The organism is Raoultibacter phocaeensis (assembly GCF_901411515.1).
GTDB classification, from domain to species: domain Bacteria; phylum Actinomycetota; class Coriobacteriia; order Coriobacteriales; family Eggerthellaceae; genus Raoultibacter; species Raoultibacter phocaeensis.
Genome location: NZ_CABDUX010000002.1, coordinates 461,371 through 519,041 on the forward strand (window position 1 = coordinate 461,371; position 57,671 = coordinate 519,041).

The 57,671-nt window shown below is 61.2% G+C and carries 49 protein-coding genes and 4 tRNA genes (2 of these 53 only partly in view); 37 read left to right on the forward strand and 16 right to left on the reverse strand.

Annotated features, from left to right (window positions below; translation table 11 throughout):
• Positions 1-5,541: the 3' portion of a DEAD/DEAH box helicase gene (locus FJE54_RS09765; protein ID WP_139652604.1), read on the forward strand. The gene continues 12 nt to the left of window position 1, outside the view; only the last 5,541 of its 5,553 coding nucleotides appear in the window; the start codon falls outside the window, past its left edge; it ends in the stop codon at positions 5,539-5,541.
• Positions 5,542-5,628: 87 nt separating this feature from the next.
• On the opposite strand, the gene FJE54_RS09770 is transcribed toward FJE54_RS09765, so the two are convergent.
• The gene (locus FJE54_RS09770; RefSeq protein ID WP_255467342.1) at positions 5,629-6,135 is read right to left on the reverse strand and encodes a DNA-deoxyinosine glycosylase; all 507 of its coding nucleotides are present in this window, start codon (positions 6,133-6,135) and stop codon (positions 5,629-5,631) included.
• Between the two features lie 167 nt (positions 6,136-6,302).
• Positions 6,303-6,509: a helix-turn-helix transcriptional regulator gene (locus tag FJE54_RS09775; RefSeq protein WP_139652606.1), complete on the reverse strand. Its 207-nt coding sequence runs from the start codon at positions 6,507-6,509 to the stop codon at positions 6,303-6,305.
• A 348-nt stretch (positions 6,510-6,857) separates the two neighbouring features.
• On the opposite strand from FJE54_RS09775, the gene FJE54_RS16150 reads away from it, so the two are divergent.
• From FJE54_RS16150 to FJE54_RS09785, 3 genes are read left to right on the forward strand one after another with little or no spacing between them, the layout of a single operon-like run.
• Positions 6,858-7,424 (forward strand): DUF1538 domain-containing protein, encoded by a 567-nt coding sequence (locus tag FJE54_RS16150; protein WP_218971917.1) that lies wholly within the window; start codon positions 6,858-6,860, stop codon positions 7,422-7,424.
• On the forward strand, positions 7,351-8,352 hold the full coding sequence (locus FJE54_RS09780; RefSeq protein WP_218971918.1) for a DUF1538 domain-containing protein: 1,002 nt from the start codon (positions 7,351-7,353) through the stop codon (positions 8,350-8,352). The genes FJE54_RS16150 and FJE54_RS09780 overlap by 74 nt, the downstream gene beginning before the upstream one ends.
• A complete protein-coding gene (locus tag FJE54_RS09785; RefSeq protein ID WP_139652607.1) occupies positions 8,349-9,065 on the forward strand; it encodes a hypothetical protein in 717 nt (238 codons plus the stop codon). The genes FJE54_RS09780 and FJE54_RS09785 overlap by 4 nt, the downstream gene beginning before the upstream one ends.
• A gap of 110 nt (positions 9,066-9,175) precedes the next feature.
• Here FJE54_RS09785 and FJE54_RS09790 read toward each other — a convergent pair whose 3' ends face one another.
• A complete protein-coding gene (locus FJE54_RS09790) occupies positions 9,176-9,688 on the reverse strand; it encodes a YbhB/YbcL family Raf kinase inhibitor-like protein (protein WP_139652608.1) in 513 nt (170 codons plus the stop codon).
• 243 nt (positions 9,689-9,931) lie between these two features.
• Between FJE54_RS09790 and FJE54_RS09795 the strand changes: the two genes are divergently transcribed.
• The 14 genes from FJE54_RS09795 (at position 9,932) to FJE54_RS09860 (ending at position 17,777) form a co-directional block, all read left to right on the forward strand.
• Positions 9,932-10,372, forward strand: coding sequence for a helix-turn-helix domain-containing protein (locus FJE54_RS09795; RefSeq protein WP_139652609.1), 441 nt, complete (start codon positions 9,932-9,934; stop codon positions 10,370-10,372).
• A gap of 91 nt (positions 10,373-10,463) precedes the next feature.
• Positions 10,464-11,519: an alpha/beta fold hydrolase gene (locus FJE54_RS09800; RefSeq protein ID WP_139652610.1), complete on the forward strand. Its 1,056-nt coding sequence runs from the start codon at positions 10,464-10,466 to the stop codon at positions 11,517-11,519.
• Between the two features lie 342 nt (positions 11,520-11,861).
• Positions 11,862-11,946, forward strand: a tRNA-Tyr gene (locus tag FJE54_RS09805).
• Positions 11,947-11,949: 3 nt separating this feature from the next.
• A tRNA-Thr gene (locus FJE54_RS09810) sits at positions 11,950-12,025 on the forward strand.
• 4 nt (positions 12,026-12,029) lie between these two features.
• Positions 12,030-12,106 (forward strand) — tRNA-Met (locus FJE54_RS09815).
• A gap of 175 nt (positions 12,107-12,281) precedes the next feature.
• A complete protein-coding gene (gene tuf / locus FJE54_RS09820) occupies positions 12,282-13,484 on the forward strand; it encodes an elongation factor Tu (RefSeq protein WP_139652611.1) in 1,203 nt (400 codons plus the stop codon).
• 123 nt (positions 13,485-13,607) lie between these two features.
• The gene (gene rpmG, locus FJE54_RS09825; RefSeq protein WP_139652612.1) at positions 13,608-13,757 is read left to right on the forward strand and encodes a 50S ribosomal protein L33; all 150 of its coding nucleotides are present in this window, start codon (positions 13,608-13,610) and stop codon (positions 13,755-13,757) included.
• 18 nt (positions 13,758-13,775) lie between these two features.
• Positions 13,776-13,852: transfer RNA gene (locus FJE54_RS09830), tRNA-Trp, on the forward strand.
• A gap of 159 nt (positions 13,853-14,011) precedes the next feature.
• Positions 14,012-14,440, forward strand: coding sequence for a preprotein translocase subunit SecE (gene secE / locus FJE54_RS09835; RefSeq protein ID WP_139652613.1), 429 nt, complete (start codon positions 14,012-14,014; stop codon positions 14,438-14,440).
• A gap of 3 nt (positions 14,441-14,443) precedes the next feature.
• Complete coding sequence (gene nusG, locus FJE54_RS09840) at positions 14,444-14,974, forward strand: transcription termination/antitermination protein NusG (RefSeq protein ID WP_139652614.1); 531 nt, start codon at positions 14,444-14,446, stop codon at positions 14,972-14,974.
• Between the two features lie 106 nt (positions 14,975-15,080).
• Positions 15,081-15,584 carry a 50S ribosomal protein L11 gene (gene rplK, locus FJE54_RS09845; protein ID WP_139652615.1) on the forward strand — a complete coding sequence of 168 codons (504 nt, stop codon included), beginning with the start codon at positions 15,081-15,083 and terminating at the stop codon, positions 15,582-15,584.
• Positions 15,585-15,725: 141 nt separating this feature from the next.
• Positions 15,726-16,436, forward strand: a complete 711-nt coding sequence (rplA, locus tag FJE54_RS09850; RefSeq protein WP_139652616.1) for a 50S ribosomal protein L1 — start codon at positions 15,726-15,728, stop codon at positions 16,434-16,436.
• 170 nt (positions 16,437-16,606) lie between these two features.
• The gene (locus tag FJE54_RS09855; protein ID WP_180326688.1) at positions 16,607-17,569 is read left to right on the forward strand and encodes an SPFH domain-containing protein; all 963 of its coding nucleotides are present in this window, start codon (positions 16,607-16,609) and stop codon (positions 17,567-17,569) included.
• A 16-nt stretch (positions 17,570-17,585) separates the two neighbouring features.
• The gene (locus tag FJE54_RS09860; protein WP_139652617.1) at positions 17,586-17,777 is read left to right on the forward strand and encodes a type II toxin-antitoxin system antitoxin; all 192 of its coding nucleotides are present in this window, start codon (positions 17,586-17,588) and stop codon (positions 17,775-17,777) included.
• A 119-nt stretch (positions 17,778-17,896) separates the two neighbouring features.
• Here FJE54_RS09860 and FJE54_RS09865 read toward each other — a convergent pair whose 3' ends face one another.
• Both FJE54_RS09865 and FJE54_RS09870 read right to left on the reverse strand, forming a co-directional pair.
• Positions 17,897-18,475, reverse strand: coding sequence for a hypothetical protein (locus FJE54_RS09865; RefSeq protein WP_255467343.1), 579 nt, complete (start codon positions 18,473-18,475; stop codon positions 17,897-17,899).
• Between the two features lie 758 nt (positions 18,476-19,233).
• Entirely contained in the window at positions 19,234-20,487 is a 1,254-nt protein-coding gene (locus tag FJE54_RS09870; protein ID WP_139652618.1) for a hypothetical protein, read from the reverse strand.
• Between the two features lie 269 nt (positions 20,488-20,756).
• Between FJE54_RS09870 and map the strand changes: the two genes are divergently transcribed.
• The 6 genes from map to FJE54_RS09900 all read left to right on the forward strand — a co-directional run bounded on the left by map (position 20,757) and on the right by FJE54_RS09900 (position 28,530).
• Positions 20,757-21,527, forward strand: a complete 771-nt coding sequence (gene map, locus FJE54_RS09875; RefSeq protein ID WP_139652619.1) for a type I methionyl aminopeptidase — start codon at positions 20,757-20,759, stop codon at positions 21,525-21,527.
• 170 nt (positions 21,528-21,697) lie between these two features.
• The gene (locus FJE54_RS09880; RefSeq protein ID WP_139652620.1) at positions 21,698-22,933 is read left to right on the forward strand and encodes a carboxylate--amine ligase; all 1,236 of its coding nucleotides are present in this window, start codon (positions 21,698-21,700) and stop codon (positions 22,931-22,933) included.
• Positions 22,934-23,016: 83 nt separating this feature from the next.
• Entirely contained in the window at positions 23,017-23,877 is an 861-nt protein-coding gene (gene cuyB / locus FJE54_RS09885; protein ID WP_139652621.1) for a cysteate racemase, read from the forward strand.
• A gap of 15 nt (positions 23,878-23,892) precedes the next feature.
• Positions 23,893-25,761, forward strand: coding sequence for an asparagine synthase (glutamine-hydrolyzing) (asnB, locus tag FJE54_RS09890; RefSeq protein WP_139652622.1), 1,869 nt, complete (start codon positions 23,893-23,895; stop codon positions 25,759-25,761).
• A 340-nt stretch (positions 25,762-26,101) separates the two neighbouring features.
• Positions 26,102-27,274, forward strand: coding sequence for a murein hydrolase activator EnvC family protein (locus FJE54_RS09895; RefSeq protein ID WP_139652623.1), 1,173 nt, complete (start codon positions 26,102-26,104; stop codon positions 27,272-27,274).
• 92 nt (positions 27,275-27,366) lie between these two features.
• Entirely contained in the window at positions 27,367-28,530 is a 1,164-nt protein-coding gene (locus FJE54_RS09900) for a coiled-coil domain-containing protein (protein WP_139652624.1), read from the forward strand.
• A 99-nt stretch (positions 28,531-28,629) separates the two neighbouring features.
• On the opposite strand, the gene FJE54_RS09905 is transcribed toward FJE54_RS09900, so the two are convergent.
• Together FJE54_RS09905 and FJE54_RS09910 are read right to left on the reverse strand one after the other, a co-directional pair.
• Positions 28,630-29,337 carry a hypothetical protein gene (locus FJE54_RS09905; protein ID WP_139652625.1) on the reverse strand — a complete coding sequence of 236 codons (708 nt, stop codon included), beginning with the start codon at positions 29,335-29,337 and terminating at the stop codon, positions 28,630-28,632.
• Between the two features lie 153 nt (positions 29,338-29,490).
• Positions 29,491-29,898, reverse strand: coding sequence for a hypothetical protein (locus FJE54_RS09910; protein ID WP_139652626.1), 408 nt, complete (start codon positions 29,896-29,898; stop codon positions 29,491-29,493).
• A 323-nt stretch (positions 29,899-30,221) separates the two neighbouring features.
• Between FJE54_RS09910 and FJE54_RS09915 the strand changes: the two genes are divergently transcribed.
• Entirely contained in the window at positions 30,222-30,953 is a 732-nt protein-coding gene (locus FJE54_RS09915; protein ID WP_255467345.1) for an ABC transporter ATP-binding protein, read from the forward strand.
• A gap of 4 nt (positions 30,954-30,957) precedes the next feature.
• Positions 30,958-32,469 carry a hypothetical protein gene (locus FJE54_RS09920; protein WP_139652627.1) on the forward strand — a complete coding sequence of 504 codons (1,512 nt, stop codon included), beginning with the start codon at positions 30,958-30,960 and terminating at the stop codon, positions 32,467-32,469.
• Positions 32,470-32,566: 97 nt separating this feature from the next.
• On the opposite strand, the gene murJ is transcribed toward FJE54_RS09920, so the two are convergent.
• Positions 32,567-34,609, reverse strand: coding sequence for a murein biosynthesis integral membrane protein MurJ (murJ, locus tag FJE54_RS09925; protein WP_139652628.1), 2,043 nt, complete (start codon positions 34,607-34,609; stop codon positions 32,567-32,569).
• 102 nt (positions 34,610-34,711) lie between these two features.
• Here murJ and FJE54_RS09930 point away from each other — a divergent pair, with 102 nt between their 5' ends.
• Complete coding sequence (locus FJE54_RS09930; protein ID WP_139652629.1) at positions 34,712-35,608, forward strand: NAD(+)/NADH kinase; 897 nt, start codon at positions 34,712-34,714, stop codon at positions 35,606-35,608.
• A gap of 393 nt (positions 35,609-36,001) precedes the next feature.
• Here FJE54_RS09930 and FJE54_RS16515 read toward each other — a convergent pair whose 3' ends face one another.
• The 7 genes from FJE54_RS16515 to FJE54_RS09965 all read right to left on the reverse strand — a co-directional run bounded on the left by FJE54_RS16515 (position 36,002) and on the right by FJE54_RS09965 (position 43,892).
• Positions 36,002-37,222, reverse strand: coding sequence for an ABC transporter ATP-binding protein (locus tag FJE54_RS16515; protein WP_139652630.1), 1,221 nt, complete (start codon positions 37,220-37,222; stop codon positions 36,002-36,004).
• A gap of 1 nt (position 37,223) precedes the next feature.
• Positions 37,224-37,997 (reverse strand): hypothetical protein, encoded by a 774-nt coding sequence (locus FJE54_RS09940; RefSeq protein ID WP_139652631.1) that lies wholly within the window; start codon positions 37,995-37,997, stop codon positions 37,224-37,226.
• Between the two features lie 217 nt (positions 37,998-38,214).
• Positions 38,215-38,607, reverse strand: a complete 393-nt coding sequence (locus FJE54_RS09945) for an efflux RND transporter periplasmic adaptor subunit (RefSeq protein ID WP_139652632.1) — start codon at positions 38,605-38,607, stop codon at positions 38,215-38,217.
• Positions 38,607-39,362, reverse strand: coding sequence for a carbohydrate ABC transporter permease (locus FJE54_RS09950; RefSeq protein WP_218971919.1), 756 nt, complete (start codon positions 39,360-39,362; stop codon positions 38,607-38,609). The genes FJE54_RS09945 and FJE54_RS09950 overlap by 1 nt, the downstream gene beginning before the upstream one ends.
• Positions 39,363-39,589: 227 nt before the next feature.
• Positions 39,590-40,447, reverse strand: a complete 858-nt coding sequence (locus FJE54_RS09955; protein ID WP_139652633.1) for a carbohydrate ABC transporter permease — start codon at positions 40,445-40,447, stop codon at positions 39,590-39,592.
• 16 nt (positions 40,448-40,463) lie between these two features.
• Positions 40,464-42,860, reverse strand: a complete 2,397-nt coding sequence (locus FJE54_RS09960) for an ABC transporter substrate-binding protein (protein WP_139652634.1) — start codon at positions 42,858-42,860, stop codon at positions 40,464-40,466.
• 114 nt (positions 42,861-42,974) lie between these two features.
• Complete coding sequence (locus FJE54_RS09965) at positions 42,975-43,892, reverse strand: hypothetical protein (protein WP_139652635.1); 918 nt, start codon at positions 43,890-43,892, stop codon at positions 42,975-42,977.
• Between the two features lie 180 nt (positions 43,893-44,072).
• On the opposite strand from FJE54_RS09965, the gene FJE54_RS09970 reads away from it, so the two are divergent.
• Positions 44,073-44,651 carry a helix-turn-helix transcriptional regulator gene (locus tag FJE54_RS09970; RefSeq protein WP_139652636.1) on the forward strand — a complete coding sequence of 193 codons (579 nt, stop codon included), beginning with the start codon at positions 44,073-44,075 and terminating at the stop codon, positions 44,649-44,651.
• A 513-nt stretch (positions 44,652-45,164) separates the two neighbouring features.
• On the opposite strand, the gene FJE54_RS09975 is transcribed toward FJE54_RS09970, so the two are convergent.
• Complete coding sequence (locus FJE54_RS09975) at positions 45,165-46,643, reverse strand: DUF1846 domain-containing protein (protein WP_139652637.1); 1,479 nt, start codon at positions 46,641-46,643, stop codon at positions 45,165-45,167.
• A 444-nt stretch (positions 46,644-47,087) separates the two neighbouring features.
• Here FJE54_RS09975 and pyrG point away from each other — a divergent pair, with 444 nt between their 5' ends.
• The 9 genes from pyrG to FJE54_RS10020 all read left to right on the forward strand — a co-directional run.
• Positions 47,088-48,698, forward strand: coding sequence for a CTP synthase (gene pyrG / locus FJE54_RS09980; RefSeq protein ID WP_139652638.1), 1,611 nt, complete (start codon positions 47,088-47,090; stop codon positions 48,696-48,698).
• A 9-nt stretch (positions 48,699-48,707) separates the two neighbouring features.
• Positions 48,708-49,613, forward strand: coding sequence for a site-specific tyrosine recombinase XerD (gene xerD / locus FJE54_RS09985; RefSeq protein WP_139652639.1), 906 nt, complete (start codon positions 48,708-48,710; stop codon positions 49,611-49,613).
• Between the two features lie 265 nt (positions 49,614-49,878).
• A complete protein-coding gene (locus FJE54_RS09990) occupies positions 49,879-51,165 on the forward strand; it encodes a lysylphosphatidylglycerol synthase transmembrane domain-containing protein (protein ID WP_255467347.1) in 1,287 nt (428 codons plus the stop codon).
• Between the two features lie 913 nt (positions 51,166-52,078).
• Positions 52,079-52,510 (forward strand): division/cell wall cluster transcriptional repressor MraZ, encoded by a 432-nt coding sequence (locus FJE54_RS09995; protein WP_139652640.1) that lies wholly within the window; start codon positions 52,079-52,081, stop codon positions 52,508-52,510.
• An 18-nt stretch (positions 52,511-52,528) separates the two neighbouring features.
• Positions 52,529-53,485 (forward strand): 16S rRNA (cytosine(1402)-N(4))-methyltransferase RsmH, encoded by a 957-nt coding sequence (gene rsmH / locus FJE54_RS10000; protein WP_139652641.1) that lies wholly within the window; start codon positions 52,529-52,531, stop codon positions 53,483-53,485.
• Between the two features lie 230 nt (positions 53,486-53,715).
• Positions 53,716-54,183 carry a cell division protein FtsL gene (locus tag FJE54_RS10005; protein ID WP_139652642.1) on the forward strand — a complete coding sequence of 156 codons (468 nt, stop codon included), beginning with the start codon at positions 53,716-53,718 and terminating at the stop codon, positions 54,181-54,183.
• A gap of 3 nt (positions 54,184-54,186) precedes the next feature.
• Complete coding sequence (locus FJE54_RS10010) at positions 54,187-55,938, forward strand: peptidoglycan D,D-transpeptidase FtsI family protein (protein WP_139652643.1); 1,752 nt, start codon at positions 54,187-54,189, stop codon at positions 55,936-55,938.
• Positions 55,939-55,949: 11 nt separating this feature from the next.
• Entirely contained in the window at positions 55,950-57,437 is a 1,488-nt protein-coding gene (locus FJE54_RS10015; protein ID WP_139652644.1) for a UDP-N-acetylmuramoyl-L-alanyl-D-glutamate--2,6-diaminopimelate ligase, read from the forward strand.
• A gap of 14 nt (positions 57,438-57,451) precedes the next feature.
• Positions 57,452-57,671, forward strand: partial view of a UDP-N-acetylmuramoyl-tripeptide--D-alanyl-D-alanine ligase gene (locus tag FJE54_RS10020; RefSeq protein ID WP_139652645.1) — the 5' end (the start) only. The gene runs 1,214 nt beyond the window's last position; the window shows 220 of its 1,434 coding nt (coding positions 1-220); the start codon lies at positions 57,452-57,454; the stop codon falls past the right edge of the window.

The window sequence follows — 57,671 nt, forward strand, 5'->3', positions numbered from 1 at the left end:
AACGGCTTGAACGCAGCAGACGATGGGATGGATCTGTTCTCCGAGGGCGTGCGCAGGTGGTTCCTCGATGCATTCGCAGCACCCACGCCCTTGCAAAGGCGGGCGTGGAAAACCATCGCCGATGCCGAGAACGTCCTGGTCGTTGCACCGACCGGCTCTGGTAAGACGCTTGCGGCGTTCCTGTATGCCATCGACGCGCTTATGCGCGAGAAGGCGGCGGGCGGCGGCGAAGGCCCCTGTGCGGATGGCGAAAACCCGGCTGCGGGGGGCGAAGGCCTGAGCGCGGGGGGCGATGATTCCGGCTCAGATGGCGAAGGCTCCGCGAGGAAGCGCAGCACCGCATCTGGCGAGCGCGCGCCGAAGCGCGATGCCGCCGCAGTGGGAAAAGCGCCTGCGGCTTCGCAGCCCGTGCAAGGCACCCGCGTCCTCTACGTTTCGCCGCTGAAGGCGCTCGGCGCCGACGTCGAACGCAACCTGCAGCAACCGCTTTCGGGTATAGCCGAGCGAATCGCCGAGATGGGCGGTGCCCTGTGTACGCTGCGTACCGGCATGCGCACGGGCGATACGACGTCCGACGAACGCCGCGCGCTTGTTCGCAATCCTCCCGACATTCTCATTACCACGCCCGAATCGCTCTATCTCATGCTCACGTCGAAAGCACGCGAAACGTTGCGAACGGTCGAGACGGTCATCGTCGACGAAGTGCACGCTTTGGCCGGCAACAAACGCGGCGCTCACCTTGCCCTGAGCCTCGAGCGTTTGGACGCCTTGCTTGCACGTCCCGCCCAGCGGATCGGTCTTTCGGCCACGGTGCGCCCCGCAGACGAGATCGCCCGCTTCCTCGGCGGCGTCCATCCCGTTTCGCTCGTCGTCTCCGAAGAGCGGCCCGCCATGGAGGTGCGGGTGCACGTACCCGTACAGGATATGACGGCGGTACCCTCGTTCGGCGGCTTCGAGCCCGACAAAGCGAACGCTTCGCACGGGGTAGGGCGGCGCGGGGGTGCAGGCGGGCCCCGCCGTGCGCCCGTCGAGCAGGCGTGGAAGTCCGACCGCGCGCTCCGTGCCGTCATGGATGGCCGCGCGCCGAAGACCGCTGCGCCCGACAGCCGGGTGGGCTCATCCTCCATCTGGCCCTACGTCGAATCGGCTCTGCTCGACGAGGTGCTCGCGCACCGGAGCACTATCGTGTTCGTGAATTCGCGCGGCCTATGCGAGAAGCTGACGTCGCGCTTGAACGAACTCTACGCAAAGAGGCAAGGCGTCTTTCCCGGTGGGAGCGAAACCGAGCCGAGCGCCATCCGCTCGGGCATCGGAGCGACCACCGACCTTGCCCAGCCCACGGCCGAAGTCATCGCCAAGGCCCATCACGGATCGGTGTCGAAAGAGCGCAGGCAGCAGGTCGAAGCCGAACTCAAGGCGGGCGAGCTGCCCTGCGTCGTAGCCACGTCGAGCCTCGAATTGGGAATCGACATGGGCTCGATCGATCTGGTGCTGCAGGTGGCGCCGCCGCCTTCGGTGGCAAGCGCGTTGCAGCGCATCGGTCGCGCGAACCATCAGGTGGGCGGCAGATCGACGGGCATCATCTACCCGCGCACGCGAACTGAGGTCATCGATGCGGCCGTCGTGTCCGAAGGCATGGCGGCGGGTGCCATCGAGAAGACGGCGATCGTGAGAAACCCGCTCGACGTGCTTGCGCAGCAGACGGTCGCCGCTGTTGCGATGGACGAGATCGCCGCCGACGCGTGGTACGCTACCGTGTGCCGCGCAGCGCCCTTCTCTGAGCTTCCGCGCCGTGCGTTCGATGCGGTGCTCGGCATGCTCGGGGGAGCGTATTCATCGGCCGACCTCGCCGATTTCTCGCCGCGCATCATCTGGGATCGCGAACAGGGCATGCTCCGGGCCCGTCCGGGCTCGCAACGCCAGGCGGTTACGGCGGCGGGCACCATTCCCGACCGCGGCATGTTCTCGGTCGTGCTGCCCGAAGGCGATGCGAAGGCGGGCAGGAGGCGCGTCGGCGAACTCGACGAGGAGATGGTGTATGAGTCGCGCGTCGGCGACATCATCGCGCTCGGTACGAGCACGTGGCGCATTCGCGAAATCACGCGGGATCGCGTTATCGTGGAGCCGGCACCCGGTCGGTCGGCTCGCTTGCCGTTCTGGCACGGCGAGGGCATCGGCCGTCCCGCCGAAACGGGAAGGATGCGGGGAAGCCTCATTCGCGCGATCGTCGCGGGGTTGGACGACGCCGACGGCGGGCGAGACGGCGGGGCTCGAGGTGCGCAGGCGCGCGAAGAAGATCGTACAAGACAGCTTTCGCCCGAGCTTGCCGCACGCCTCGAGGCCGACGGCCTCGATGACAACGCGCAGCGAAATCTTGTCGAGCTCGTTCGCGCCCAGCGCGCGGCGACGGGCTCGGTCCCCGAAGATCGGACGCTCGTCGTCGAACGCTGCGAAGACGAGCAGGGTGATTGGCGCGTCATACTCCACTCGCCCTACGGCCGTCGCGTGCACGAGCCGTGGGCGATGGCGGTGTCGGACCGCATCGTGCGTACGCGCGGGTTCGATCCGCAGATGCTTGCAACCGATGACGGCATCCTCTTGCGCATACCGATGACCGAGGCGGTGCTTCCCGGTGCCGAGCTGTTCGCGTTCGATGCAGGCGAGCTCGAGCGCATCGTGCGCGATCGTGTGGATTCGACGTCGTTGTTCTCGGCACGGTTCCGCGAATGCGCAGCCCGATCGCTCATCATGTCGCCGAACACCCCGGGCAAGCGCGCGCCTTTGTGGCAGCAGCGTTTGCGCGCGGGCCAGCTTTTGGAGGCAGCGCGCCGCGAAGACGATTTCCCGCTGCTCGTCGAAACCGCGCGCGAGTGTTTGCAGGATGTCTACGACATGGAATCGTTGCTTCGGCTCATGGGCGATATCGAGGCGGGTACGGTCCGACTTGTTGAGGCCCAAACAACTACGCCCTCGCCGTTCGCGGCACCGCTTCTGTTCGGATACGTGGGCGATCACCTCTACGACGGCGATCTTCCTGCAGCGGAGCGCAAAGCCTCGATGCTCTCGCTCGACCCGACGCTCCTCGGCGAGCTCCTCGGCTCCGACGAGGTCGGTCAGTTGATCGACGAGGACGTGGTCGAAACGGTCGAGACTCAGCTACAGCGCCTCGCGATCGACCGTCGCGTACGGGGTGTGGAGGGTGTTGCTGATCTGCTGCGTTTGCTCGGACCCCTTGCGGTCGAGGAAGTCGCTGTGCGCCTGCAATCGGATGCGGTCGAAGCGGCCGAGGAGGATTCCTTAACCAGCGAGATCGAAGTCCCCGCGGGCGAGGCGCTTGCGGCAACGGTTGCGCAGGCACGCGCCGCACTCGAAGAGCTCGACCGTGCCCATCGGGCGTTCGCGGTGACCATCGGCGGCGTTACGCGATGGGCGGCGGCCGACGATGCGGGGCGGCTGCATGCCGCTTTGGGCATCGAAGTTCCTGGATGGGCGCACGGCGTTGTCGCTTCCGAGCCGTCCGACCGCCGCGGCGTGCGTCCTCATCCGCTTGACGAGCTCGTAGCCCGCTTCGCACGCACGCACGGCCCTTTTTCCACGGCATATGCGGCAGAGCGCTTAGGCGTCGGGTGCGCGGTTGCGCGCGACAGCCTTGAGCGCCTCGTCGCCGCCGGCCGGCTCGTGCAGGGTCGATTCGGCAGCGCAGGGGATGGGCGAGAGGTGCGGGAATGGGTGGCGGCGGAGGTGTTCAGGCGGCTGCGGTCCCTTTCGCTCGCCAAGGCGCGCAAGGCGGTGCAGCCTGTCGGAAGCGATGCTTACCTGCGGTTTCTGTTCGATTTGCAAGGAGCGGGCCCAACCGGTCGCGGACGCTTCGAGGGAATCGAAGGCGTGGCGCACGTCATCGCGCAATTCGAGGGGGTGTATCTGCCGGCGGGCCTGTGGGAATCCGCAGTGCTGCCGAGCCGCGTGAGCGACTACCGTCCCTCGATGCTCGATGAGCTGATCGCGTCAGGTGAGATCGTATGGGTGGGAGGCCGACGCGACGAGTCGAGCGAGGAAGGCGGCGCAACCGCACGGCCCCGCGGTCGCGCTTCGTCGAAGCAGGCAGCCTTCACCGGCCTCGTCGCGTTCTACCCGACCGATTCGCCCTTCGCACCTGTTCGCCCGGATATCGAGGACGGTCTGTTCGAGGTTGCCGTTGCCGAGCCGGGGGCGGGGCTCGCATCCGAAGGCGTTCGTGCGAATGAGAGCCTTGCCGCCAGCGAGTCGGCGATCGAGGAAGGCATCGTCGACGTGCTCGGATTCGGGGGCGGGCTGTTTTTCCACCAGATCGTCGATGCTCTGCGGCGCAAGCTCTCGCCTGAAACGGTCGACGAGGAATCCGTGGCTGCTGCGATGCAGCGGCTTATGTGGCAGGGCCGCGCCACCAACGATACGTTCGCGCCGGTGAGGGTTTCGGTTTCCGGGGATCTAGCACCCAAGGCGCGCACGGCCTCGCGCCGTCGCGTCAGCAGCCGTCGCGTGCGCATGCGCGGCGATTACACCGAAGCGACGGAAACCCGGGCGCTCGCATCTGCGCGAATGAGCGTTCGGGCTGTGCACTCGGGCCGTTGGTCGCTGATCGCCTCCTCTGCGGAAAACGACACCGTGCGGGCCATCGCGCTCGTCGATTCCCTGCTCGACCGCTACGGCGTGCTCACCCGTGACATCGCGCTTCTGGCTGGGGTGCCAGGGGGACTCGGTACGCTCATGCCCGTGCTGCGATCGATGGAGGATGCGGGCGATCTTTTGCGCGGCATGTTTGTCGAGGGCCTCGGTCCCGCGCAGCTCGCCGCCCGCGAAACGATCGATGCGCTGCGCGCGTATGCCGCAGGCGGCGATGTTCAAGCGGATGCGGATGGCTCCGCCCCTGGGGCCGCCTCCTCTGAACGCAGCTGGGATTTCCTGCAGACGGAAGGTCGCGGAGGCACGGTGGTGCTTGCCGCCGATGATCCGGCGAACCTTTTCGGGGTCGGCTTTTCTTGGCCTCCGATTGCCCGAGGCGCCTCGAGTCCGGCTGGCGATGATGCGGCTGGCGAAGGTGCTCGGGCGAAGGATGGCAGGGGCGATGCGTGCGAAGCCGTTCAAACGAAGGACGGTGAGAACGATGCGTGCGAAGGTGCTCGAACGAGGTACGGCGAAGGTGGGCTGGACGGAGCCTCTAGCGCGGATGAGCCGTCCGATCGCGCTCAGCGTCCTTCGCGCCGTTCGGGCAGCCTCGTTGTGGTGCGCGACGGAACGCTGGTTCTCTATGCGACGTCCGGTTTGCGCTCCATCCTCTCGTTTACCGACGAGCCCGCAGCCGTCGCCGACGCAACGCGCGCCCTTGTCGAGCACACGCGGCAGACCATCAGGCGCGAAGGGGAATCGGGTGCGCGGAAGAAAGTGCTGGTCGAGGAATTCAACGGACGCCCCGTGCTCGACACCGCGTTTTCCGCCACCCTGCAGCACGAAGGGTTCGTGCGCCTTCCTGACGGTATGCGGCTCTACGTCTCGCCGTTCTAAGGGTTCGCCTTTGTTTCGCGGGCGCTCGGTGTTCGCGTTGCTGAAAAACGGTCGAATCCGGCGTGCGGGCAGACTTTGGCAGTCGTTTCAGCCCGCAAGCGCATCCTTCAGAGGCCGGTACGCTTCCACGAGATCGGACGTGCGCATGCGCGCGTTAGCGGGGCTCGTGGAGGGAAGGGCGATGTGGACAAGCCGTTCGGCCAACGCGGCGTCGTATGCGCGGAAGAGCGCAGAGGCCTTCGCCCCCGTCGTAACCACGGCTTCGATGGGGGCGACGTCGACAATGATTGAAAGGTTGTTCGGCACGGCGTCTTTGATGCTCGCATCGGACGCCCCCTCGATGGTGCACGAGGCGAGCACGTCCCACAGCGCGATGCGATGTTCGAGTGCGAGCGCCGCGCGCTCTTCGTTCGTCTCGGGTACGGGCTCGTCGAAGAGTGCGGCAAGCACCTTCCAAAACCGGTTCTGCGGATGCCCGTAATAAAAGCCGACTTCGCGTGAGACAGGGGAGGGCATCGTGCCGAGCACGAGTACGCGGGAGCGCTCGTCGAAAACGGGTGCAAGGGGATGTTCAATGCGTTGGGGTTCGGTCACGACGGCTTCCTTGATGCTGATCGGGCTGACGGGCGTGCGATGTTTCACGTGAAACATTTGTTCGTATTCTATAGATCCTGCAACTGCAAACGCTTTTGGCGATAGGTACATGCGACGTACGCGAAACCGGCAATGCGGATCGATGCGCATTACGTCTCTGTGTTCGGTTACCCATCGCTTTCCTCCTCGTACACGAAAATGTCTTCGATGGGCAGGTTGAAATAACGGGAGATTTTGAATGCGAGCGTGATGGAGGGGTTGTAGCGTCCCTTCTCAAGCGAGCTGATGGTTTGGCGCGTCACCTCGAGCGCGTCGGCGAGCGTTTCCTGGTTCAGGCCTCGTGTGCGGCGCAGCTCTTCGACGCGGTTCTTCACGGCGCTCCCTTCGATCGCGCACCTTCAATGTAAAGCTTGCTTTCCATTCACTGTACCATAGGCCTCTCGCTATGTAAAGTACGCTTTCCATCTTCGGAGTCCTGACGATGCTGCAATAAGGGCATCTCATACCTTTTTTCTTCTACCAGCCTCCTTTTCGTTTAGAATGGTAAGAAGGTAAGTATATGGGAGAGCACGGCGGCCGGTCGCAGTTCGCGTTTTGGGGGTTTAGGGCAGGGGTGCGCTTGCTCGTCGAACGAGCGTGACGGTAAGCCGAAGCGGAAGGGATCGTGATCGTCAGGGATGCGAAGGCCGCGTAACCTACATGGGAAAATACTGAAGGAAAAGGTGAGAGAATCTCTTTCCGCGGTTCTTCCCGTTACGGCCATCGTTCTTTTGATCAGCATCTTTCTCGTTCCCATGCGGCTCGGCACCATGGTCATGTTCTTCGCGGGAGCGCTCATGCTCATCGTCGGCATGGGTTTTTTCCAGCTGGGAGCCGAGATGTCGATGCAGCCGATGGGCGAGGGCCTCGGGTCGCAGATGTCGAAGGCGAAGCGGATCGGCGGCGTCGTTGTCGTCGCGTTTCTGATGGGCGTCATCATCACCCTCGCCGAGCCCGATCTTCAGGTGCTGGCGGATCAGGTTCCCGCGATTCCCGATATGGTCCTCATCCTCACCGTCGCGTTCGGTGTGGGCGCGTTTCTGGTAATCGCCATCCTGCGCATCGTGTTCAAAGTGAACCTCTCCACGTTGCTGATCGTGTTCTACACTGCCGTGATCGTCTTCTCGTTTTTTGTGCCCGACAATTTCGTGGCCGTCGCCTTCGACGCGGGGGGGCGTGACCACCGGTCCCATCACCGTGCCGTTCATCATCGCGATCGGCGTCGGCCTTGCGATGGTGCGCGGCGATAAGGATGCCGCAAGCGACAGCTTCGGGTTGGTTGCGCTTTGCAGCATCGGTCCCATTCTCGCGGTGATGGTGCTCGGGTGCTTCTTCAGTCCCGAGGAGGCGACTTACGAGCAGGTGCAGGTGGCGTACGTGTACACGATGGCCGACGTTGTACGCGAGTTCACGGTGGAGCTGCCGAGCTACGCGACCAAGGTGTTCGGGGCGCTGCTTCCGATAGGCGTGGTCTTCGTCGCCTTCGAGCTTGTGACCAAACGCTTCACCGCTCGGCAGAACGTACGCATGGGAATCGGGTTCGCGTACACGTTTATCGGTCTGGTCCTGTTCCTTTGCGGCGTCGGCATCGGGTTCGCTCCGGTGGGGGCGCAGCTCGGCGGGCAGCTTGCGCTCTCGGAATGGCGCTGGATGCTGATACCCATCGGCATGGTCATCGGATACTTCATCGTCAAGGCCGAGCCGGCGATCCAGATCCTCAACAACCAGGTTGCCGAAGTCACCAATGACGCCATCTCGGCTGCGGCGATGAACCGATGCCTCCAGATCGGCGTCGCCGCGAGTGTCGGGCTTGCGATGGTGCGCGCGATGACGGGGGTTTCCATCTACTGGATCATCATTCCGGGCTACATCGCAGCGCTCGTGCTCTCGCGCTTCGTGCCCAAGGTGTTCATCGGCATCGCATTCGACTCCGGCGGCGTGGCATCGGGGCCGATGACGTCCACGTTTCTGCTTCCGCTGTGCATCGGCGTCTCCGAGGCGCTCGGCGGCAACATCATGACCGACGCATTCGGCGTTGTCGCCCTGGTTGCGCTCACGCCGCTCATCGCCGTTCAGATAATGGGGCTTGCGTACCGGGTCAAAGAGAAGAGAGCCGAGAGAGAAACGAACGATTCGCTTTCGGACGAGACCATCGAGCTGGAGGAGGCATCGAAATGACGGCTGATCAAGGCAACCGCGAACCGTTGCGGATGTTGATTATGATCAACGAACCGAAGCTTGCGGATAAAGTCAACGCCGCCCTGAGCGATCCGGGGCTGCCGGTGCTCTACCACATGCGCGGTCGCGGCATCACCTCTGGCGAGATGATGGATCTGTTCGGCCTTGGCAGCGTTACGAAAATCGTCTCGCTGTGCGTTGTGACGAAGACGTACGCCGATCGGGCGCTGGTGCGGCTCAAGGAAACGCTTCGGCTGGGAAAGTACAACGACGGCCTCGCGTTCACGACCTCGCTGTCGAGCGTGAGCGCCACCTCGATGAAGATCATCGATGAGTACGGCAGAAAGGAGCTTCTGGAGGATATGGAAATCGACAACGCGCAGGTGGGCAAAGAGCGCGACCATAGCCTTATCGTCAGTTTCGTCAACCAGGGTTTCAGCGACGACGTGATGGAAGCCGCACAGAAGGCTGGCGCGCTCAGCGGTACCGTGCTGCACGCGCGTCAGCTCGGCGGGGAGGCGATTCTCAACTTCCTGGGGATTCCTTTGCACGAGGAGCGCGATCTGATCCTGATCATTGCGGAGCGGGAGAGGAAAGCGGACGTTATGAAGGCGCTCGGCGACCAGTTCGGCATGGGTACGAAGGCGCGCGGCATGGCGGTGTCGATGTCGATCGACGCGCTCGTGGGCTTCGAACACCTCGACGAGGAGTAAGCGGGATCCGCTTTCGGCGGCGCAATTGCACAGCCGGTCGCTTGCACGGTGCGGGTTCACCGGGGTGCGCGTCGGCCGCCTGTGCGCATGCGCACCTGATCGCCGTGCGCTTACGCGCGGCTCACCACCTCGATCTCGGCTTTTGCAAGCACATGTCCTCGGATGGCGCGCCGAAACTCGTTGAGGAAGTACCCCTCGACAAGGTCGAGCTCGATGTCGAGCGCGTATACCGTAAGCGTGTAGGCGTGATCCTTGTCGGGCGGATAGGGGCCGGCGTAGCGATGGATGATGCGCGGATCGGTCCAGCTTCCCGCAAGCGGCGACCAATCGCTGTTCGATCCCTGTACGCACGGCAGCTCGCCTGAGGCGCTCGCGTTTTCGGGGATGAGCGCGGTATCAGGTGGGAAGTTGCACGCAAGCCAGTGTATCCAGCAGAATCCGCCCACCGGTACCGCATCGAAGTCGACGAACGTAAGCGCAAGGCTCTTCGCTTCCGCAGGCGCCTCTTCGACGAAGATGGGAGGCGAGACGAACGGATGCCCGTCGCGCTGAAGCTTCGCAGGAGCATGCTTGCCGTAGGTGTCGGGGAGCATGCCGTGTTCGAGGGGAACCGATATGTTCATGGCGCTTCCTTTCCTTGGGTTCCATAAGCGGTATCGCGCGTTGCGCTCGCACGCGGTTTCGCCGTACTCTATTCTATACCTCGTTCGCGTCAGGCGTGTTTCGGACTGCTGCGGAATCGGATACGAAACCGTTGCAAGTGCATGCAAGCCAAACGCGGCAAAAGTCTTCGCGCATGTCGCGTTCGGTTGGTGGAGCATCGTGCGCGTGAGGGGTATCCTCGGTAGGCAAGGAGCATGAAAAACATGATCGGTACGAATATTCAGAGCAGACGCAAGGTGTGCAAGCTGACCCAGGAAGAGCTTGCCGAGCGGCTCGGCGTTTCGCGCCAAACGGTTGCCAAGTGGGAAAGCGGCGAAACGATGCCGGACTTGGGAAACGGGGCTGCGCTTGCCGATGTGCTCGACGTGTCGCTCGATGAGCTCATCGGATACGATCCTCGCGGTACGATGCTGCCGATGCCTCCGAAGGGCAAGCATCTGTTCGGTACCGTGACGGTGGGCGAGCGCGGGCAGGTTGTCATACCGAAACAGGCGCGCGATCTGTTCGGGATACAGCCGGGAGATGCGCTCATCGTGTTCGGTGACGAGGAACAGGGCATCGCCATCGCGAAAGCCGACGACTTCATGGAGCGCGTTTCGGTGCTGATCGATCATATGGACGCGGGATCGGGCCTGAGGCGCTAGCGCTCGGCCCCGCATGACGGGAGACGCGATGAGCGGTCAGAGCGAGCGGGCAGGTTCGAAAGCGGGAAAGCGGACAAAAAGGAGAATCGCCATGGTAGTCGCGGGCATCGTAGCCGCAGTGATTGCAGTGGGGGGCATCGCCCTCGCCGTATACGTGGACAACAACCGCTACGGCGAGGAACGTTTGATCGAGAAGGCTCGCGCGGCAGGTTTCGACGAGAAGCGCATCGAAATCGACGGCGCTACCGTCAACTTCGCCGAGGGTCCCGATAACGGACCCGCACTGCTTCTGATCCACGGACAGTCGATGCAGTGGGAAGATTACGCGAGCGTGTTGCCCGACCTTGCAGCGTCCTATCACGTGTTCGCCATCGACTGTTTCGGCCACGGCGAGTCGGCTCACGATCCCGCACGGTACACCTGCGCCATCCAGGGACAGGCGCTCGTGACGTTCGCCCGCGAAGTCATCGGAGGCCCTTACGCGGTATCGGGTCTCTCTTCTGGCGGCATCATCGCGGCATGGGTGGCGGCGCACGATGTCGAGCACGTCACGGCACTCGTGCTCGAAGACCCGCCGCTGTTTCACGTGACGCCCGATGAGATGCAGAAGGATCCCGGGTGCTTCGTATGGCTCGACGGGTTTACGGTGATCCACGGGTTTCTCGAACAGGACGAAACGGACGATCTCGCCGTCTACTACGCCGAGCACAGCTACCTGTTTTCGCAATTCGGCGGTTTGCAGCCGAAAATCGCCGAATGGACGCGGTCCGAACGCGCTGCGAACCCCGACGGTCACCTCGTGCTTTCGTGGGTTCCCCACGACTGGGTGCGCGGCATGTACTTCTACGACGATTTCGATCCGCGGTTCAGCGAGGCCTTCTATCAAGGAACCTGGGTGAGCGAGGACGAGCAAGCTGACATGCTCGAATCGGTCGCGTGCCCGACGGTGTATCTCAAGGCCGAAACCCAGTACGGCAAAGACGGGGTGCTGTATGCGGCGAACAGCGACGAAGATGCCGAACGTGTTGAAAGCCTTGTCAGGGAATGCGAAACCGTTCGCATCGCATCGGGCCACGACATCCACTACGAGCATCCCGCTGCGTTCATCGAAGCTGTCGACCGCGCGTGCGAGCGAGCGGGTGCATAGGAGGCCTCCTCGCAGAACACCGTCTGCCGCCCATTGGTGTTGTGTGTGCATCGTGCAGAAAATAGGGGCTTTTCCCTCAGGGTTAAAGACGCTATCATATCCCGCGGACGCGCCACGGCGCGCTCGATCGATGCGCAACCGTTTCTCTCGCAGGCGTTTTGCGGCGTTCCCACGCGAAAGACGCGACGCGGAAACGGAGGAATAGTGGAGATACGCCCGGGGGCGTGTAACCCGTTGACACCCCGCTTTTCCTAGCGTATTATTCATCTGCTCGCGCGTTCGCACCAAAACGAAGGCGCAAGCAGGCAGCTTGATAAATACACATGAGTTGAGCAGACATTTGGGAGTGTGCCCGAGTGGTTAAAGGGGACGGGCTGTAAACCCGTTAGCTATGCTTACCTAGGTTCGAATCCTAGCGCTCCCACCATCTGCCTGTGTAGCTCAGTCGGTAGAGCACTTCGTTGGTAACGAAGAGGTCACCGGTTCAAGTCCGGTCGCAGGCTCCACTATGGCGGTGTAGCTCAGTTGGTTAGAGCACACGGTTCATACCCGTGGCGTCACTGGTTCAAATCCAGTCACCGCTACCATTTGGAATTTCCACGGACGCATCGTCTGTGATCGCATCGCATGTACCTTCGGGGTGCATGCGTTTTTTTACTTGCTCGAAAGAGCACGTGTTTTACCCAGCGTGCCGCAAGGCGCGCGAAGCGCATCAGTTTATCTCTTATTCGCGTATGCGAAGCCAATTTTAGGAGGAGACACATGGCTAAGGAGAAGTTCGAGCGCAGCAAGCCGCATGTTAACATCGGTACGATCGGCCACGTTGACCACGGCAAGACCACGCTCACCGCTGCTATTTCCAAGACCCTTTCCAGCAACGACGGTTCCCATGGCACCGCCAGCGCTGACTTCACCGCCTTCGAGGACATCGACAAGGCTCCCGAAGAGCGCGAGCGCGGCATCACCATCTCGATCGCTCACATCGAGTACGAGACCGATGCTCGCCACTACGCTCACGTTGACTGCCCCGGCCACGCCGACTACGTCAAGAACATGATCACCGGCGCTGCTCAGATGGACGGCGCGATCCTCGTTATCGCTGCCACCGACGGCCCCATGGCCCAGACCCGCGAGCACATCCTGCTCGCCCGTCAGGTCGGCGTTCCCTACATCGTCGTGTTCCTCAACAAGTGCGACATGGTTGATGACGAAGAGCTTCTCGAGCTCGTCGAGATGGAAGTTCGCGAGCTGCTCGACAGCTACGAGTTCCCGGGCGACGACACCCCGATCATCCGCGGCTCTGCTCTCAAGGCTCTCGAGGGCGACGCCGACTACCAGGCAAAGATCTGGGAGCTCATGGATGCGGTCGACTCCTACATCCCGACTCCCGAGCGCGACGTCGACAAGCCGTTCTTGATGGCCGTCGAGGACACCATGACCATCACCGGCCGCGGCACCGTTGCCACCGGCCGTGTTGAGCGCGGTACCCTCCACGTCAACGACAACCTCGAGATCATCGGCATCAAAGAGACCATGACCACGGTCTGCACCGGCATCGAGATGTTCCGCAAGCTGCTCGACGAGGCTCAGGCCGGCGACAACATCGGTTGCTTGCTCCGCGGCGTGAAGCGCGAAGAGATCGTGCGCGGCCAGGTTCTCTGCAAGCCCGGTAGCGTTACCCCGCATACCGAGTTCGAGGGCCAGGTCTACATCCTGACCAAGGAAGAGGGCGGCCGCCACACCCCGTTCTTCGACGGCTATCGTCCGCAGTTCTACTTCCGCACCACCGACGTTACCGGCGTGGCGCACCTCCCCGAGGGCACCGAGATGGTTATGCCTGGCGACAACGTGCTGCTCAAGGGCGAGCTCATCCACCCGATCGCCATGGAAGAGGGTCTGCGCTTCGCTATCCGCGAAGGTGGCCGCACCGTCGGATCGGGCCGCGTTACCAAGATCCTCAAGTAACTCGCTCGACTGATCGAATGCTTAAATCGGAGCCCGTATCCTTACGGGTGCGGGCTCCGTATGTAAAGCCGCTTATCATGTGTATGAATCGAAGCGCACTACGTTACAATAAAAGGAGAGTTCATGCGTACATTGGTCACATTGGCGTGCACTGATTGCAAGCGCCGCAATTACACGACCAAGAAAAACAAGCAGAATAATCCTGATCGTCTCGAGATGAAGAAGTACTGCAAGTGGTGCGGGCACCACACGGTGCACAAGGAAACTCGATAGGTAGTCAGGTTAAGCACTAGGCCAGTAGCTCCAATTGGTAGAGCGGCGGTCTCCAAAACCGCATGTTGGGGGTTCGAGTCCCTCCTGGCCTGCCAGCTTGTTTGTTGAGCAGCTTGGTTCGAAGTTGCTGATGAGAAGCAGCTTGGGATCAGGCTGCTGATCGGATACCGATACGGTTGGTCGAGCAGTCTTGCATAGGCTGCTTGTTTGGCGTTATAAGGCGGATTGATTCCGCCGCGAATTAAAGGATGCAGATGGCTAAGAAATCAAAGACACAGCGAGCGAAGGCATCGGCCGCCCGTGCTGCGAAGAGAGAGCAGCAGGAGAAGGCTGAGAGCGCTGAGGTCGAGGCGAAAGACGTCGCCGAGGCCAACGCTGAAGCGGTCAAAGAGTCAAAGCTGAAGCTCTTCAAGAAGAAGGCCGAGAAGGCCGAGGAGCCTGCTGAGAAGAAGCAGGTGAAAAAAGAGGAGAAGAAGCCCGAGAAGAAACCCAAGAAACCGGGTTTCTTGAGCGAAGTGCGCGCGGAAATGAAGCGCGTCACCTGGCCGACGAAGACCGATGTGCTGCGCTGGAGCGGCGTTGTCGTGGTGGCTTTGCTGTTCTTCGGCATCTACGTTTCGGTGCTCGATAACTTTATCGTGACGCCGATTCTGTACGGCATTTCCGGGTTGGGGGCGCTGTAATCCATGGCGAAGAAATGGTACGTCCTCCATACGTATTCCGGATACGAGAACAAGGTTAAGAAGAATCTCGAAACCCGCATCGAGACGATGGGGCTCGAGAACAACGTGTTCGCCATCGAAATCCCCACGGAAATGGTCACCGAGATCAAAGAAGGCGGCCGCCGTGTGGAAAGCGAGAAGAAGGTGTTTCCCGGGTACGTGCTCGTGCGCATGGAGCTTGACGATCGCAGCTGGGCTGCGGTTCGCAACACGCCCGGCGTCACGGGATTCGTCGGCAGCCAGGGCAACCCGGCACCGCTCACCCGCGAGGAATACAACAAGATCATGAAACGGACGAGCCACGAGGCTCCGAAGAAGACCTCTTCCAGTTTGGAAGTGGGACAGGCCGTCAAGGTCGTGTCGGGTCCTTTGGCGGAGTTCGACGGTGTTGTGTCGGAGGTGTCGCCCGAGGCCGGCAAGGTCAAGGTGATGGTTTCGATCTTCGGCCGCGAAACCCCGGTCGAGCTTTCGTTCGATCAGGTGGCGAAGATTTAAGATTGGATATCATAAGCGGTGCGTGCCTGGTGGACGGGGCTTCTCACGCAAGACGCTTTTGTGATAGATGAAACAAGTACGTATCAGCTGAAAGGGACGTTCGATTATGGCTGAAAAGAAAGCAACCGGCTTCATTAAGCTTCAGATTCCCGCAGGCGCCGCAAACCCGGCTCCTCCGGTAGGCCCCGCACTTGGCGCGCAAGGCGTCAACATCATGCAATTCTGCCAGGCGTTCAACGCCGAGACGCAGGATAAGGCAGGCACCATTATCCCGGTCGAGATCACGGTGTACGAGGATAAAACGTTCTCGTTCGTCACCAAGACCCCGCCTGCGGCTATCCTGATCAAGGAGAAGCTCGGCATCCAGAGCGGCTCCGGCATTCCGCAGCTTCAGAAAGTGGGCTCGCTCACCGAAGACCAGCTTCGCGAAATCGCCGAGACCAAGATGCCCGACCTCAACGCCAACACGGTCGAGGCTGCGATGGAGATCATCGCTGGCACCGCTCGCAGCATGGGCGTGACCATCGAAGGTCGCGAGCCCAAGAAGGTCTACACGCCTTCCAAGAAGCTCGCCGCCATGCTCGCCGGCCGCTCGCTCGACGACGAGTAACCCGCCGTCGAGGAACGCCTGTCGGCAAAGGCTGCACGCCGACGAGGGTAACGTGTACGCTCAGAGGCCATCGGGCCTCTTTGCAAAGATAGGAGTGGAAGAGCGCACGCCCGCTCGCCATCACCACGAAAGGAAAGCGATATGGCTAAGAAATCCAAGAACTACAAGGCCGCTGCCGCCAAAGTGGGGGAGACCCCCTACGCGCCGCTCGAGGCCGTCAAGCTCGTGCAGGAGATCGCCACGGCGAAATTCGACGAGACCGTTGAAGCCCACTTCCGTTTGGGCATCGATACCCGCCAGGCCGATCAGCAGCTCCGCGGCACCGTCAGCCTGCCGAACGGCTCGGGCAAGACCGTCCGCGTTGCCGTGTTCGCCGAAGGCGATGCAGCTCGTGCGGCCGAAGAGGCCGGTGCCGATATCGTGGGTTCCGACGATCTGATCGCCGACATCCAGGCAGGCAACATCAACTTCGATGCCACGGTGGCAACGCCCGATCAGATGGCCAAGGTCGGTCGTCTCGGCAAGATCCTCGGTACGCGCGGCCTCATGCCGAACCCGAAGCTCGGCACCGTCACCAACGACGTGGCGAAGGCCATCAAAGAGCTCAAGGGCGGCCGTGTTGAGTACCGCGCCGACCGCTACGGCATCGCGCACGTTATCATCGGCAAGGTGAGCTTCACACCCGAACAGCTCGCCGAGAACTACGGAGCCGTGTACGACGAGGTCATCCGTATGAAGCCGGCTGCCGCGAAGGGCAAGTACGTGAAGTCGGTTACCGTTACCTCCACGATGGGCCCCGGCGTTCCGGTGGATCCGTCGGTAACGCGTAACTACACGGCTGCTGCCGAATAGTACGTTCCAGCTCGCTGATTGCAGCAAACAAGGTTGAAAGGAGTCTTCGGACTCCTTTCTTTTTTGATTTCAATGTGATATCATCTTAATATCACAGTTGAGGATTGTTCGGGCATCTTCGACTGTTGACGCTCGTCGGTATATCGGAAGCCCGCGAAGGAGTGGTCATCATGTCTGAAGAGAAGGTCGCGCACGCACGGAGCGGTTGGCCCATGCTCGCCGTCACCCTGCTGCTCGGGGTAGTTTGCGTCGTCGCCATTGTCGCGGGTGCGATGATGCTGCCACCCGACGAGGCCCCCATGACCACAACCGTGCACGCGCTGGGTGTGGTGCTTCTCGTTGTCGGCATCGTCGCGCTGTGCGTCGGCCCTGTGCTGCTTCTCATGGGCTTCTTCACTATCCAGCCGAACCAAGCGCGCGTGCTCATCCTGTTCGGCAACTACAAGGGCACAGTCCACGACGAGGGCTTTCATTGGGCGAACCCGTTCTATTCGCGCTCGGCAGGGTCGACCTACGATTTCCAATCGGGTAAAGCCGTGCCTAAGTCGACGAAGATATCGCTGCGCGCCCGCACCTACAACGGCGAGCATTTGAAGGTGAACGATAAAAACGGCAATCCCATCGAGATAGCCGATGTGGTGGTGTGGCGGGTAAGCGATACCGCGAAAGCTATCTTCGACGTAGACGATTACAACACCTATGTGCACACGCAAAGCGAAACGGCGCTGCGCCATGTGGCAACCACGTACGCCTACGATTCCGACGATGGGGAGATCACGCTGCGCAGCAACATCGAAGAGGTGTCGGCGGCGTTGAAAGACGAGCTTTCAGTCCGCCTTGAAAAAGCAGGCGTCATCATCGACGACGCGCGCCTCACGCATTTGGCGTACGCCCCTGAAATCGCCCAGGCAATGCTTCGCCGCCAGCAGGCCGAGGCCGTAATCGCTGCACGAGAGAAGATCGTCCAGGGAGCGGTGTCCATGGTGGATATGGCGCTCACCGAGCTCGCTGCGAAGCATGTGGTCGATCTGGATGACGAGCGACGCGCTGCCATGGTATCGAACCTTATGGTAGTCTTGTGCGGCGATTCCGAAGCCCAGCCTGTGCTCAACACCGGCACGCTGTACCAATAGGGTGGTTTAGCGCGGCATGGCCAAACGCAAGCAATATCCTTTGCGCATCGATACCGAGGTATGGGAGGCGCTCGAACGGTGGGCGGCCGACGATCTTCGCAGCGTGAATGCCCAAGTTGAATTCCTGTTGCGCAAATCGCTTAAGGATGCGGGGCGGCTCGGGAAAAAGGAGCCGCCCGATTCCGAGGAAACCGAGAGCAAAGGTTGACCGGCGATTCCGAGAACGGCAGGCGGAAAAGGGCAGGCGGGCGAGGCCGAGGGCGGCGAATAAGCGACTCGCTGCGAAACGAATGCTCTAGCGTAGGGCAAATCGGGCAGGATGCGGTTTCAGGGGGTCTGCCTGCGTCTGAGGGATCGGGTGAGCGCGGCGAAGGCCGCGGCCATGGCGATGAGTCCCGCACCGTCGAAAGCGACGAATCGGGAAATGCCCGCAGCGAGCAGCGCGTGGCCTTCAGGAATCGAGGCGAGAATGGCGCTTTCTCCGACAAGACCGATAATCTGCTGCACGAGCACGATGAAGTAGAGGGCCCTGAACCTGACAGGATCGACGATAACGAGCGGGTACGTCGCGTTCCACATGAGAAACGCGACACCGAGCCCCTGTACCGCTACGCTGCCTGCAACTCCCGAAAGCTCGTATGCGGGAGCAAACGCGTCAGGCCAGATGATGAACTGCACCGCGCACTGCACGTTCACGACGAACACGATAAAAACCGCGACTCGTGCCGCCCAGAGCGCCACTTTGCCCGCAGCCGGCTGCATGGCTGCTACCGGATGTGCGGCTGCTGCCGGCTGCGCGTTTGCTGCTGGTTGCGCAGCTGCAGTCGAATGAACGATCGGCCGTTCGGCCTTTTCTTCCTTCTCGGTTTGCGCAGGGGATGATTCTCCGGTGTTTTCGTTGCCCACGGTGTGCCTTTCGCTCAGTAAGCTCTTATTGTACCCGATGGTTCACTGCTCGGCTGTTATCTGCGGTTGTCTGCGGCAGATGCAGGTTCTCGCCGCTACGCGCCGATCGATCCTTCGGGTGTGCTCGAGTTGTTCGGCGTGTCTGGAATAGCGGGTACTTCGGGTGTGCTTGGGTGTTTGGGTCGTTTGGATGCCCCGAGAACGCTTGGCGGCTTGGACTGGTGGATGTGCCGGCAACCAGTCGGATGGCTGGGCGTTCGGATATGCCGAAATCGATCGGGTCTGGGATCGGTGGATGTGTCGACAACATTCGAATCGTGCGGTTCGCGGGCATTGTTTCGGGCTATGCGGTGGCCTCCTCGGTTTTCTGTTCCCGAAGTGGAAGATTTAGGCACAAAATTGGAGGTTTGACAATTATGGAATATCATATATTAAATATTTAGTACGTAAAAATTTCGCCATCAGGCATTTTGGTTACCAAAAAGCTAAAATCAAGTATGTATCTCATTATACAATTGTCAAACCTCCAATTTTGTGCCGAGATCGGGGATGTCGGGAACATAGAAGGGCGAATACCGTGTAACGCGACCGATTATGGCGCTCGGGTTTCAAGGGGAAATCGATGAGGCCGAAGCTACGTTGAGGACTCAAAGACCCTGCCCGCCGAAACAGCATTCGAGACCTAAAGGGACCCGATGCCGCCTTGGCGGCACCGGGTCTGCTGGATGTATCGGTAATAAGTAAAGCGCGCGCCTAAGTTACGCGGTCTGCTTGCGGCCAAGGTCGGTGTTATCGTTCTCGCGGTCGCGCAGCGCCTCGACGGGGCTCTCCTCGTCTTCGGAGCGGTAATCCTCGCCGGCCTTTTCCTGAAGCTCACGGATGACCTTGTGGCTCGGTGCATCCTGCGTGCGGCCGTTCACCTTGTCGTTCCACATGAAGAACTCATGGTCGCTCGGCAGGTCGTCGACGTCGACGAAATCTTCTTTGTCGGCGGTCAGCGTGACCTGGTTGGCGAGGATGTCGCGGACGTATTCCTTCGTCTCGTGGAAGTCGAGCAGCTCGGGGAATTCGCCATCGGTACCCATGACCTCCTGCCACTGCTTGCCGTCGTATTTCTCAAGCAGCTCGGCAGCCTTGTGCAGATGGGCGATCTCCTGCATGAGGTGCATCTCCCACATCTTCTTAACGTACGGGTCAACCTCGGTCTCGTAGAACGAGTAATACAGGTAACATTCCATATACTCGCGCATGAGCATGTTTTCGAGCCAGGTACACGTGGGGTCGAGCAGGGCGCCGTAATGCGTTACGTGCTGCTCTTCGACCATGGCGATTTCCTGGTAGAGGTCGCGGCCGACTCCTTCGGGATAGGTGTTGCCGAGGTTCATGTAGAAGTTCATGGTCTGCTGCTCTCCTGCGGTAAGGATAAGCGCACCGAGCTTCGTGCGAATGTCGGCGGTCTTGAAATCGCGCGCTTCCTTCACGGCTTCGGACGGATGGCGGTGATGGGCGATGGTGGGTCGGCCGGGCGTGATCTCGACGTAGCCCTTCACGAGCTTGTGGGCCGGAATGTCCTCGTCCATCTTGAGCAGGTCGGCGTAGCGGTACAGATGGTCGAAGTCTTCGAGCAGGGCGAAGTCCATGCAGGCCTTCGCGTACTCGTCGGGCTCGTGCATGGCGAGCCAGGCGGTCAAATCGACGGCGAGGTGCTCGTAACCGATGGTCAGCTCGAGCTGCGTCTCGTTGCTCGGGCTCATCCAGTTCACATGCTTCTGCTGCTGCTGTTCCATGCGGCGCACTAAGGCCAGCTCGCGGCGCAGATCGTTATCGGGGCAGTTCCGGTGGAAGTTATGGCCGAACATAACCGCCTCGACCTCGATGCCGTTCATGAGGATGATGCGCGTTTTGGTGTAGGGGTCGGCCTCCAGTTTGTCGTAGGGCTTAGGAGCCATGGTGCTCCAGTCCATGACCATTTCGACCATCTTCTTCTCGGGTTTCTGCTCGAATGGGTTCATTCGGGCCTCCTTTCGCGTGGGTGAATTCTCGTCTAACGGTGCGAAGCATCGTGTGGTTGATGGTAACGGGGGCTTCGCGCACGCAGGTGGCTTCGTTGCCGCGCCGCACACCGATCGTTGGCTTTGTTGTCATTTTGTGAGTCGAGCGATAAGAGAAGGTTGCGGCATCGTGATAAACCATGCAAAACGGTCATACAGAAGGCTCATCTGCGGGAGTGCTATACTGTGCCGAAATGAAAAAACGACGGCAAAGATAAGGTGCATACGGCATGATCATCAAGAAGTCACCGGCAGAAATCGAGGCGATGAAGGAGGCTGGCCGCATTTCGGCAAAGGTGCTGCGCGAAGTGGGGGCACGCGTTCAGCCGGGCGTTTCTACGCTCGAACTCGATCGGTTCGCTGAAACGCTCATTCGCCTCGAAGGCGGCATTCCCGCGTTCAAGGGATACGGCGGTTTCCCCGGTTCGATCTGCGCTTCGGTGAACGAGCAGATCGTCCACGGCATCCCCGCTGCAGACGTCATCTTGCAAGAGGGCGACATCCTGTCGGTTGACACGGGCGCCATCGTCGATGGCTGGGTAGGCGATAACGCATGGACGTATGCGGTCGGTACGGTTTCGGATGAGAAGCAGCAGCTACTCGACGTGACGGAGAAATGCATGTGGGCCGGCCTCGATGCCGCGCGGCCGGGCAACCGGCTCGGCGACATCGGCGCGGCCGTGCAGAGCATCGCCGAAGCGGCGGGCTACGGGGTCGTGCGCGAGTACGTCGGGCACGGCATCGGGCGCGCCATGCACGAAGACCCCAACGTGCCCAACTACGGTCACAAGCATACGGGCATCTTGCTCGAGCCCGGTATGGTGCTTGCCATTGAACCCATGATCAACATCGGCACGTACAAAACCAAGCAGATGCCCGACGGTTGGCTCGTGGTCACCCGCGACGGCAAGCCCTCTGCGCACTTCGAGAAAACCGTTGCCATAACCGAAGACGGTCCGCTTATCCTCACGACCGAAGAAGGCCATCGCCGTCCGGTATAACAGAGCGGGCTCTGAAACGGAAACGCTGCGTGCGGGCTGCTGCGCTTGCCGATGGCGGGCGGTGTGTATCTTTAGCGGACATAAAGGGGCGGCTGGCGGCCGTTTCGGTGCTTGCCTATAATGGAAAGGCCGCTTTGCGGCGCTGCATGGTTTGAATGAAAAGGATTCGCGTGAACACACCAGTCGATTTCGCCCCTGTCCTTCTGGGCGGCGATGCCAACGCCTACGGAATGGCCCGCTCGTTTTACGAAGAGTACGGCGTGACCTCTGCGGCGATCGGCAAGGGAGCTTTCCATATCTGCCTGCACAGCAAGATCGTGCACTTCGAGGTGTGCGAACCCCGTCTCGAAGAAGACGAGGTGTTCGTCGACACGCTCGTGCGCTACGCCCGCGACCATACAGCGGTGCCGCTTTTGCTCGTACCGTGCGGCGACAACTACACCAAGATGCTGGTGCGCAACCAGGACAAGCTGCGCGAGCACTACCGTTTCACCATCATGTCGCCCGACCAGTACGACCTCGTGTCGACCAAGGAGCGCTTCTACCGCACCTGCGAGAAATACGGCCTTCTGTTCCCTGAAACGTGCGAGGTTACGCCCGAAACGGCAAAGGGATTCGAGCCTCCGTTCGCCTACCCGGTGGTGGTGAAGCCGTCGAACAGCGTCGCGTATTGGACGTGCGATTTCCCTGGCAAGAAGAAGGTGTTTGTCGTGCAGAGCCCTGATGAGATGCGCCGCATCCTCGAAGGCGTGTACTCGTCGAGCTACCAGGACAGCATGATCGTACAGGATTTCGTGCCGGGCGACGATACGCGCATGCGCGTGATGAACTGCTACAGCGATTCATCGGCAACGGTGAAGATGATGGTGCTCGGCGATGTGCTCCTCGAAGAGCATACACCCGAGGGCATCGGCAGCTACGGCGCGATCATGACCGGGTACGACGAGGGCATCAACGATCGCATCAAGGGGTTTCTCGAAGAGATCGGGTACGTGGGCTTTTCGAATTTCGATTTGAAATACGACGAGCGCGACGGCTCGTACAAGCTTTTCGAGATCAATCCGCGTCAGGGGCGCTCGAGCTACTTCTCGACGGCGTCGGGTAAGAACCTGGCCCGCTACCTCGTGCGCGACGTCATATACGGCGAAGACCGCCCGATCGACATCGCCACGCTTGCCGACGAGCGGCTGTGGACCATGGTGCCGCTTTCGGTCATCCGCGAGTACGTGAGCGATCCGACTGCCCGCAAGCGGGCGGACCGCCTTATCGGGGAGGGCAAAGTAAGCCGTTCGTACTGGTCGAAGGACGACCGTTCCCTCCTGCGCTTTTTGAGCTATCGCATGAATCAGAGGAACTATCGGCAGCAGTACCGCGAGTGCTTCAACCGCCGAGGTATCGACGACTAGCCGCCTGATGCCGTCTCGGCGGCGCGCGCGGATATGCTGCGCGGACGGGTGAACGGTCGGGACTAAGGAAAGCGAGGTGTGACATGGAAAAACTCGGGATCATCGGGGGGTTGGGGCCTGCGGCGACAGCTCAACTGTTCTCCCGCATCGTGCAGTATACCGAAGCGGATCGCGACCAGGATCACCTCGATGTGACGATTCTCAACAGGCCCGCCATACCCGACAGAACGGCGTTTCTGCTTGGTAAGCCCGGTGCGGCAACCTTTGTCGAACCCATGCAGCAGGCCGCCCGCGAACTCGAGGAGCTCGGGTGCACGGTTCTCGCGACTCCCTGCAATACCGCCCATGCGCGCCTGGACGCCATCGCATCGGTTCTCGATGTCGCCCGCTTCGTCGATATGCCGCGCTCCGCCGCTGCGTTCGCTGCGCGCATCGGGTGCAAACGCGTCGGTGTGCTTGCGACCGATGGGGCTTTGGCCGCAGGCGTCTTTCAAACGGCTCTCGCAAAAGCGGGTTTGCAGACGGTGATCCCCGCCCGTGAGGTGCAGGCGGAGGTCATGAGCATCATCTATGACTACGTGAAAGCCGGGCGCAACGTGCCGCCGGAAACGGTTGCGAGCGTGTGCGAAGCGTTGGTGCGCGAGGGATGCGACGGCATTATGCTGGGATGCACCGAGTTATCGCTTCTGGGGCTGGGCGGGCGTGCGCAAGGAGCGCTCGTCATCGACGCTCTCGATGTGCTCGCATACACGTGCGTCACGGAGTGCGGCGCGAAGGCGGTCGACCTCGAAGGAGCATACCGGATGCGCGGCGCGGGCGAGGACGAACCGCCCAACGGCGGCTCGCTTGGCGACGGGCTCGCGTGCGGCGGCTCGGATGGCGATCCGCCTGACGGCCAAACGCCCAGTGGCGGCTCGTCTGACAACAACGAAACGACAGAGTAAGGAAGAACGCAACCTATGTGCGGATTTGCAGGATACGTCATAACGAAATCGGCCAACGACCCGCAGCGCATCATCGAGCTGATGGGCGATCGCATCAAGCACCGCGGACCCGACGGCGCGGGCTACTACGTCGACGGCGAGGTCGCGCTTGCGCATCGCCGCCTGTCGATCATCGATCTCGAGGGCGGAAGCCAGCCCATGTACAACGAGGACGGCTCGATGGTGCTCGTGTTCAACGGTGAGATATACAACTACCGCGAGCTGCGCGAAGAGCTGCTCGCGTGCGGTCACGCGTTTACGACCGAGTCGGATTCGGAAGTGATCCTGCACGGGTTCGAGCAGTACGGTCGCGGCGTGCTCGACAAGCTGCGCGGCATGTTCGCATTCGTCATCTGGGATATCCGGGAAAAGAAGCTGTTCGGCGCGCGCGATATCTTCGGCATCAAGCCTTTCTACTACTACCGCGACAACGGCGAGTTTCTGTTCGGCTCGGAGATCAAGAGCTTCCTCGATCATCCGGGTTTCGACAAGCGGATCGAGCGCACCCGTATCGCCGACTATCTTTCTTTCGAGTACCTGCCCGACGAGAACACGCTGTTCCAGGGCGTGTACAAGCTCATGCCCGGATCGTTTTTCGAGTGGACCGAAGCAAGCTTTACAACCGAGCGGTACTACAACCCCACCTACGCCATCGACGAGAACCCCTCGCTCGACGAATGGGCCGACCGCATCGAGGACGTGTTCAGCGAATCGGTCGAGGCGCACCAGATCGCCGACGTCGAGGTGGGCGGGTTCCTCTCGTCCGGCGTCGACTCGAGTTACGTGGTCGACCGCGTATTCGCGCGTGGAACGAAGATCCGCACGTTTTCGGTGGGGTACGAAGAAGAGCAGTACAGCGAGCTTTCCTATGCCAAGCAGTTCTCCGACGAGCTCGGGGTGGAGAACATCTCCAATAAGATAACGGCCGCCGATTTCTTCGATGCGATGCCCGACATTCAATACTACCTTGACGAGCCGCTTCCGAATCCTTCTGAGAACCCGCTGTACTTCCTGGCCGAGAACGCGGCGAAGCACGTAAAGGTGGTGCTTTCGGGGGAGGGGGCCGACGAGCTGTTCGGAGGATACCCGAACTATCTCGCCGAAGCGCATCTGGGAAACTACTGCGAGCGCGTACCGCGCCCCGTTCGCCGTGCGCTCGGTGCCGTCGCAGGCAGGCTTCCTCGCTTCAAGGGGCAGCATTTCCTCGTGCATGGAGCCATGGAGCCGTGGGAGCGGTTCTCGCGGGCCGACTACGTGTTCGAGAACGACGAGCGACAGCAGTACCTGAAAGACCCGATCACGGGACCGACGCCTCAAGAGCGCTCGAAGTGCTACTTCGAGCATGTTGAGGACCTCGATGCCGTGACGCAGCTGCAATACGTGGACATGCAGACATGGATGGCGTTCGATATCCTGCTTAAGGCCGACCGCATGTCGATGGCCCATTCGCTCGAGCTGCGCGTGCCGTTCCTCGATAAACGGGTGCTCGAAACCGCGCTCGCCATACCGGCGCGCTATCGGGCTAAGGACGACGACTCGAAGATAGCGTTGCGCCATGCGGCGGCGCGTCATCTGCCCGAGCGCGTCTACGGCAAAGAGAAGCTCGGCTTTCCCTCGCCGCTCGCTGCATGGCTGCGCGAGGACCGGTATTACGAGCGTGTGAAAGCTGCGTTCACCGGGGATGCGGCACGCGAGTTCTTCGTGCCCGAAAAGCTCATGGAGCTGCTCGACGAACATAAATCGGGAAGGGTATCGAACATGCAGAAGATATGGTCGTTCTACACCTTCATCGTATGGTACGAGGAATTCTTCGGCGCAGGCGAGCGCGCCGGGTGCCGCGCGTAAGCAGGTTGGCGAGCGCGCCTAGGCTGCATCATCGGCGCAAGCGAGCGCTTGAGGTGCACGGGTGGTGTCGAGCGGGGTGTCGCGCGTAACCGCCCAATAACCGATTGCATGCAAAACGGCTTCGTGCCGTTTTTCTGCATGCAGCAAGCCTTCTCCCACATGCTGTGCATGACGTGAAACAAGTTCGCTATATCCTGTGTCTGATCGGGATTTGCGCTCGCCAAGGGGCATATTTCATACAAGGAGACCTTGTGTGGCTTTTTTGAATGGCTTGGTGTGCGAGAAACCCGTTTGTTATGATCGGGCTGCTCTACGCAATACATAGAGAAACAAGGTGCATATGCAGACTATAACCACACAACGCACTTTCCGTAGCATCACGTCCATCGTCTTAGCACTTGTGCTGGCGACCTCGCTTATGGGGCTTGCTCCCGCGCAGGCTTTTGCGGTGACGAGTGCCGAAAAGCAGGCCGAGGCCGACGAGATCATGCGCAGCATCGATGCGCTGCAAACCCAACTCAACGAAGCGAACGCCGAATACGATCGCGCGACGCAGGAGTACGAGACGGCGAAAGCCGCTGCCGAGGACGCTGCCGCTCGCGTGCAGGCCGCTAAGGAGCGCATCGCCGAGCTGCAGGAGCGCTTGGGCGATCGGGCGGCGAGCATGTACAAGACGGGCGGCTCGATGTCGTTCATCGACGTGCTGCTGGGCGCTTCGTCATTCGAGGAGCTTGTGACCTCGTGGGATGCGTTCGAGAAGATCTCGAGCCAGGATGCCGAGCTCGTGCAGGAGAGCAAGGACGTCAAGGCCGAAGCCGAAGCGGCCGAGCAGGAGTACAACGAGCAGAAGGCCAAGGCCGCAGAGGAAGTCGAAAACGCCAAGGCCGCCCAAGCCGAAATCGAAAGCACGAAGTCTTCGATGGAATCCGAGCTTGCCCGCGTGAACGAGGAAGTTATCGCGCTGCAGGCAAAAGAAGAGGAAGAGCGCATCGCCGCCGAAGAGGCCGAGCGTCGCGCCGAAGAAGCGCGCAAGCTTGCCGAAGCTACGGTCATCCCCAATACGGGCGGCGGCGGAGGCGGCGGCTCGACGAGTGCGGGCACGACGGGCGGCGACGGATCGGTCAACGTATCCGGATGGACCCACCCGTGTCCCGGGTACTACGGTGTCACCAACGAGTTCGCGTGGGCAGGCGCATGGGATGGCAACTACCACAACGGCATCGACCTCGGCGCCGCATCGGGTACGCCCATTCTCTCGTGTGGTCCCGGTACGGTCACCTATGTCGGCTGGTACGGAACCGGCGGCAACGCCGTCATCGTCAGCCACGGCAACGGCATCCGCACCATCTACATGCATATGAGCTCGCAGGCCGCAACGGTGGGACAGCAGGTCTCAGCCGGCGACGTGATAGGCTATGTCGGTTCGACGGGGTACTCCACAGGTCCTCATCTGCACTTCCAGATAGAGATCAACGGAACCCCGGTCAACCCGAGAAACTACTTCAGTTTTTAGCGATACCCCAAAGCGATGCCGAAAGCATCGCTTTGCATATGGCTAGGATGTTCGGATCAGGGCGGTTCGGACGAGTACCCTAGGAGGCGAACATGGAACGAAATCATACGAAGGTGACGAGGCGGGCGTTTCTCGGCGGAGCGGCTGCGTTCGGAGCCGTGTCGCTCGCACTGCCCGCGTGGGCCTTTGCCGATCCGACTTCAGCCGACAAGCAGGCGGAAGCCGACGCGGTGCGCACGCGCGTTGCCGCCATGCAAACGGAGCTCTCCCAGAAATCCGAAGAGTACTACGCGGCGCTCGACGCCCACGATGCCGCCGTTGCCGCATGTGATGAGGCGCAGACGCGCATCGACGAGGCGAGCGGCCAGATAACCGAGCTGCAGGGCAAGCTCGGCACCCGTGCGCGCAGCATGTACCGCAGCGGTGGAACTTCGTTTCTCGACCTTCTGCTCGGAGCGACCACGTTCGAGGAGTTCGTGACGAACTGGGATATCCTCAACCAGATGAACGAGAACGATGCGAATCTCGTGCAGCAGACGAAAGATCTGCGTGCCGAGGTCGAAGCGCAGCAAGCGGAGCTCTCGAAGCAGGAGCAGATAGCAGCGGACAAGGCCGAAGAGGCGCGCGTCAACAAAGAAGAAGCAGAGGGTACCGTTGCGGCACTGCAGGCCGAACTCGACTCGCTCGATGCCGAGGCGCGTGCGTTGCTGTTGGCCGAACAGGAGGAGGCTGCTGCCGCAGCGCGTGCGGCCGAGGCTGCTGAAGCATCCTCGAACAACGGTGGGGCTACGGACGGTGGGGGCGGCACATCGAATACCGATACTCCCTCGAACACCAACCCCCCGAGCAATACTACCAATCCCCCGAGCAACGAGGGCGGTGGTTCATCGGGCGGCGGTGGCGGCAGCTATGTGCCCCCGAACGGCTCGGTGGTCGACTACGCCGTCTATTGTTTGGGGACCCCCTACGTCTACGGTGGCAACAGCCCCGGATCGGGCCTCGATTGCTCGGGTCTTACGTACTGGTGCTACAAGCAGGTGGGCAAGACCATCCCGCGTACCACGTACGGCATGCCGAGCGCTGCGGCGTGGCAGGGATCGGTTTCGGAGGCTCAGCCGGGAGACGTGCTGTGGAACTCGGGGCATGTCGGCATCTGCACGGCTGCGGGTGGCGGTACCTACATCCACGCACCTCAGCCGGGCGATGTGGTGAAGTACTCGTCGTGGCCGCAGTTCGTGAAGGCTTTGAGGTTCTAGGGCGCGTTCGGGATCTCGCAGCGGCGAGCTGGCATTACCGGCGAAGCGCGAAGCGATGGAGACATCGCGCGGCGTCGCGACCCGATCGCTGCAGCGCGGCTACGCTTTCGAAGACCAATCCAAAAGCTCTCGCTTCACGGCATCGAGGATGTCTTGGCATCGTGCGAAATGATCCTGCGATCCGACAGCGCTGGCGTTGAGCGTGCAGGTGTCGGCGAACGTGCTTACCGCCATCTGAAATGCGGGGGCAGGTCGGTACGTACCGGTCAGGTAACAGCGTTCGACCGCACATCCCTCAAAGGCGAATCGCTCTGCATCGATGATGCCGAAATTCGTGTACGAGATGGGCAGAATGCTGTAGATCGTGTGGCCGAGCCAATCGAGCAGGGGTGCGGGCATCCACGGCGAAATCGCATGGAGCGCAGAGACGCCCGCGAAACAGCGATGACGCTCTTTTTGGAGACGCATCTCGTCGTGGACGAGGGAAAGCGTCCGATCGAACGAATCGCCGTTCGCTACTTCGACGACGAGTGTGTACATGCCGGTCATATTGGCGAGGGTGAGCGCATCGTCTGCGGCGATCGGGAAGCTATCGCTTGCGAAACGTCGCAGATCAGCGGGACAGGGCAGCGTGACAACCGAGATGGGTTCGCCTCGCTTTCGCGCGATGATGCGGGCGTATGCGGCGAGGAACGCGTCGTTGAGCGTTGCGTGAAAACGCTCAACTGCACGCTTGACCGCTGCAAAATCCGATTCGCCGATACGCGCGGTAAGCGAGCGGAAGGACTGGCCTTCGTCTTCAGGCAAAAGCGGTTGCTGATTTTTGCGGTCAGTCGCTTTTTCATTTGGTGTGGGTTTGCCCACCTCGACGTTGCGTGCAAGGTCCCGTACCGAGCGGATGTTTCCGCTGAACTGCACGGGCGTGCGGTTGTAGAGCGTTGCAAGCAGGTAGAGGTACTGCTAAAACCCCCTGCCGTCGGAGAGGATGTGGCTTAGGGCAACGACAAACTCTGTTGTCTCTCCCCTCGGCATGACCGATAGCTTCAGTTGAGGCCCGGTGCCGAAGTCCCAGCGCCATCCCTCGCCGAAATCGTCGCTTCCGATGAGCATCGCGCGACTGACGGGAAAGCCGCGGTCGACGAATCGGCCCGTTCGGTACTCGTAGGCGTAGAGCACCTCGGGAACCAGGCGAGCGCTTTGGCTTACGGCATCCTCGAGTCGTCGGATGTCGAGTGCTCCCGAAAGCGTAGCGTGGCAGAAAACGATTGGATAGACGGTGTCGCGATGAGCGACCTCGATGCCGTCAAGGCAGGTGCGTCTGATGGCATTTCGCGTGCCGTCGAGTGCGGCAGCTGCGGTTTCGCTCATAGCGGCCACCTTTCCTGATCGAACGGTCGAGCGCGCGAAGAGTGCGTGCTCGGTGTACGGTGAAGAAGCCTGCGTAACGTCGGGCGCGTGGACGCCAAACGCATCTCCGCACGCTCATCATACTTCGTTGCCCGTCAAAACGCCACACGAACCCGTGCGCTCGGATCCCTCGGTATCCCTGCGGTTGACTGCCGCTTATCAGATCAACGAGCACTCCCTTGCGTCAACCGCTGCGATTCGGTCATACTGGATGGTGAAGATCATGCGCATCGTTGCAGCGGCAGCGTGTAAGGCGTGCGCAATACGCGGAAGGCAGGTGGCGGATGGACGGCGAGCGCAAGGCGGGGATGACCGAGGGGCCTTATGCCCTGAGCGTGCGCGATCTCGCATACCGCTACGCGTCGAACGACGTGTTCTCCGATGTGTCGTTTTCGCTCGACCGGGGATCGATCGCGTTTCTAACCGGCCCGAACGGTTCAGGGAAATCCACGCTCTTCCGGTGTCTGGCCGGATGGGCGGTGCCGCGCGACGGCACGATCGAGGTGTTCGGTGTAGGGTTCGATGGCACGAACAGGAACCAGCGCCGCGAAATCGCCTACGTTCCCGATGTCCCTGTCTTCTACGACGATCTTACGGCTGAGGAACACATCCGGTTCGTACAGCGCGCGAACAGGGTCGCCGACGGCGGCGACGGCGCCGATGCGCTCATGGAGGCGTTCGGGCTTTACGACCACAGGCGCCGCTATCCTTCGGCGTATTCGCGCGGCATGCGCCAGAAGCTCGCGCTCGTGATTGCGCTGGCGGCGAAACCCCGGCTGCTTTTGCTCGACGAACCCTACGGGCCGCTCGACCCCGAGGCTTCGGAGGTTTTGAGCGGCTTGCTCGACGATGCGCGACAGCGGGGTGCGGCGTTGCTTGTAAGCTGCCACCACGATGTCGCGACGCTTGTGCCCGACAAGCTTTTGCGACTTGAGGACAAAAGGCTGTACGAGCAGGCTTCCGAGTCCGAACGCCTTTCATTTGGCGTACATCCGTCCATTGCCGCGGGAAGCTAGCGGTATGCTGCACGATATGCGATTGCTGCTGTGGCTGCGCATCCGCCACGCTCGGACGACGCTCTCGCGCATCATGCATATGGCGGGAACCGATCCCGTCGCTGATGGCGGTGCGGGTGAGCGCGCCTACCAGCTCTACATCGCAGTCTTCATCGCCATTGCGCTCGTCCTTTTGTGGGCGGCGCTGCTCGATACGATCGCTTCGACGTTCGCATTGTTAGGGATAGAGGCGGCGGTTTCGGCGTTTCATGCGGGGTTGCTCGCGATGGCGGCGGTGTTCGTCGCAACGGGGGCAAGCGGGTTGAGAAGATCGCCGCTCACGTGCTCGCACCCCGATATCGCCTACGTTTTTGCAAGCGGTATGAACATGCCTTCTGTTGCGTTCGTAGCGTTGGCCGTTCGCGTTTTGGGAAGCGGCATCGTCGGGGGTTTGCTCGGCTATGCACTCGGGGTCGGGCTGGCAAGCGCATCGCTTGCGGTTGAGCCTGTTGCGATGGCGCTCGTCGGCGGCCTCGGTACTGCGGCGGCGGCAGGCGGCGGATGGCTCGTCGGCGCGGTGCGGCTTGCGGGCAAGCGGGCGCGGGGAAGCGTGGCTTGGGCGGGAGCCGTCCTCGTCGTACTTGCGCTTGCCGCAGTCGCGCTTTCGGTGACGGCCGATCCCCTTACGGTGCTTGCCGGCTCAGGCTTCGCGCTGGCGATGTTTGCGGAAGCCGCGGTAACAATCGCTTGCGTCGTTGCCGCAACGCTTTGTGCACGTACGTTCGATCGGGCGATTATCATCGAGGAAAACGCGCTGTTCGCCGATATGCAGCCTTTCGGCGCGTTCTCGCCGATCGACCCGAACACGATCAGGGAATACCGCCGCCGTAAGAAAATCGCTCTACGCAGGCCGCGTTTTCGTCTTCCTGCGGGCAGCGGGAGGGCGGTGCTTACAGCACGTGCGGCGCTTTCGCTCGTGCGTCAGTACGACGGATTGCCGGTGCTCGTCATGCAGGGCCTCGTGGCGGCTCCGCTCGGCGTGTACGCTCTCTCGGGAGCAGGCGGGCTCATCGCGCTTCTGTTCTGGATCCAGGCGCTGCTCATGTTCTCACAGGGCATTCGCGAGGAAACGCGGGCGTTCGGCGACGATATCCGTGTTCGGCTTGTGCGCGACCGGTTGCCGTTCAACGCGCTCGAACTGCTCGTGTTCGATACGCTGCCCTCGTTTGCGCTCGTCGCCGCGATTTCAACGGGAGCGATTGTCCTTTTTGCGCCGTACATGCAGGTGTCGGTTTTGTGGGCGGTCGTGCTCGGGCTTGTCCTCAGCGCATCTTACGTACTGGCCCGCGGTTTCGATGCGATACGGCTTCCCTTGACAGGGCGCACGATCGACTACGAGGTAGGTGCGCTCGCGCTGGTCTCGTGTTTGGGGATCGTCGCATCGTTTTCGGGCCCGACGTGGTGGCTCGTGCTCGCCGCAAGCGCCCTCGGAGCCCTGTTTGCTGCGATCGTGCGCTACGGCACCGAACGCGCGTAACCTGTTTGAGGGAAGCTTGGCCTCGAGCTTCGGCGCCTGTACCGTGCAGCGTGTTGCCGAACGCGCGCAAAACGCGCCGTGCGAGCAAGCGTGTAGCTTATCTGCGCTTGAGCTTGCCGGTTACGCGCCCCATGATGGAGCTCAAGAAAGCCGCCTCGGGGATCTTGAGCTTGAGGGCGATGCCGAAGGTGACGATGAGACTCACGAGTCCGCAGACCACGATATAGCCGAACGCCTGGAGCATGCTTCCCGAGAGGGGGGCGATGAGCGCTTGGATGGCAAAGAGGGCCGCGCCTCCCGCCGCCGCGCCGAGGGCGCCTAACGCGAGTGCGGCTGCGAATGCTTTCGCGGTAGAGCGCAGGCCGAATGCGCCGAACCGTTTGCGCAGGTACACGAACAGGCAGATGTCTCCGACGAGATAGAATACGAGCTCGGCCGCCGCGATGCTCTCGATGGGCACGTCGGCGATCCCGTTCGATGCGAGGTAGACCGCAGCCCCCGTGAGCGCGACCTGCACGAGCGCCGCGATGATGTTGAAGCCGGCGAACACCCCCATCTTGCGCAGGCTGCTGAAAATCTTCTGCAGGTAGGTGTTGATGCCGTAGAAGGGAAGCGATACCGCGAACACGGCAAGGTAGCTCGCCACGGCGGGAATGTTATCGGCCGTGAAGGCGCCTGCACTGTAGAGCGTGATCAGCGGTGTTGCGAACACGATGAGGTAGAGGGCGAACGGGATCATGAAGAACAGGATCTGGTTCGTACCCGATACGATGCCGCGTTTGACTCCCTCGGTGTTGCCTTCGGCCTGCATGTCGGCGAGTTCGGTGAACATGGCCGTGGTGATGGGCACCGCCAAAAACGAATAGGGCAGCATGAACCACAAGCGCGCGTAGTAGATGATCGAGGGGCCGTTGTCGGCAAACGCGTACGAGGCGGCGCTCTGCACCGACACGACGATGACCGAGCTCAGCATGACGATGACGGCGGGAATGCCGATGGAAAGCGTTTCGCGCAACGCCGGATCGCGCAGGTCGACGCGCGGGCGGATGCGGATTCCGTTTCGCTTCAGGGCGGGAATTTGAATGGCCATCTGCACGAATACTCCGAGTGGGTTGCCGATGGCGATCACGTAGAGCGCAAGTTCAGGATCGTTCGGCGCGATGAGGGCGTAGGCGAAGAACGTTGCGATGACGATCACGTTGTTGAACACGGGGGCGATCGAGGACCAGAGGTAGTCTCGGTTCGCGTTCAGAAGCCCTGAGACGACGGCACTCGCACCGTAGAATACGATCTGGATGGCGAAGAACTGGAAGAAGAACACCGAGGTGGCCATCTCGGACTGGTCGGAATAGAAGCTTTGGGTGAAGATGGCCTGGGCGGGAAAGGCCATGCAGATGAGCGAAACCACGCCGAGCAGCAGCACTACGATCGTGAGCAAATTCGAGGCGTAAGCGTTTCCTTCCGCCGCGCCGAGCTTCTTCTTCACCGATACGTACACGGGCAGAAACGCCGTGACGATCATGCCGCCCGCTACGAGCTCGTAGAGCATGTTGGGCAGGTTGTTCGCTACGGTGTACGAGCTTGCGAGCAGCGTCGATCCGAGCGCGAAAGCCATGGCCCACGTGCGTACGAAACCGGTTATGCGCGAGATCATCACGCATACGCTGATGAGCGCCGCCGACGAGCTGACCGTTGCGCCGTTTGCCGCTTCGGACGAAACGGCAAGATCGCCTGCGGTATCGTCTCCCTCGGGCGTGCGGACGAGCATATCGTCGGATGCGTTGTAAACTTCGGGTTCGGGTGCGAGCGCGGCTTCGTACTGCTCACGCACGGGTTCCGCAACGCGGCTCGTGTCGTGCGGTTCGCCAGCAGGCTCGAAATGCCGTCCCGACCCGCGCAGTTCGTCCGTGTCGTCCGCTGTCTTCGGTGCCGCTTTCGCGTGCCGTCCGATCTTTGCGGGTCGGTCGGTGTCGTGGGTGCGCCGGGCGTGTCGGCCGGCATACGGGTCGTAGTCCGATTCGTCGACCTCGAAGCCGAGCTCGCCGATGCGATGGAACGAACCGGTGGTGTCGGGAAGCTGAAGGAGTTCTCTTTCAACCGCTTCGCGGGTATGTTTGGCTCGTGAGAGCTTGTCCGACATCGAATGGCCTTCTTGCTTTTAGCTATAATTGCTTTACAGTTCGGTGAGGCGGCAGTGCGCGCTGATATCCTACATCATAGCAAACACGGAAAGAGGCGTTTCATGCATATCCTGATAGTCCGCAATAACTCCAATGCGAAGGCGGTCGACGCATCGCTGCTTCTGGCGGCTTATCTGGGAGCTCAATCGATCGACTACCGCCTGGTCGACTCGTCGAACCTCAACTATCTCGGCGATACCGACGACATCGGGGTGATCGGACCCGATACGTGCGATCTGGCCGTGGTGCTCGGCGGAGACGGCACTATCCTGCGCACCGCGCGCTTGGTAGGTTGCACGGGCGTGCCCATCCTCGGCATTAATTTCGGACACCTCGGGTTTCTGGCTAACGCGAGCGACGAGGGGGTCGTGGCCATCGTGGCAGCGGCGCTTGCCGAAGATGCGGTGCGAGAGCGGAGGACGAACCTGCGCATCGACGTGCTCTGCGAAGGCGACGATCTCGACGACGTGCCATGCGATGACGAGCCCGTCCGGACCGAGAACGGAGAGCTGCGCAGCTTCTTCGCGCTCAACGAGCTTGCGATAACTCGCGGTGCCATGGGCCGTGTCATCGACTTCTCTCTTTCCATCGCCGATTCGCACATTGCCGATATGCGCGGCGACGGACTCGTGGTGGCAACGGCTACTGGATCGACCGCTTATGCGCTTTCGGCCGGGGGACCGCTCGTGTCTCCGGGATTCGAGGGGCTGGTGGCTGTACCGCTCGCCCCGCACACGCTGCATTCGCGGGCCATCGTGACGGCGAAGAACGATGTGGTGGAAGTGGATCTGACGAGCAACCAGGCGTCGCGCGAAGCGACGCTGTTCGTTGACGGCGAGCTGCTCGTATTCGAGCGCCCCGTTGCCAAGGTGTTCGTCCGCGCGGGTGCGGCACCCACCATTCTTCTGCGCTACAAGTGCGAGACCTTCTACGACCACGCCGCAAAAGTGTTCTTCTAAGCTGCCGCTGTTCGGTCGGGTGCGCACCCGTTCAAGAGGCGGTGTTTATCGATAACGCGTTTTTGCTCGAGAATAACCCTCGGATGCAGGCGAACCGCCGCTTTGCGAAGTGTGGAAAGCCGCTACGGCTTTCCGTGTGCGAGTGTTTTCCCTATATCGCCCGATCATAGTTCGCTGAGGATAACATTTGAGCTCCGAAAAGGGTCCCAGATGATGCCTCGGCGTCGCAAAGCGACGGTTCGCCTGCATTCGAAGGCCGTTTTCGTGCAAAACTACCCAACGCAGATTGTGTCCCGCTTCGGAGCGTGGCAATCTATGCCAGAAGGCCTGTCGTTGCGCGAGCCAACCGCTTCGGCGCGGTGGCGGCTTGGCGATATCGACAAAACCTCGGTGCTAGGCCGGCGGGGCGACATCGATCCGCTCGCCTGTCTGGGCGTCGAACAGGTGCATGCATGCGATCTGGGCGCGCAGTGCGACGGGTTGGCCTGGGCGGAAGCGGCCGAGCGCATCTATGTCGGCTTTGCCTACAACGCGTGTCCCGCGAGTTTTCGCGATGAAATACACGTCGGATCCGATGATCTCCTCGCGCTCGAACTGCGCGTCTAACAGGAGGGAGTTGGCCAATCCGTCCCGCATGCCGATGCGCTCGGACGAGGAAGGGGGCCTTCCGCCCGGCGGCTCGATCGCGACATGCTCGGGTCTGAATCCAGCGAGCAGCGTGCTGCCCGCGTAGCGTGGCGGCACGCGGGGCATGGTACCGATCAGTTGAGGCAGCTGCACCCCCTCGTCACCCGTGCAACCCGAGGGCATGCGGGCCCCGGCGCAATCGCCCGAGTGCTGCGTGCCTTTGAAAACGAACCTGCCCCCCTCGATGTGGCATTCGAGGAAGTTCATGCTCGGCGAGCCGATGAATTCGGCAACGAACAGGTTCGCGGGTTTGCGATACAGCTCTTGCGGCGTGCCGATCTGCTGTACGCGGCCTTCGTTCATGACGACGATCCGCGTGGCGAGCGTCATGGCTTCGGTTTGGTCGTGCGTGACGTAGAGAATGGTCGCTTCGGTTGCGCGATGGAGGCGGGCGAGCTCATCGCGCATCTGGGCGCGCAGTTTCGCATCGAGGTTCGAAAGGGGCTCGTCCATGAGGAAAACTGCCGGCTCGCGCACGAGCGCCCTTCCGATGGCGACGCGCTGCTTCTCGCCGCCCGAGAGCTTCGGGGGTTTTCTGTCGAGCAGGTCGGTAATCTTGAGAAGCTCGGCTATAGCGCGCACGCGCGCCGCCCGTTCGCCCTTCGGTATCTTTCGAACCTTGAGGGGAAACGCGATGTTGTCGAATACGGTCAAGTGGGGGTACAGCGCGAAATCCTGAAACACCATCGCCACGTTGCGTTCGGCAGGCGGGGTGCGGGTGACGTCGGCACCGGCGAAGCGCACGGACCCTTCGCTCGGAGTCTCGAGACCGGCGATCAGACGCAACGTGGTCGATTTCCCGCAGCCCGACGAGCCGACGAATACGATGAACTCACCTTGTTCGACGCACAGCGAAAGTTCGTCCACCGCGCAAACCGAGCCTTTGGCGTATGTTTTGCTCAAGCGAACCGTTTCGAGAAACGCCATCTTAACCATCCTTTCGAGCATGTGCCGCGCCGCCGCTATCCCATCGCGCACAGCCGCGCATCGCACCCGCCGCGAGCACGGTCGAACCCGCGGCAAGCGCGACCGAGCAAATCCACGGGAACAGCAAGCGCAGGTCGGTAGCGCCTTTGGCGGTGGAGGCGATGAGGGCGACGCTGTCCGAAGCGGCCTCTGCCGCAGACGCCCATGCGGAAAAATCAGACCAGACGCTCGGGAGGTACCGGCCGAACTCCGGAAGCGACGAGGCGAAGGTGGCAGTAGCTGCAACGGCAACGAGAGCGGGTACTGTGAAGCCGAAGAGCGTGAGCGGTACAGGCATGGTTTCGCGCGTGCGAAAACGGCGGCAACGTATCGACGCGAATACGCCGAAGGCGAGGGGATAGGCGAGCAGGGCAAGAAACGACGCAAGCGAAAGCAAGCCGTATTCGAGCTGGTCGCACTCGATCGAGAGCGTCGAGAGGAGCGTATCCGCCGTGATGGGAAAACCATCTTTGTCGAGCTTCGCTGTGGTGAGGCGCGTGTAGACTGGATTGCCGGTATCGGCTTCGTTCCGGCTCGCAGACCCGTCCATCTGCGGCCAGAAGACGAGCGAATACGAATCGCATGTAGAAGCAGCCTGTTCGCATATCGCCTGAGCCTCGCTCTGCGCAATCCCCGCACCCCGCAGCACGAAGGTGCTCGCGTTCGCGCAGGCGCCGGTGAACGCGAGGTAGAAGAAGACGGATGCGCAGAAGCACGCGCACGATGCGATCAGCACGGCTATCGCTTTGAGCGGAATGCCTCCCAGCGCTCGGCGCAACCTGGGCGGCGATGTTCTGGGCGAGCTCGTCAACGTTGCGCTTATGCCTTCCAGCGCTCGGCGCAACTTGGGCGGTGCGGCGAACGGTGCATGCGGGACCTCGGCATCTCTGCGAAGTGCCGGACGCAAAGCGGTGAAAACCGACGGCGAGAAGCGATGATGTGTGCGACGCGTCCTAGGCATCGACCGCACGCACCTTGCTGCCTTCGGCGAGCAGGCGATCCGCTCGGGCAACGACGTCCTGTTGCGAGGAGAGCGCGCCGTCGGCGAGCGCCGCGCAATCGGGCCCGGTGCGCAAAACGGTAACACCCGTTTTTCGGGCGACAAGCTCGGTGCCCGAAAATCCCTGTTGCTCGGACGCTACGTAGACGTACGCCTGATTCCCTTCGAAATGCAGCGCCTCGAGCGGCACGCACGAGCGGTACGTTTTATCGTCGATGATCTGGGCGGAAGGTTTCTCGGTCGCAACGAGGACGACGCCCGTATCGGCGACGGCGCGCGCGAGTATGCCGAAACAGATCATGGACACGAGGAAGGCGTACAGGGCGCAGGCTGCTTTGCGTTTCATCAGCGCTCCTTTCGGGCGGTCGCGGCGATTCCCCGTTCGAGGTATTCCTGTCCCATCAGGAACACGAAAACGGCGGGCACGGCGGCCAGTACCGCCGCGGCGAACACGAGTCCGGCGTTGTCGAAGGCTATCGTGGGTTGGAAAAGCGAGAGTGGCCAAAGCGCTTGATCTTTGAGAAACGCGAGCGGCTGTTCGACGATGCTCCAGTATTCGAAGAATCCGAGCACGAGGGCGGCGAAGATGCCGGGTAGGCCGAGCGGGACGCCGATCGTGAGAAAGATACGCACTTCGCCCGCGCCGTCCAAGCGGGCCGATTCGATGAGGTGGTTCGGTATGGTGGCGAAGAAATGCCTCATGATGAACACGGGGAAGGCCGAGAACATGCCGGGCAGGATGATGGCTGCAAGCGTGTTGTTGATGCAAAGCGCGTTCAGTGCAAGATAGTTCGGCAACATGACCACCTGAAACGGCAGCATCATCAAGAGCACGTAGAGAAAGAGCAGCGCGTTTCTGCCGCGGAATTCGCAGCGAGCAAGGGCCCATGCGGCGGGCGTTGCAACAAGAAGCTGACCTGCGAGCACACCTGCCGTGATGGCGGCGGAGTTCCAGAAGAGGATGTGGTAGGCGGGCGTGTCGACGAGTACGGCAACGTAGGATTCAGCGGTCGGATAGGGGGGAAGAAGCGGCGGCTGCGCATATCCTTTGCCGCCTGCAACCACACCGCCGAGCGCCGAAGAGAGCTCGGCATGATCCATGAGCGATCCTGCAACCAGCATCGCGAGCGGAAAACAGATGGCGAACCCGAGCAGCGCGAGAGAAAGCGAAAGGACGACCGTGCGGATGCGTATCGCCTCGCATGTCCGCTGCGGCTTCCACGCCTCCGCGCGACCGCATGCCGCTGCATGCCCCCGCTTTCGTGCCGAGCGATCTTCCCTTCGCCGCCACGTCTTTCGCGCCCTGTGCGGCCCTCGGCGCTCGGACCTCATCGGTCCACCTGCTCTTGCTTGGACCACAGGCGAAACAGTACGCACACAACGACGGACAGCACGATCCCCAAAACCACGCCGCCCGCAGCAAGCTTGGCAACCGAAAGGCTCGCGAACCAGTTGTTGAACAGGTGGGGAAGCAGATACATGCTTTCGTGCGGGTAGCTTCCCGCCACAAGGTACGCTTCTCGATACACCTTGAACGCGTTTGCAAGGGCGAGTATCGCCACGACCGCGCCCGAGGGGGCGAGCAGAGGAAGCGTGATCCGAGCGGCGATCTGCGCCGAGTTCGCGCCGTCGATGCGCGCCGCATCGTAGAGGCTTTCGGGTATGCAGGAAAGCGCGGCGAGCCACAGCACGATACAGTAGCCGAGGTTGCGCCAGAGATAGCTAGCCACAAGCACCCAAAACGCCGCGTCGCTCGTCAGCCACGCAACGGGGTCGATTCCGAACAGGTCGAGGATGCCGTTTGCGATGCCCTGAGCATCGAACGTAACGCTCACGAGCAGCGCCGTCGTAAACACAGGAACGGCGAGCGGCAGCAGAAACGCCGTCTTCATAAGCCTTTTGAACGGCGTGCTCGCACACAGCAGCAAGGCGATGGCAAGCGAGAAAGCAAGCAGAAGCGGAACGCACACGGCTACGAACTTCGCCGTATTGCCCGCCGCCATCCGAAACGCCTCGTTTCCGAGAACGGCCGTGTAGTTGTCGAGCCCTGCGAAATCCGCTCCCGTCGAAGTAGTGAACGACCTGCGGATAACGTCAAGCAAGGGCACGAGGAAAAAGGCGGAAAGGCCTACGAGGCTTGGAGCCAGGAAAGCTCCGGCGAGAACTGGTTTCGGCTGACGCGGCATAGCGGCTCCGGTTTCTCTACTCAGCCCGGTACAGGTTGATCTTCTGCATCGCGCTGCTCACGGCTTGGTCGAGCGTCGCCTCGTCTTTGCAATAGGCGAGCAGTTCGGCTGCGATGATATCGCTTGTCGTCTTGTCGGGCATAGAGCACTGCGTGGCGCTTTCGATGAGCGCGCACTGCTTCGCTACCTCCTCTTCGGAAAACCCACCTCGTGAGAACGACGATTCCTCCGTGCCGCCGTCTCCCATGACGGCCATGCCATAGCCGCCCGATTCGAGCGATGTTTTCGTGAAGGCGGTCTTGCTCACGGGCAAGCCGGCATCGAGCGTTCGCTGCCCCTGCTGTTGATCGGAAAGGAGATACGCGACGAAATCTTTCGCCTGTTCGGGCTCGGTGGTAGTCGCGTACACGCCGAGGACGGAGATCGGCGCGAACACGCGGTTCTGCGAAAAGCTCAAGGGTTCGAGGACGCATTCGAACGGCGCATGCTCGATTCCGAGGCTCGCCGCTCCGAAGCTCGAAATCGACAGGAGCGAGGCGATTTCGAGCCATTCGTCGGTGGGTCCGCTTCCGAAATCAAGGATGCCCGAGCCGTTGATCGCCCATCCGTTGCCGTCGATGCTGGAAAGCACCGTGCCGAGGTAGTCGTATCCTTCGGGAGCGTTTTCGAATGCATTGTCGTTCAGCAGGAGGAGGGTTTTCACGCACGAGAAGAACGTCGCGAGCGCCTCCTGGTCGAGTGTTTGGTTCTCGTCCAGGATGTTCTCGTAGCTTGCGGCGTAAAGCGCCGCCACCGAAGCATACGCGGAGAAACCCCCGTTACTTTCGCGCATCGATTCGGCGTATGCCGTCAGGCCTTCGAGCGTCTGCGCGCGCTCGACCGCCTCGGTGCTCGCAAGGATTGCGGGAACGGAGAACTTGGTGGGGATCGCGTAGCACGCCTCTTCGGTTGCGAAGGCTGCAAGGACGGCTTCGAAGTACTCGCCGCCGCTTGTAAGCGTATCGTGCAAAACGTCCGAGAGGTCGAGCAGCACGCCTTCGCTTGCGAAATCTTCGATCGAAAGCCCGTCGAGCACGATGACGTCGGGACCTGTACCTGCGAGGATGTCGGCGTTGAGGACGCGCAGGGCATCATCGGTCGAGACGCCCGAGTTAGCGGAGATGCCCACGCGCACTTCGATTGCAACCTCCGGGTGCTCGTCGCGGTACGTGGCTGCCGCCTGCTGGATGGCGGCGTTGTCTTCGAGCGCGTACACCGTGATGCTCGAGCTAGTTTCGGGCGGTTCACCTAGGGGATAGCGGTAGAGCGTGTAGGGTTCGGTCAAACCGCCCCGGCTGTTGTAGAGGACTGCGATGTCGTCGGGTCCGGCGCCTACGATCAGGCGCTCGGCGTATTTCCCCGTGTTCGCAAGATTTGTGGCATCGCCCGAGGCGATGATGGCCGCCTCGCTTCCCGTGCACTCGTAGAGCGCTCCTTGCGAACACGCGAACAGGCCGCCCTCGTCGCTCGACCAAACAGGAGATGCGCCATCTGCCGAGTCGGCTGAGGGAAAGATGCTTGCGAACAGCGATTTCTCTTGAGCGGTCAAGGAAACTTGCTCTCCCGAATCGTAATCGAACACGTAGAATTCGCTTGTCGGGGTGCCGTCGTTGCCCGTGCTCACGCTCGCGTACACGCGGCTGTCGTGCACCGTGAAGTCTCCGAGCACGGCCCCGCTGGGCAAGCGGTACTCGCATACCTTCGCGCCGGTCGCGTGATTCGCGCGGTAAAACGAGCCCGTCCAATCCGAGGCAAGCACCGTCTCGTCGTCGAAGGAGCGCAGCTTGCCGATCCTTCCCGCCGGCAGGGAAACCTCGCTGTACGATCCAGGATCGACGAGGTAGCAGCCGCCGTCCGATCCGTCGGCAGACGCCGTGGAGCACAGCAGGCTTCCCTGCGGGGTGAGGCACGAGGCCATGATGGAGGTGTCGGGCTCAAGCGAATCGAGCAGGGCTTGGGTGTCGAACAGCGCTTCCCAGTATCCCTCGGAGGCCTGCACGTACACGGTGGTGTTGAGCGATCTGGTGGTCGAGGCTGCCATGGCGAGCGTCGCGTCGCTCAGGTACGCGATGTCGTCGACGTGCACGATTCCCGAGGGAAGGGGGACGGCTTGCTCGAAGCGAGCTTCACCGCTTCGAGCGGGTGCGTCTTTACCGCCTGTTGCAGGTGTGCAGGCGGGAAGACAGAACGCTGCGGCGAGGATGACGGAAAGGGCGAGCGCGAACACCCGCGGATACGGCCTCGCGGACGGAGCCGCTGACGGTTTCGCCGGCGCAGGCGCACTCGGCCGCGGCGCGCTCTGCGACCTTCTCGGCTGCAGCGACGCACTCTGCGGCCGTAGTGCATGCGGCAACGTGAAGAGCTTCGGGTTCATGGTGGTCCTTTCCTGCGGGTTTCGTAAGGTCGCGACCGCTTTTGGGCATGGCGTCGCCTTAGCCCTGGTCGGCTGAGGTCGGTTCGGATGAAGCGGTTCCAACGTGTGCGACGGCTATTTGAGCTCGAGCCTGTATGCGGTTGCGGTTCGGTAATCGACTGTTTGGATACAGAATCTCGAGAGATCCAGATTCTTGCCCGTACCGCCGTTTTCTAGGGCTTTGTTCGCGACGGTGAACGGCAAAACGAGCGTTTGCATCTCGCCGGGCTCGAGGGATATAGGCGCTGTCTGTGGGCCCTCAGGTGCAGGATCGTTGAGGGGAAGGTATTCGTTGATCAAGTGAAAAGCGTTGAAATCAAAAGTCGCTCCCGATCCGAGGCTTCCATCGGAAAGGGGCCCTGCCTCCCAGCCGGTTTCGCCGCTTTCGAGGATGATGGCTTCGACGGGGAAGTCGGCCCACGTGTCGGTCCAAAGCCAGAAGTTGGGTAGAGCCGCTCTTCCAAACGATCCGATCGAGCCCGAAATGGTTTCATCGGAGGTGTTGGTGACGGTTGCAGACACTAGCACGATGGTGCTGTCCTGAAAGGGTGTGGGCTGGTATCCAAAATCCCAATTGTAATAATCCGGATGCAGTTCGGCAAAAGCGGACCCCGATACTGCCCGCGCCTCGTCGATGCGCATCTCGAACGAAGGGTATTCGTACTCCCAATCGCCCGTTTGCTTCAGATGCTCGATGTATTCATCGACGGGAAACGCGTCTCCTGTTTCGTCAATCGCCGAATACCGGTCTTCCTCCCAGGTGAAGGCTACGCCCTGGACAATCTTCTCGAGCCGCGCCTGATCGTTGAACGGGTATTCGACCACCTGCTCAACGGCGGTTCCGTTCCCGTCGTACATGCCGGAAAGGAGAACGGATTCAGGGCCGTGGGGCGTGCCGGGAATATAGCGTCCCACGAACCATCCCATGGCAAGGGCGACTACGACCAGGCTTACGGCGCCGAGTGCCGCGCGTTGTGTCCGTTTGCTCTGCATGGCGCTCCTTTCGGTAGCGGGATTTCTCGATGTGCCGTAACGCTACCGTCGAAGCTACCAGTTTATTCGGGGATTCTGCAACGGTGAATTTTTTCACCCTGGCTATGAGCTCGTGCAATGGTATGGTTCACCGTAGTATTATGCACGAAATCAAGCAGAGGTGCGAAGGGCGGTTGGTTGATGGGTTGGTTGTCGGTGGCGGCTATCCTTGCAGGCACGGGAGTCGTGTTCGTCGTGTGCTGCGCGGCGATCGCGCGGGCTTCGTTCTCCGAAACCCTATCGAGGGCGAACTTGCAGGTTGCCGTCTATTACGGCGCGGTGTTCGCCGTTGCTTTGTTCGGATGCCTCGCGGTCACGCAAGCTGCAGGTACGGGGGCCGCTGCGGTGTTCTCCCTTGGTTTGTGCACGGTGTCACTCGCTGTGGGATGGTTTCTCTCTCGCGTTTGGAGGCGTGCCGAAGAGGCCGAGCTCGCCTCGATTGACGAGCTGCGCGCTTTCGTCGCAAGCCATCAGGACGTCGAAGCCACGCTGGAAGAGCGGTGCGCGCGCATGGCCCGCGAGTGCGATCTTACCCGACGTGAGGAAGCGATCTTGGGCCTGCTGCTCGAAGGCAAGACACGCTCCGAGATAGCCGATGCCCTCGTGGTTTCCCAGAACACCGTGAAGACGCACATCCGCAACCTCTACAAAAAGATGGGCGTGTCGGGCAAGTCCGAGCTTGCCCACGTCATGGGGGAGTGCCGCGCAGAAACCCGCTAACGTGCGGGCGTTGCGCACCGGTGAGGAGTGCAACGCCTAGCCAAAAAACGTCCATAGGGATTATCTTTGGCAAGGATTGGGCAGCAACGCTCGGTTGATGGTCGCGTGTTCCCGCTGACTCCGATTCTGGCACAGAATTCGAGGTTTGACAAATATCCAAGAAATTACTTAAATACTTATATACAGAGAAATCTGTGATCAGGGACTATGTAAATTGGTTATCGGAAAAATTTAAGTACATTATTCCTTAATTGTCAAACCTCGCATTTTGTGCCAAGATCGAGGGTCTGCTGCTCGAAACCCGAATCGAATACGCGCGCTCGGAAAATTGATGTGCCGAATTCGGCTCGTTCCGCCGCCGAACCGGGACCGGGGCGCCCCCGTTCGGGGCATGCTCCCGCGCAGCGGATGTCCCGAACGGGGGCCTGGTGCTCTGCGGTGCCGTGTCGATATCGGTTTGACAGCGCAGATCGATCCCGCGCGTATTGCTCGGACGGAGGTGCCCCTGAACGTCTACTTGTGATAGTAGCGGTGCTGCTCGTACTTCGGCTCGCAGCACACGTTGATGCCGAGCGTGCGGTAGAGCTTCTCGTCGGTCGACGATATGATCACCGAGAAAAACGCGTCGCAGCCCCGAAGCTCGCCGGTGTGTTCGATGATCTCGGCCGCAAGTGGGTTCGTGACCGAGCTGATCGAAAGCGCGATGAGCGTTTCGTCGGAATGCAGGCGCGGGTTCTTGTGGTTCAGGTGCTCGGTCTTGAGGTGGCAGATCGGCTCGATGACCGAATCGCTGATGACGTCGATGTCTCCCGTGCCTCCGAGCTCCTTGAGCGCGTTGATCATAAGCGATGATGCGGCACCTAAAAGCGTGGATGTCTTGCCGGTGACCACCTTGCCGTTCGGAAGCACCATCGCGCCTGCGGGGGATCCGGTCATCTCCTCTTTGAGAAGCGCCGCCGAGCGGGCGGGGGAGAGGCTCGCGTTTACGCCCGCCTGGTTCATAAGCAGCTCGAGCTTTTCCACCTGCTCCTCGCCGACTCCCGTGCGCTTCACGTCCACGGCAGTCTGGAAGTAGCGGCGCACGATCTCCATCTTGGCGGCATCGTTGACCGCTTCTTCGTCGACGATGGCGTAACCTGCCATGTTCACGCCCATGTCGGTGGGCGATTTGTAGGGGCTTTCGCCGCCGATCTTCTCAAGCATGGCCTTAAGCACGGGGAATATCTCGACATCGCGGTTGTAGTTGACGGTTGTCTCGCCGTACGCTTCGAGATGGAACGGGTCGATGGTGTTCACGTCGTCGAGGTCGACGGTGGCCGCCTCGTAGGCGATGTTCACCGGGTGCTTGAGCGGCAGGTTCCACACCGGAAACGTCTCGTACTTCGCGTATCCGGCTGCGATGCCGCGCTTGTGCTCGTGGTAGAGCTGCGAGAGGCAGGTGGCCATTTTGCCCGAGCCGGGTCCCGGTGCGGTTACCACCACGAGCGGACGCGTGGTTTCGATGTACTCGTTTTTGCCGTAGCCCTCGTCGCTTACGATGTGGTCGATGTCGTAGGGGTAGCCGGCGATGGGGTAGTGCATGTGGCACTTGATGCCGAGCCCGTCGAGCCTGCGGCGAAACGCTTCGGCGTCAGGCTGGTTCGCATAATGCGTGATAACGATGCCCCCGACGAGAAAGCCCATCGAGCGGAAGTTGTCCAAAAGGCGCAGAAGATCCTCGTCGTAGGTGATGCCCAAATCCCCGCGCTGCTTGCTCTTCTCGATGTCGTTCGCGTTGATGGCGATGATGATCTCAACATCATCGACCAGGCTCTTGAGCATGCGTATCTTCGCATCGGGTTCGAAGCCGGGAAGGACGCGCGCGGCATGGTAGTCGTCGAAGAGCTTGCCGCCGAATTCGAGGTAGAGCTTGCCGCCGAACTGGTCGATGCGGTTGCGAATGTGCTCGGCCTGCAGGGCGATGTACTTGTCGTTGTCGAATCCGATGCGCATGGCTTGAGGGCGTCCTTTCACGATGGCGGGCGGTGGGCGAATTCGTGCGCCGCAGCACAGGCGGGCGCACCGAAAACGATTATAGCTTACTTTCGCTCGGCAGCGCCGTGTGGTTCGCATCCTGTGCGGCCTTCCGTTCGGCTCCGCGCTTGCCCGCAGACGCGTTGCCTCCTCGCTGACTCCGCTGCTTTCCGCCTAGGACGCGTTGCCTCCCGCGCTGGCTCCGTCGCTTCCAGCTTCCCCTTGCTTGCGTGTTTCAAGCGTGTGAAATCCTGTCGCCCGCATGCCGTGCTGCTGCTTTTCGCGTAGAATAGAAAAGCGTTTGGAAGCGTATGCATATCGCTCCAGGCGCTTTTTTCTTGTCGGGTTCGTCGTGCTCTGTACGATGGATTCCGGCATCCGATACGCTTCGCATGCGACGGCATGCTTTTGCAAGGGAGGACCATGGCCAAGCACATCTTCGTAACCGGCGGTGTCGTGTCATCGCTCGGCAAGGGCATCACCGCTGCCTCCCTCGGGCACTTGCTCAAGGCGCGTGGCTACAAGGTCACCATGCAGAAGATGGATCCGTACTTGAACGTCGATCCCGGTACCATGTCGCCGTTTCAGCACGGGGAAGTGTTCGTGACCGAAGACGGGCACGAGGGCGATCTCGATCTTGGACACTACGAACGATTCATCGACGAGAACCTCACGCGGGAATCGAACTTCACCCAGGGCTCCATTTACCAAAGCCTCATCTCGCGCGAGCGTCGCGGTGATTTCCTCGGCGGCACCGTGCAGGTGATCCCCCATGTAACCGAGGCCATTAAGGAGCGTTTGCGCCGCGTTGCCGAGCAGAGTTCGGCCGACATCGTCATCTCCGAAATCGGGGGTACCATCGGAGACATCGAATCGCTGCCGTTCATCGAGGCGGCCCGTCAGTTCAAAAAGGAGAAGAAGCCGGGAGACGTGCTATTCGTGCACGTGACGCTCGTGCCCTACATCGCTGCTGCCCACGAAGTCAAAACCAAGCCGACGCAGCACAGCGTGAAAGAGCTGCGCTCGATCGGCGTGCAACCCGACTTCATCGTGTGTCGATCCGATCACGACATCTCTGATGCGGTGCGTGAAAAGATCGCGCTCTTTTGCGACGTAGCATCCGACGAGGTGCTTGCCTGCTCCGATGCACCCTCTATCTACGAGGTGCCGCTGAATCTGCACGTCCAGCGCTTCGACGAGAAGGTGCTCGATCGGCTGGGGCTTGCGCAGCGTGCGATCGACCTTGCGCCCTTGAACGCGTTTCTTGCCGCATCCGCCGGATGCGACCGGGAAGTCGAGGTGGCCGTGGTGGGCAAATACGTGAGCCTTCCCGATGCGTACCTTTCGGTTATCGAAGCGCTCAAGGTGGCGGGCGTGCATCACGGGTGCCGGGTTGAGGTGCGCCTTATTGACGGCGAGGCGATCGACGCTTCGAATGCTGCCGACATGCTCGGGGGTGCAGACGGCGTCCTCGTGCCGGGGGGCTTCGGCAAGCGCGCGTTCGAGGGAAAGATTGCCGCCGTGCAGTACGCCCGCGAAAGAGGCGTTCCGTTTTTCGGAATCTGCCTCGGGCTGCAGGCTGCGGTCTGCGAGTTCGCCCGCAACGTGGCGGACATGCCCGGTGCGACGTCGGCCGAATTCGACGAGAAGGCCGCTTATCCCGTCATCGATCTTATGCCCGAGCAGGAAGATGTGGAAAACAAAGGAGGAACCATGCGGCTCGGGGCGTATCCGTGCCGCGTCGTGCCGAACACGCGCGCTTACCAGGCGTACGCAGAAGAGGTTGTCTTCGAGCGCCATCGCCATCGTTTCGAGGTGAACAACGCGTTTCGCGAAAGGCTTATCGAGGCGGGGCTCGTCATTGCGGGCGTGTCCCCCGACGGAAGGCTGACTGAGATGATAGAGCTTGCCGACCATCCCTGGTTCGTTGCGAGCCAGGGTCATCCCGAGTTCAAGAGCCGGCCGACAAGGCCCCATCCGCTGTTCCGCGATTTCGTGGGTGCGGCGATTGCTCACCGCTCAGGACAGTCGTAGTGGTTGCGCATGCTCGACGCTGAGATCCGGGAATACACAGCTTACTTGAGCATCGAGCGCGGCAGCTCGCCTCTGACGGTGTCGGCTTACGAGCACGATCTGAAGTCGTACGCAGCGTTTCTCGAAGCGCAGGGGGTAGCTTCGCTCGAACGGATCGACCGCGATGCCGTGCTCGCCTACGAAGCGGAGCTCATCGCTTCTGGCTTGGCGCCTTCGACCATCGAACGCCGCGTCTCGGCGATCAAGGGGTTCCACCGATTCCTCGTACGCGAGAACATCACGGCGAAAAACCCCTCTGACACGCTTCGTCTGCCCAAGGTTCCCGATACGCTTCCCGACGTGCTTTCGATCGAGCAGGTCGACCGCATGCTTTCCCAGCCTTCGGAAGACGGTGCGGCGGGCTTGCGCAACCAGGCGATCCTTGAGATCCTCTACGGTTGCGGCTTGCGGGTAAGCGAGCTTACGGGTCTCGATCTCGGAAGCCTGATGCTCGAAGAGGGGTTCGTGCGCGTGGTGGGGAAAGGTTCGAAGGAACGCGTTGCGCCCATTGCAGGTACGGCCGAAGAGGCGCTGCGCGAGTACCTCGAGCGCGGCAGGCCCGAGCTGATGAAGCCGTACGCGAAGGCGACTTCGGCGGTGTTTTTGAACGCGCGGGGCGGTAGGCTTACCCGGCAGAGCGTTCATGCGATCGTGGCACGAGCGGGGCTTTCGATCGGCGTGGAGAACCTGCATCCCCATACGCTCAGGCACTCGTTTGCGACCCACCTGCTTTCAGGCGGTGCCGACCTTCGCGTCATACAAGAGATTCTGGGGCACTCCGACATTGCCACGACTCAGATATACACCCACGTCGACCGAACCCACATCCACGACGAGTACATGAGCGCCCATCCGCGGGCGAGGCACAAGGGGTAACCGGCCGGCGCAGCCCGCCATCGCGTCGGCCAGGCGACCGAGCCGCTTCGCTCTTCCTTGCGTCGGTCGCGTCCGACGTCGCCTGAAGCCCGTTACCACGCCGGCCGCATTCCTGCTGCCTAAAGCTCGCTACGCTGACCGCAAACGTGACAGCCAGGCGACCGTAATCTGTCTCTTTCTACACAGGTTCCCTAATCGGGCGTTCGGTCGTCTGTCGCTGGTGTATGATTCCATAGCATATTTGCACGGACGGAGTCATACAAACGTGAAGTTCAGTATACAGAAGCTCATGATGGGCCTTGTGATCGTCATCGTGTTGGCGTTCGTGCTTCTGCGCGGCGATCAGCTTGTCGAGCTCGTCGAAACCATGAAAAAGGGCGCCGTCATCCCGCTTATTGCGGCCATCATCACTCAGCTCTGCAAGTATTTCGCACAGAGTTTCGCCTACTCCTATTCGTTTTCGGCCGTCGAGGAGAAGATGGAGCCGCGCGAGACGCTGCCGCTTGTGTTCGGCACGTTTTTCATGAATACGATTGCCCCATCGCTTAACATGGCTGGTGCGACGCTTGTCGTCGACGACGCGCATCGGCGCGGCATTCCTGCGGGAAGGGCCACTTCGGCGGCGCTGCTCATGCAGATGTCGATCGAGTCGGGCTTTGCGACCATTATGATCATCGGGTTCGTCATCCTCGAATTCACCGGTCAGCTGGATCCTCTCTGGTTTTTGCTCGGCCTTGTCGTTGTGCTGCTCATTGCCATTATGGGATCGATCATGGTGCTCGGTCACAAGAAGCCGGCTTTGCTCATACGCCTGCTCAAGCCGGTCGAGCGTTTAGTCAACCGCGTTCGCGTGCGCTTTAAGAAAGAGCCGCTCAAGCCGTGGATCGAAGGTGCGGTCACCTCGTTCGGTGATGCGGCCGTGCTCATCGTGGAGAACCCGAAGTCAACGGCGAAGGTGTTCGGGTGCTCCATCCTCGCGAGCACCTGCGAGCTTGCGTGCTTCTGTCTGGTGGGCATCGCGTTCGATGTGTACATTCCCCAAGCGCTCATCTGCGGATACGTTGTTGCCACGCTGTTCGCTATGATCTCCATCACGCCCCAAGGTGTCGGTGTTGTCGAGGCAGCGGTACTTGTGCTGTTCACCTCCTACGGTGTGAGCGGTGCATCGGGCATGGCTATCGCGCTCGTGTATCGCGGGCTTGTGTTTTGGATGCCGTTTCTCATCGGCGCGATCCTCATTCAGCGCACGAAGACGTTTCGGGGCGATAAGAAAGGAAGCAAGAAGGGCGGCAAAGGGGGCAGAAAGCCTGCGGTCAAGGGCTCGACACTCGATGCGAAGCGCCTTGACGAGAGTGCCGCACCTGGGATACCCGCGGTGCCGCTGGTCAAGCCCGCCGCCGACCGCGACCGTCCCGATGATCCAGGCCCTAACGACAAGGCTGGCGTTTACGTCGGCGATCCCGCTTCGGCCGCTTCTGCCGCGTCCCGCGATCCCGCTTCGCACAGCGACCCGCGCCGCGATCCTTCCTCGCACAACGAATCGCATCGCTGACTCTCCCTTGCCTCGTGAGCCGTGTTGCCTTACTTGTTTCGGATCAAGTTTGTTCTGCCGTTAGAAGCCAGGATCGACATACGCCGTCCGGAGCACCGATACGCAAGATCGCCATCGGGTGCTCTGCGGGGCGTGCCGATCCCGGCCTGACGGCGGAAATCCAGCCAGATGCACGGTTTGGGGCGATGTGTTGCGAAATCGGGCCCCTTGGACTGCTCCGGAGGTTCGTCGCCGGCACCTTCCGCCGACGTGCGATTGGCTACGGTGCTGTGACCAGGGGATTTCTTCGGGCTGGCGGAACAGTCCCTTGCCCGCGCCTCTCTAGGCGCAACACAACGCGAGAAACTGTGCGAAACGGGCTCGGCCGCTGCTAAACCTGGGATTCGCTTACCCGTGCCTCTCGTGAGTTGTCCCTGGCTCCACAGGCCGCATCCCCGCGCCCCGCTCCTGCCCGCACTCCCGCTCTCGCCCGCACTCCCGCTTTCGCCCGGGCTCCCGTTCCTCCCGACACCAGCACCCGAATCCAACCCTTCCCACTTTCCTCCACTGCGCGCCGATCGCGCGGATAGGTGTCCGCCGATGCGCGTTCGGCTTGTGCAAGCCATGCCGCTCACCCGCGATTTCGACCTGCACGGTCCATGGTTTGCGCACATCTCTTTCTGGATTCAAGCGCGCGTTTCGGATTCGTTACCCACACCGTCCCACCACGTCACCATCTACATCTGGTACCCAGTAGCAATTCTGCATGCTACATGTGGCATGCCGTTGGCCGAAGCGGCAAAAATGCAGAGTAATCAGGTGCAAGAGGGGGGCGGTTTTAGGGAGATATTCCCGTATTTTGTTGCGAAGTGGGTCAAAGTGGGATAGAATACCAGCCATCGGAAAAACTATGTGAAAGGAAGGAGGCGCACCCTTGACGAATCTTGTCGGCGAGTTCCGGTACAAACTGGACGCCAAAGGTCGTCTGTCGCTGCCCTCTGATTTTCGCAAGGAGCTTCCGAAGAACTTGATGATCACGCTCGCTCCGAAGAACGACAGTCTGTACGTGTTCGATACAGATGGCTTCAGCGCGTGGGTGGCGTCCCTTTTCGATAAAGACGGGGGATTCCAGCCGAGCAACTCCAGGCATGTGAACATGCGCAAGGTGCTCAACTCTCGTGCGAAGAAGGTTGAACTCGATGGCTCCAACCGCATCGGCCTTTCCGCCGACCTGCGCGAGGCTGCTGGCTTGGACAAGGACGTCGTTTTGGTGGGCGATACTGATCACTTCGAGATTTGGGACGCAAAGCGTTGGGACGATTTCCGAAGCGACGTGGATCTTTCCGCGTTGTTCTTCGAAGACTAGACCCAAGACGTGAGCGCAATGACAAACGAATATCGGCATACACCGGTTCTGCTCGCCGAGTGCCTCGAATACCTCAACCTCAAAACACAGCACACATTCGTGGACGCAACACTCGGCGGTGCAGGGCATTCCCTCGAAGCAGCCCGTCTGCTCGGGCCGGATGGAACCCTGATCGGCATCGATCAGGATGCGGTGGCGCGAGCCGCCGCCGAGGAGCGCTTGCAGGCGCTTCCCGAAACCGTCCGACCGCACCTCGAGCTTCTGGCGGGCAACTTCGGCGATATGGATGAACTCCTTCTGGAAGCGGAGGTCCCCGGGGTCGATGCGTTTCTTTTCGACCTTGGCGTCTCCTCCGTGCAGATCGACACGCCATCACGCGGCTTCTCCTTTAAGGAAGACGGCCCCCTTGATATGCGGATGGATCCGAGTACACGAACCATAAACGCAGCAGAGATCGTCAACACTTACAACGCAGCAGATCTCGCTCGGGTCATCCGTAGCTACTCCGACGAAAAGTGGGCCACACGCATCGCGGAGTTCATCGTAGATGCGCGCAAAGAAGCCAGGATCGAAACGAGCGCCCAGCTCGTCGAGATCATCAAGGCGGCAATCCCAGCTTCGGCCAGGCGCGCAGGCGGTCATCCGGCTAAACGCACGTTCCAAGCGCTGCGCATCGAGGTCAACTCGGAGCTCTCCGTCTTGCGAAAGGGTCTCGAGGCAGCGGTACGCTGGCTCAACCCGGGCGGGCGGCTCGTCGTGATCAGCTACCATTCGCTTGAAGACCGCATCGTCAAGGACGTGTTCGCACGCTACGCGAAACGGTGTACCTGTCCACCCGACCTGCCAGTCTGCGTGTGCAAGAAACTGCCGATACTCGAACTCGTCACGCGCAAACCCGTTTTGCCGACCGCCGAAGAAATCGAGCGCAACCCGCGCGCACGCAGCGCCAAGCTGAGGGTCGCCGAAAAGCTCTGATCCCGCAGGGAAGAGCATCGGAAGAGCCCTCAAACTCGGGCTTGAGGGAAGCATTCGATGAAGGAATGTCGGAGTGCAACGAGCCGACATGCTAAAACGACGTGTTGGGCGCGCATGCGCAGCGGCACCGAACCTATGCCGCTGCCGCAGACCGTGCATCGGCACCGAAAACAGAACAAGGTAAGCGACCACCCGAAAATTGCAGCTTAAACGGAAAGGGGTGAGTGGTCATGGGCGCAGCACCGGCATATCGTTATCCCGAACGGGCACCCGAGCGGGCCCCGCGCGTACGCGTCGTCCCGGGCGGCAGGCCCCAAACCCGTCCCGATTCCCTGCCTGCTTCCGCGATCTTCCTCGCGAAGGCTTTCGCCGCGGTACTTGTGGTGTTCGCGTTATTGGGATTCGTGCGCATCGGCCTCGCCTCGGCTACGGTTACGACTGCGCTTTCCGCAGACGAGCTGTCGACGAGCATCGATTCGGCGCGCTCCGAAGGTAACGAGCTCGAAGTACGTCAAAGCTACCTTTCGAACCCCTCGAGCGTTAAGCAGGAGGCGGCATCAAGGCTCGGCATGTCCGAGCCGGCCGAAGCGCTCACCATCACCCTCGGCGAGGACGTCGTTGCGACCGATGCGAACGGCAACCTCTCGCTCGCTTCGAGCATACAGGCCGCATCAGCCCAGGCAAACACGCAAGGTTAGCCCATGGGCGACAGGCGGGGGCACACGTCATTCGGCTCGCGCCGATCGGGTTCGAGTCGCAATACGCCGCGCGGATCAGGCGGTTTTCCAAGCGAAGCGCTCAGTGACGGTTCGAGTCGCGCCGTCTGGGTCGTTCTCATCTTCGCTCTCATAGCGCTCGTGTTCTTCGGGCGGCTCATCTATCTCCAAGTCATCAAGGCGGACGAGTACTCGGCCAAAGCGCAGGAGGCTCGTACCGCCAACATCGAAACGTCTCCGCGCCGCGGCACGATCTACGACCGTAACGGTTACGTGCTCGCTACGAGCGTTGAGGCTACGACCATTTACGCGAACCCCTACGAGGTGACCGATCCCGCCGGCGAAGCCAAGCAGCTTGCGGAGGTGCTCGGCGGCGAGGCGGCCGATTACAAGGCCCTTCTCACCAAAGACGACATCTCGTTCGTCTACATAAAGCGCAAAGCCGAAGTCGATGTGGCCGATCAGGTTCGAGAACTCAAACTCGACGGCATCTACTTTTTGGCGGACACGAAGCGCGAATATCCTTACGGCCAGATAGGCGGCCAGGTTATCGGCGCCGTCAACATAGATGGCGAGGGACTTACGGGCCTTGAGCTGCAGTACGACGACATACTTTCCGGTACGGGCGGCAAGCTCGTGGTCGAGCGCGGGCGCGACGGCACGCCCATACCTGGTGGCGTCAAAGAGGAGACCGCTGCGGTTGACGGACAGGACATCATCATCTCGCTCGACATCAGCCTGCAGGAGAAGGTCGAGGAGAGCCTGACCCAAGGTGTTAAGGATGTGAACGGCGAAGGCGGAAACGCGATCGTCATGGATGCCGGAACGGGCGAAATATACGCGGCCGCCTCGCTGCCGCTCTATGATCCGAACGATCTTACTACCATTGTCGACGGATCGGAAACGCAGGCGAAGTCCATCACGCAGATATTCGAACCCGGCTCCATTTTCAAGACGGTGTCTACCATGGCGATCCTCGAGAACAACGTGATGACGCCTGAAGACGAGCTGTTTTGCCCGGCGGTCATCGAGGCCGACGAGTATAAGGTGTCCGACGCCCACGAGCGCGGCGACGAGACGATGACCCTGCGCCAGATCCTCGACAACTCATCGAACGTCGGCATATCGCTTTCTATCGAGAAGCTCGGATTCACGCCGTTCTACGAAAAGATCGTCGAATACAATTTGAACGAACTCACCGGCGTCGACTATCCGGGCGAGGGGCTGGGATATTTGCAGCCGCGCGACCAATGGGCGAAGATCACCGGCTACAACATCAGCTTCGGTCAGGGCATATCGGTGACGCCGCTTCAGATGGTGCGCTTCTACGGCGCGCTCATCAACGACGGCCTCGAAGTGGTGCCCCATTTCCTCGTGGAGAAACCGCTTTCCGATGAGAAGCCCGTGTACGCTACCGAAGACGTCATCGACAACAAGGAAGCCATTCCCACCATCACGAGCATGCTCGAGACGGTCGTGAGCGACGGTACCGGAACCGGCGCGCAGATCGAGGGCTACCGCGTCGCGGGCAAAACTTCAACGGCCGAAATCGCTGAAGAAGGCGTGTACAAGAAGGATGTCTACAACCTGTGCTTTACGGGATTTCTGCCCGACTCGAGTTCTCAATTGGTTTGTTTTGTGGGCGCAAACGAGGTTCCCGGAGGCGGAAACGTCAGCACGGTTTTTAAGGATATAATGGCGTTTGCGATTGACCGCTACAAGATAATGCCGAACTAGAGGTAAACGTCATGGGTAAGACTTGCAAAGAGCTGTTCGCAGGAATCGACTGCACCATCATCGGAAACGAAAACGAGATGGTGGGGGGTATCGCGTACCGAAGCGATCGGGTCGAGTCGAGCGACGCGTTTTTCTGCATCGTCGGTCTCGTAACCGACGGGCACTCGTTTGCCCAGGACGCCATCGACCGCGGTGCGAAGGTGCTTGTGGTGGAGCGCAAGGTGTACCTTGCCGATGCAACCGATGTCACCGAAGTGGTAGTGGCCGATACGCGCAAGGCGATGGCGCTCGCCTCCGCGAACTTTTACGACCATCCGTCGAACGCCTTAGACCTTGTGGGTATCACCGGCACAAACGGCAAGACCACGACGACCTATCTCGTCGAGCACATAGCGCACGTTGCAGGCAAGCGCACGGGCGTCATCGGCACGGTGGGCGTGCACATTGGAAAGAAGCTCGAGAAGAGCGAGCATACCACGCCCGAATCGCCCGATCTGCAGCGCCTGTTCGCCCGCATGCGCGACGAGCGCGTCGATGTCGTGTCGATGGAGGTGAGCTCGCACGCGCTCGACCTCGAACGCACGTGGGGCACGAAGTTCGCCGTTACGGCGTTCTCGAACCTCACGCAGGACCACCTCGATTACCATAAGACCTTCGAGGCGTACTTCGAAGCGAAGGCGCGCCTTTTCTCGCGCGAGTATCCCGCCAAACGCGTCATCTGCATCGACGATGCGTACGGCAAGGAGCTTTTGCGCCGCTGCTCGGTCGCCGAAGACAGCGTCATCACGACGGGCTTCGATCCGTCCGCTCAGATAAAGCCCGTCGAGGTCACGTACGAAACCACCCGGACCTCGGTCGTGCTCGACGTGCGCGGAACGAAGTACGCATTCGACTATCCGCTCGTCGGCAAGTTCAACGTTGAAAACATCATGTGTGCCTTCGGGATAGGCATGCAGCTCGGATACCCGGCGGCAACCATCGTGGAGGCGCTTTCCGAGGCGCCGCAGATTCCCGGGCGTCTGCAGCGCGTGAACGGTGCGGGCGAAGACCTCGGTGTCTCGGTGTACGTCGATTACGCCCATACGCCCGATGCACTCGAAAAAGCCATCGCCTCGATCAAGGCGCTCACGAAGGGCCGCACCATCGTCGTGTTCGGATGCGGCGGCGACCGCGATTCGAGCAAGCGCCCCATCATGGGCCGCGCGGCGCTCACGGCCGATTTTGCGGTGGTCACCTCTGACAATCCCCGCCATGAGGATCCAGGGGCCATCATCGCCGACATCCTGCCTGGCATGACCGCGGGAGCCGAGCGCTTCGAGGTTGATCCCGATCGCCGCAGCGCCATCGCGCGTGCGGTGCACCTCGCGCACTCCGGCGATTCGATCCTGATCGCCGGCAAAGGACATGAGGATTACCAGCTGGTCGGTGACGAGGTGCTCTCGTTCGACGACCGCATCGTTGCAGCCGAAGAGCTCGATCGCGCTCAGGCGCAGGCGTAAGGCGACGGTTGCCCATGCGGTTGAATTCGAAGCAGATTGCAGAATACACCGGCGGCTCGTTTATCGTCGAGCCGATCGATAGGAGCTTGCTCGCGTGCGGCATAACGTGGGATTCGCGCGAGATCGAGCGGGGCGATCTGTACGTCGCACTGCCCGGAGAGCGGACCGACGGCCATGCCTACGTAGGCGCGGCGCTTCGATCCGGGGCTGCCGTCGCGCTCGTGCAGGAGCGTC

Coding starts and splice junctions, on each gene's coding strand:
- FJE54_RS09785 (WP_139652607.1), top strand. CDS start 8,349: ATGACGGCTGATCAAGGCAACCGCGAACCGTTGCGGATGTTGATTATG.
- FJE54_RS09790 (WP_139652608.1), bottom strand. CDS start 9,688: ATGAACATATCGGTTCCCCTCGAACACGGCATGCTCCCCGACACCTAC.
- FJE54_RS09795 (WP_139652609.1), top strand. CDS start 9,932: ATGATCGGTACGAATATTCAGAGCAGACGCAAGGTGTGCAAGCTGACC.
- FJE54_RS09800 (WP_139652610.1), top strand. CDS start 10,464: ATGGTAGTCGCGGGCATCGTAGCCGCAGTGATTGCAGTGGGGGGCATC.
- tuf (WP_139652611.1), top strand. CDS start 12,282: ATGGCTAAGGAGAAGTTCGAGCGCAGCAAGCCGCATGTTAACATCGGT.
- rpmG (WP_139652612.1), top strand. CDS start 13,608: ATGCGTACATTGGTCACATTGGCGTGCACTGATTGCAAGCGCCGCAAT.
- secE (WP_139652613.1), top strand. CDS start 14,012: ATGGCTAAGAAATCAAAGACACAGCGAGCGAAGGCATCGGCCGCCCGT.
- nusG (WP_139652614.1), top strand. CDS start 14,444: ATGGCGAAGAAATGGTACGTCCTCCATACGTATTCCGGATACGAGAAC.
- rplK (WP_139652615.1), top strand. CDS start 15,081: ATGGCTGAAAAGAAAGCAACCGGCTTCATTAAGCTTCAGATTCCCGCA.
- rplA (WP_139652616.1), top strand. CDS start 15,726: ATGGCTAAGAAATCCAAGAACTACAAGGCCGCTGCCGCCAAAGTGGGG.
- FJE54_RS09855 (WP_180326688.1), top strand. CDS start 16,607: ATGTCTGAAGAGAAGGTCGCGCACGCACGGAGCGGTTGGCCCATGCTC.
- FJE54_RS09860 (WP_139652617.1), top strand. CDS start 17,586: ATGGCCAAACGCAAGCAATATCCTTTGCGCATCGATACCGAGGTATGG.
- FJE54_RS09870 (WP_139652618.1), bottom strand. CDS start 20,487: ATGAACCCATTCGAGCAGAAACCCGAGAAGAAGATGGTCGAAATGGTC.
- map (WP_139652619.1), top strand. CDS start 20,757: ATGATCATCAAGAAGTCACCGGCAGAAATCGAGGCGATGAAGGAGGCT.
- cuyB (WP_139652621.1), top strand. CDS start 23,017: ATGGAAAAACTCGGGATCATCGGGGGGTTGGGGCCTGCGGCGACAGCT.
- asnB (WP_139652622.1), top strand. CDS start 23,893: ATGTGCGGATTTGCAGGATACGTCATAACGAAATCGGCCAACGACCCG.
- FJE54_RS09895 (WP_139652623.1), top strand. CDS start 26,102: ATGCAGACTATAACCACACAACGCACTTTCCGTAGCATCACGTCCATC.
- FJE54_RS09900 (WP_139652624.1), top strand. CDS start 27,367: ATGGAACGAAATCATACGAAGGTGACGAGGCGGGCGTTTCTCGGCGGA.
- FJE54_RS09910 (WP_139652626.1), bottom strand. CDS start 29,898: ATGAGCGAAACCGCAGCTGCCGCACTCGACGGCACGCGAAATGCCATC.
- FJE54_RS09915 (WP_255467345.1), top strand. CDS start 30,222: ATGGACGGCGAGCGCAAGGCGGGGATGACCGAGGGGCCTTATGCCCTG.
- FJE54_RS09920 (WP_139652627.1), top strand. CDS start 30,958: ATGCTGCACGATATGCGATTGCTGCTGTGGCTGCGCATCCGCCACGCT.
- murJ (WP_139652628.1), bottom strand. CDS start 34,609: ATGTCGGACAAGCTCTCACGAGCCAAACATACCCGCGAAGCGGTTGAA.
- FJE54_RS09930 (WP_139652629.1), top strand. CDS start 34,712: ATGCATATCCTGATAGTCCGCAATAACTCCAATGCGAAGGCGGTCGAC.
- FJE54_RS16515 (WP_139652630.1), bottom strand. CDS start 37,222: ATGGCGTTTCTCGAAACGGTTCGCTTGAGCAAAACATACGCCAAAGGC.
- FJE54_RS09945 (WP_139652632.1), bottom strand. CDS start 38,607: ATGAAACGCAAAGCAGCCTGCGCCCTGTACGCCTTCCTCGTGTCCATG.
- FJE54_RS09950 (WP_218971919.1), bottom strand. CDS start 39,362: ATGGATCATGCCGAGCTCTCTTCGGCGCTCGGCGGTGTGGTTGCAGGC.
- FJE54_RS09955 (WP_139652633.1), bottom strand. CDS start 40,447: ATGCCGCGTCAGCCGAAACCAGTTCTCGCCGGAGCTTTCCTGGCTCCA.
- FJE54_RS09960 (WP_139652634.1), bottom strand. CDS start 42,860: ATGAACCCGAAGCTCTTCACGTTGCCGCATGCACTACGGCCGCAGAGT.
- FJE54_RS09965 (WP_139652635.1), bottom strand. CDS start 43,892: ATGCAGAGCAAACGGACACAACGCGCGGCACTCGGCGCCGTAAGCCTG.
- FJE54_RS09970 (WP_139652636.1), top strand. CDS start 44,073: ATGGGTTGGTTGTCGGTGGCGGCTATCCTTGCAGGCACGGGAGTCGTG.
- FJE54_RS09975 (WP_139652637.1), bottom strand. CDS start 46,643: ATGCGCATCGGATTCGACAACGACAAGTACATCGCCCTGCAGGCCGAG.
- pyrG (WP_139652638.1), top strand. CDS start 47,088: ATGGCCAAGCACATCTTCGTAACCGGCGGTGTCGTGTCATCGCTCGGC.
- xerD (WP_139652639.1), top strand. CDS start 48,708: ATGCTCGACGCTGAGATCCGGGAATACACAGCTTACTTGAGCATCGAG.
- rsmH (WP_139652641.1), top strand. CDS start 52,529: ATGACAAACGAATATCGGCATACACCGGTTCTGCTCGCCGAGTGCCTC.
- FJE54_RS10005 (WP_139652642.1), top strand. CDS start 53,716: ATGGGCGCAGCACCGGCATATCGTTATCCCGAACGGGCACCCGAGCGG.
- FJE54_RS10010 (WP_139652643.1), top strand. CDS start 54,187: ATGGGCGACAGGCGGGGGCACACGTCATTCGGCTCGCGCCGATCGGGT.
- FJE54_RS10015 (WP_139652644.1), top strand. CDS start 55,950: ATGGGTAAGACTTGCAAAGAGCTGTTCGCAGGAATCGACTGCACCATC.